Annotated in this window: 57 protein-coding genes and 1 pseudogene (2 of these 58 cut by a window edge); 27 read left to right on the forward strand and 31 right to left on the reverse strand. The window is 65.9% G+C overall.

The window, feature by feature from the left end; all coding sequences use genetic code 11:
- Positions 1-3: the beginning of an NUDIX hydrolase gene (locus ACZK4H_RS10805; RefSeq protein ID WP_099552260.1), read on the reverse strand. 459 nt of this gene lie to the left of the window's left edge; only the first 3 of its 462 coding nucleotides appear in the window; it begins with the start codon at positions 1-3; the stop codon falls past the left edge of the window.
- 1 nt (position 4) lies between these two features.
- Complete coding sequence (locus tag ACZK4H_RS10810; RefSeq protein ID WP_099552259.1) at positions 5-475, reverse strand: hypothetical protein; 471 nt, start codon at positions 473-475, stop codon at positions 5-7.
- Positions 476-587: 112 nt separating this feature from the next.
- On the opposite strand from ACZK4H_RS10810, the gene clpS reads away from it, so the two are divergent.
- Entirely contained in the window at positions 588-914 is a 327-nt protein-coding gene (gene clpS / locus ACZK4H_RS10815; RefSeq protein WP_005409592.1) for an ATP-dependent Clp protease adapter ClpS, read from the forward strand.
- A gap of 106 nt (positions 915-1,020) precedes the next feature.
- Here the strand turns inward: clpS and ACZK4H_RS10820 are convergent, their stop codons facing one another.
- The gene (locus ACZK4H_RS10820) at positions 1,021-1,833 is read right to left on the reverse strand and encodes an APH(6) family putative aminoglycoside O-phosphotransferase (protein WP_099552258.1); all 813 of its coding nucleotides are present in this window, start codon (positions 1,831-1,833) and stop codon (positions 1,021-1,023) included.
- A gap of 138 nt (positions 1,834-1,971) precedes the next feature.
- On the opposite strand from ACZK4H_RS10820, the gene clpA reads away from it, so the two are divergent.
- Positions 1,972-4,257: an ATP-dependent Clp protease ATP-binding subunit ClpA gene (gene clpA, locus ACZK4H_RS10825; RefSeq protein WP_099552257.1), complete on the forward strand. Its 2,286-nt coding sequence runs from the start codon at positions 1,972-1,974 to the stop codon at positions 4,255-4,257.
- Between the two features lie 75 nt (positions 4,258-4,332).
- Here the strand turns inward: clpA and ACZK4H_RS10830 are convergent, their stop codons facing one another.
- The 3 genes from ACZK4H_RS10830 to aat all read right to left on the reverse strand — a co-directional run bounded on the left by ACZK4H_RS10830 (position 4,333) and on the right by aat (position 5,962).
- The gene (locus ACZK4H_RS10830; protein WP_099552256.1) at positions 4,333-4,716 is read right to left on the reverse strand and encodes a hypothetical protein; all 384 of its coding nucleotides are present in this window, start codon (positions 4,714-4,716) and stop codon (positions 4,333-4,335) included.
- 200 nt (positions 4,717-4,916) lie between these two features.
- Entirely contained in the window at positions 4,917-5,135 is a 219-nt protein-coding gene (infA, locus tag ACZK4H_RS10835) for a translation initiation factor IF-1 (RefSeq protein ID WP_005409596.1), read from the reverse strand.
- A gap of 86 nt (positions 5,136-5,221) precedes the next feature.
- Positions 5,222-5,962 (reverse strand): leucyl/phenylalanyl-tRNA--protein transferase, encoded by a 741-nt coding sequence (gene aat, locus ACZK4H_RS10840; RefSeq protein ID WP_099552292.1) that lies wholly within the window; start codon positions 5,960-5,962, stop codon positions 5,222-5,224.
- Positions 5,963-6,033: 71 nt separating this feature from the next.
- On the opposite strand from aat, the gene ACZK4H_RS10845 reads away from it, so the two are divergent.
- Positions 6,034-7,302 carry a hypothetical protein gene (locus ACZK4H_RS10845; RefSeq protein WP_099552255.1) on the forward strand — a complete coding sequence of 423 codons (1,269 nt, stop codon included), beginning with the start codon at positions 6,034-6,036 and terminating at the stop codon, positions 7,300-7,302.
- A gap of 123 nt (positions 7,303-7,425) precedes the next feature.
- Here the strand turns inward: ACZK4H_RS10845 and ACZK4H_RS10850 are convergent, their stop codons facing one another.
- A complete protein-coding gene (locus tag ACZK4H_RS10850; protein ID WP_099552254.1) occupies positions 7,426-8,550 on the reverse strand; it encodes a GNAT family N-acetyltransferase in 1,125 nt (374 codons plus the stop codon).
- A 102-nt stretch (positions 8,551-8,652) separates the two neighbouring features.
- On the reverse strand, positions 8,653-9,624 hold the full coding sequence (trxB, locus tag ACZK4H_RS10855; RefSeq protein WP_057501125.1) for a thioredoxin-disulfide reductase: 972 nt from the start codon (positions 9,622-9,624) through the stop codon (positions 8,653-8,655).
- 233 nt (positions 9,625-9,857) lie between these two features.
- Here trxB and ACZK4H_RS10860 point away from each other — a divergent pair, with 233 nt between their 5' ends.
- From ACZK4H_RS10860 to ACZK4H_RS10880, 5 genes are all read left to right on the forward strand, one after another.
- Positions 9,858-12,218: a DNA translocase FtsK gene (locus ACZK4H_RS10860; protein WP_099552253.1), complete on the forward strand. Its 2,361-nt coding sequence runs from the start codon at positions 9,858-9,860 to the stop codon at positions 12,216-12,218.
- Positions 12,219-12,256: 38 nt separating this feature from the next.
- Complete coding sequence (locus ACZK4H_RS10865; protein WP_099552252.1) at positions 12,257-14,188, forward strand: DUF3857 domain-containing protein; 1,932 nt, start codon at positions 12,257-12,259, stop codon at positions 14,186-14,188.
- Between the two features lie 216 nt (positions 14,189-14,404).
- Positions 14,405-15,043, forward strand: a complete 639-nt coding sequence (gene lolA, locus ACZK4H_RS10870; RefSeq protein WP_099552251.1) for an outer membrane lipoprotein periplasmic chaperone LolA — start codon at positions 14,405-14,407, stop codon at positions 15,041-15,043.
- Positions 15,044-15,315: 272 nt separating this feature from the next.
- Complete coding sequence (locus ACZK4H_RS10875) at positions 15,316-16,593, forward strand: replication-associated recombination protein A (protein ID WP_239503725.1); 1,278 nt, start codon at positions 15,316-15,318, stop codon at positions 16,591-16,593.
- A 151-nt stretch (positions 16,594-16,744) separates the two neighbouring features.
- Positions 16,745-17,134, forward strand: coding sequence for a DUF805 domain-containing protein (locus ACZK4H_RS10880; protein ID WP_099552249.1), 390 nt, complete (start codon positions 16,745-16,747; stop codon positions 17,132-17,134).
- Between the two features lie 72 nt (positions 17,135-17,206).
- Here ACZK4H_RS10880 and ACZK4H_RS10885 read toward each other — a convergent pair whose 3' ends face one another.
- Complete coding sequence (locus ACZK4H_RS10885) at positions 17,207-17,581, reverse strand: hypothetical protein (protein ID WP_099552248.1); 375 nt, start codon at positions 17,579-17,581, stop codon at positions 17,207-17,209.
- A gap of 279 nt (positions 17,582-17,860) precedes the next feature.
- Between ACZK4H_RS10885 and ACZK4H_RS10890 the strand changes: the two genes are divergently transcribed.
- The 9 genes from ACZK4H_RS10890 (at position 17,861) to ACZK4H_RS10930 (ending at position 27,951) form a co-directional block, all read left to right on the forward strand.
- Entirely contained in the window at positions 17,861-18,889 is a 1,029-nt protein-coding gene (locus tag ACZK4H_RS10890; RefSeq protein ID WP_099552247.1) for an alpha/beta hydrolase, read from the forward strand.
- Between the two features lie 122 nt (positions 18,890-19,011).
- Positions 19,012-20,388, forward strand: coding sequence for a YncE family protein (locus ACZK4H_RS10895; protein ID WP_099552246.1), 1,377 nt, complete (start codon positions 19,012-19,014; stop codon positions 20,386-20,388).
- Between the two features lie 51 nt (positions 20,389-20,439).
- Positions 20,440-21,486, forward strand: coding sequence for a heme/hemin ABC transporter substrate-binding protein (locus tag ACZK4H_RS10900; RefSeq protein WP_099552245.1), 1,047 nt, complete (start codon positions 20,440-20,442; stop codon positions 21,484-21,486).
- Entirely contained in the window at positions 21,483-22,526 is a 1,044-nt protein-coding gene (locus tag ACZK4H_RS10905; protein ID WP_014037165.1) for a FecCD family ABC transporter permease, read from the forward strand. The genes ACZK4H_RS10900 and ACZK4H_RS10905 overlap by 4 nt, the downstream gene beginning before the upstream one ends.
- Positions 22,523-23,284, forward strand: coding sequence for a heme ABC transporter ATP-binding protein (locus tag ACZK4H_RS10910; protein ID WP_099552244.1), 762 nt, complete (start codon positions 22,523-22,525; stop codon positions 23,282-23,284). The genes ACZK4H_RS10905 and ACZK4H_RS10910 overlap by 4 nt, the downstream gene beginning before the upstream one ends.
- Before the next feature lie 64 nt (positions 23,285-23,348).
- Positions 23,349-24,098 (forward strand): hypothetical protein, encoded by a 750-nt coding sequence (locus tag ACZK4H_RS10915; RefSeq protein WP_099552243.1) that lies wholly within the window; start codon positions 23,349-23,351, stop codon positions 24,096-24,098.
- Between the two features lie 428 nt (positions 24,099-24,526).
- Complete coding sequence (fusA, locus tag ACZK4H_RS10920) at positions 24,527-26,563, forward strand: elongation factor G (protein ID WP_099552242.1); 2,037 nt, start codon at positions 24,527-24,529, stop codon at positions 26,561-26,563.
- A 249-nt stretch (positions 26,564-26,812) separates the two neighbouring features.
- Positions 26,813-27,085, forward strand: a complete 273-nt coding sequence (locus tag ACZK4H_RS10925; RefSeq protein ID WP_005409616.1) for a hypothetical protein — start codon at positions 26,813-26,815, stop codon at positions 27,083-27,085.
- A 110-nt stretch (positions 27,086-27,195) separates the two neighbouring features.
- Positions 27,196-27,951, forward strand: a complete 756-nt coding sequence (locus tag ACZK4H_RS10930) for a SapC family protein (protein WP_099552240.1) — start codon at positions 27,196-27,198, stop codon at positions 27,949-27,951.
- Here the strand turns inward: ACZK4H_RS10930 and ACZK4H_RS10935 are convergent, their stop codons facing one another.
- The 12 genes from ACZK4H_RS10935 to ACZK4H_RS10990 all read right to left on the reverse strand — a co-directional run bounded on the left by ACZK4H_RS10935 (position 27,952) and on the right by ACZK4H_RS10990 (position 39,781).
- Positions 27,952-30,255, reverse strand: coding sequence for an ATP-binding protein (locus tag ACZK4H_RS10935; RefSeq protein ID WP_099552239.1), 2,304 nt, complete (start codon positions 30,253-30,255; stop codon positions 27,952-27,954).
- A 2-nt stretch (positions 30,256-30,257) separates the two neighbouring features.
- Positions 30,258-31,022 carry a response regulator gene (locus tag ACZK4H_RS10940; RefSeq protein WP_239503724.1) on the reverse strand — a complete coding sequence of 255 codons (765 nt, stop codon included), beginning with the start codon at positions 31,020-31,022 and terminating at the stop codon, positions 30,258-30,260.
- A 119-nt stretch (positions 31,023-31,141) separates the two neighbouring features.
- Positions 31,142-31,648 (reverse strand): GNAT family N-acetyltransferase, encoded by a 507-nt coding sequence (locus tag ACZK4H_RS10945; RefSeq protein ID WP_099552237.1) that lies wholly within the window; start codon positions 31,646-31,648, stop codon positions 31,142-31,144.
- Between the two features lie 96 nt (positions 31,649-31,744).
- Complete coding sequence (locus tag ACZK4H_RS10950; RefSeq protein WP_099552236.1) at positions 31,745-32,278, reverse strand: lipocalin family protein; 534 nt, start codon at positions 32,276-32,278, stop codon at positions 31,745-31,747.
- Positions 32,279-32,286: 8 nt separating this feature from the next.
- Positions 32,287-33,360, reverse strand: a complete 1,074-nt coding sequence (locus ACZK4H_RS10955) for an SAM-dependent methyltransferase (RefSeq protein WP_099552235.1) — start codon at positions 33,358-33,360, stop codon at positions 32,287-32,289.
- The gene (locus tag ACZK4H_RS10960) at positions 33,357-34,142 is read right to left on the reverse strand and encodes a DUF1295 domain-containing protein (RefSeq protein ID WP_099552234.1); all 786 of its coding nucleotides are present in this window, start codon (positions 34,140-34,142) and stop codon (positions 33,357-33,359) included. The genes ACZK4H_RS10955 and ACZK4H_RS10960 overlap by 4 nt, the downstream gene beginning before the upstream one ends.
- Complete coding sequence (locus ACZK4H_RS10965; RefSeq protein WP_099552233.1) at positions 34,139-34,681, reverse strand: DUF2878 domain-containing protein; 543 nt, start codon at positions 34,679-34,681, stop codon at positions 34,139-34,141. Before ACZK4H_RS10965 ends, ACZK4H_RS10960 begins: the two co-directional genes overlap by 4 nt.
- Before the next feature lies 1 nt (position 34,682).
- The gene (locus ACZK4H_RS10970) at positions 34,683-35,942 is read right to left on the reverse strand and encodes an SAM-dependent methyltransferase (RefSeq protein WP_099552232.1); all 1,260 of its coding nucleotides are present in this window, start codon (positions 35,940-35,942) and stop codon (positions 34,683-34,685) included.
- On the reverse strand, positions 35,939-36,706 hold the full coding sequence (locus ACZK4H_RS10975; RefSeq protein ID WP_099552231.1) for a DUF1365 domain-containing protein: 768 nt from the start codon (positions 36,704-36,706) through the stop codon (positions 35,939-35,941). The genes ACZK4H_RS10970 and ACZK4H_RS10975 overlap by 4 nt, the downstream gene beginning before the upstream one ends.
- Positions 36,703-37,980, reverse strand: coding sequence for an NAD(P)/FAD-dependent oxidoreductase (locus ACZK4H_RS10980; RefSeq protein WP_099552230.1), 1,278 nt, complete (start codon positions 37,978-37,980; stop codon positions 36,703-36,705). The genes ACZK4H_RS10975 and ACZK4H_RS10980 overlap by 4 nt, the downstream gene beginning before the upstream one ends.
- A gap of 1 nt (position 37,981) precedes the next feature.
- Complete coding sequence (locus ACZK4H_RS10985) at positions 37,982-38,932, reverse strand: acyl-CoA desaturase (protein WP_099552229.1); 951 nt, start codon at positions 38,930-38,932, stop codon at positions 37,982-37,984.
- Between the two features lie 81 nt (positions 38,933-39,013).
- A complete protein-coding gene (locus ACZK4H_RS10990) occupies positions 39,014-39,781 on the reverse strand; it encodes a hypothetical protein (protein WP_099552291.1) in 768 nt (255 codons plus the stop codon).
- Between the two features lie 133 nt (positions 39,782-39,914).
- On the opposite strand from ACZK4H_RS10990, the gene ACZK4H_RS10995 reads away from it, so the two are divergent.
- From ACZK4H_RS10995 to ACZK4H_RS11010, 4 genes and pseudogenes are all read left to right on the forward strand, one after another.
- Complete coding sequence (locus ACZK4H_RS10995; protein WP_099552228.1) at positions 39,915-40,538, forward strand: sigma-70 family RNA polymerase sigma factor; 624 nt, start codon at positions 39,915-39,917, stop codon at positions 40,536-40,538.
- Positions 40,535-41,209, forward strand: a complete 675-nt coding sequence (locus ACZK4H_RS11000) for a ChrR family anti-sigma-E factor (protein WP_099552227.1) — start codon at positions 40,535-40,537, stop codon at positions 41,207-41,209. Before ACZK4H_RS10995 ends, ACZK4H_RS11000 begins: the two co-directional genes overlap by 4 nt.
- A 13-nt stretch (positions 41,210-41,222) precedes the next feature.
- Positions 41,223-41,522, forward strand: a pseudogene (locus ACZK4H_RS11005) (oxidoreductase); the annotation flags it as partial.
- Positions 41,523-41,759: 237 nt separating this feature from the next.
- Positions 41,760-42,053 (forward strand): hypothetical protein, encoded by a 294-nt coding sequence (locus tag ACZK4H_RS11010; RefSeq protein WP_099552226.1) that lies wholly within the window; start codon positions 41,760-41,762, stop codon positions 42,051-42,053.
- 16 nt (positions 42,054-42,069) lie between these two features.
- Here the strand turns inward: ACZK4H_RS11010 and ACZK4H_RS11015 are convergent, their stop codons facing one another.
- Positions 42,070-42,555, reverse strand: a complete 486-nt coding sequence (locus ACZK4H_RS11015) for a TspO/MBR family protein (RefSeq protein WP_099552225.1) — start codon at positions 42,553-42,555, stop codon at positions 42,070-42,072.
- A 72-nt stretch (positions 42,556-42,627) separates the two neighbouring features.
- Positions 42,628-44,823: an AsmA family protein gene (locus tag ACZK4H_RS11020; RefSeq protein ID WP_099552224.1), complete on the reverse strand. Its 2,196-nt coding sequence runs from the start codon at positions 44,821-44,823 to the stop codon at positions 42,628-42,630.
- 133 nt (positions 44,824-44,956) lie between these two features.
- Between ACZK4H_RS11020 and ACZK4H_RS11025 the strand changes: the two genes are divergently transcribed.
- A complete protein-coding gene (locus tag ACZK4H_RS11025) occupies positions 44,957-45,436 on the forward strand; it encodes a GNAT family N-acetyltransferase (protein ID WP_099552223.1) in 480 nt (159 codons plus the stop codon).
- A gap of 71 nt (positions 45,437-45,507) precedes the next feature.
- Positions 45,508-45,828, forward strand: coding sequence for a hypothetical protein (locus ACZK4H_RS11030; protein WP_099552222.1), 321 nt, complete (start codon positions 45,508-45,510; stop codon positions 45,826-45,828).
- Between the two features lie 529 nt (positions 45,829-46,357).
- Here the strand turns inward: ACZK4H_RS11030 and ACZK4H_RS11035 are convergent.
- A complete protein-coding gene (locus ACZK4H_RS11035) occupies positions 46,358-46,756 on the reverse strand; it encodes a hypothetical protein (RefSeq protein WP_087922537.1) in 399 nt (132 codons plus the stop codon).
- Between the two features lie 345 nt (positions 46,757-47,101).
- On the opposite strand from ACZK4H_RS11035, the gene ACZK4H_RS11040 reads away from it, so the two are divergent.
- On the forward strand, positions 47,102-47,566 hold the full coding sequence (locus tag ACZK4H_RS11040; protein ID WP_099552212.1) for a hypothetical protein: 465 nt from the start codon (positions 47,102-47,104) through the stop codon (positions 47,564-47,566).
- Between the two features lie 3 nt (positions 47,567-47,569).
- Here the strand turns inward: ACZK4H_RS11040 and ACZK4H_RS11045 are convergent, their stop codons facing one another.
- From ACZK4H_RS11045 to arsH, 3 genes are all read right to left on the reverse strand, one after another.
- The gene (locus tag ACZK4H_RS11045; RefSeq protein ID WP_158230206.1) at positions 47,570-47,710 is read right to left on the reverse strand and encodes a hypothetical protein; all 141 of its coding nucleotides are present in this window, start codon (positions 47,708-47,710) and stop codon (positions 47,570-47,572) included.
- A 114-nt stretch (positions 47,711-47,824) separates the two neighbouring features.
- Positions 47,825-48,265 carry an arsenate reductase (glutaredoxin) gene (gene arsC / locus ACZK4H_RS11050; RefSeq protein ID WP_099552211.1) on the reverse strand — a complete coding sequence of 147 codons (441 nt, stop codon included), beginning with the start codon at positions 48,263-48,265 and terminating at the stop codon, positions 47,825-47,827.
- A complete protein-coding gene (arsH, locus tag ACZK4H_RS11055) occupies positions 48,262-49,002 on the reverse strand; it encodes an arsenical resistance protein ArsH (protein WP_099552210.1) in 741 nt (246 codons plus the stop codon). Before arsH ends, arsC begins: the two co-directional genes overlap by 4 nt.
- A gap of 39 nt (positions 49,003-49,041) precedes the next feature.
- Here arsH and ACZK4H_RS11060 point away from each other — a divergent pair, with 39 nt between their 5' ends.
- The 3 genes from ACZK4H_RS11060 to arsB are packed head-to-tail and all read left to right on the forward strand — an operon-like array spanning position 49,042 to position 50,951.
- Positions 49,042-49,356 carry an ArsR/SmtB family transcription factor gene (locus tag ACZK4H_RS11060; RefSeq protein ID WP_099552209.1) on the forward strand — a complete coding sequence of 105 codons (315 nt, stop codon included), beginning with the start codon at positions 49,042-49,044 and terminating at the stop codon, positions 49,354-49,356.
- 25 nt (positions 49,357-49,381) lie between these two features.
- Positions 49,382-49,873 (forward strand): arsenate reductase ArsC, encoded by a 492-nt coding sequence (locus ACZK4H_RS11065; RefSeq protein WP_099552290.1) that lies wholly within the window; start codon positions 49,382-49,384, stop codon positions 49,871-49,873.
- Positions 49,874-49,892: 19 nt separating this feature from the next.
- The gene (gene arsB, locus ACZK4H_RS11070) at positions 49,893-50,951 is read left to right on the forward strand and encodes an ACR3 family arsenite efflux transporter (RefSeq protein ID WP_099552208.1); all 1,059 of its coding nucleotides are present in this window, start codon (positions 49,893-49,895) and stop codon (positions 50,949-50,951) included.
- A gap of 97 nt (positions 50,952-51,048) precedes the next feature.
- Here the strand turns inward: arsB and ACZK4H_RS11075 are convergent, their stop codons facing one another.
- The 4 genes from ACZK4H_RS11075 to ACZK4H_RS11090 form a co-directional block, all read right to left on the reverse strand.
- Positions 51,049-52,884, reverse strand: coding sequence for a DUF4209 domain-containing protein (locus ACZK4H_RS11075; protein ID WP_099552207.1), 1,836 nt, complete (start codon positions 52,882-52,884; stop codon positions 51,049-51,051).
- Between the two features lie 207 nt (positions 52,885-53,091).
- The gene (locus tag ACZK4H_RS11080; RefSeq protein ID WP_099552206.1) at positions 53,092-53,508 is read right to left on the reverse strand and encodes a hypothetical protein; all 417 of its coding nucleotides are present in this window, start codon (positions 53,506-53,508) and stop codon (positions 53,092-53,094) included.
- Positions 53,505-54,026 carry a hypothetical protein gene (locus ACZK4H_RS11085; RefSeq protein ID WP_099552205.1) on the reverse strand — a complete coding sequence of 174 codons (522 nt, stop codon included), beginning with the start codon at positions 54,024-54,026 and terminating at the stop codon, positions 53,505-53,507. Before ACZK4H_RS11085 ends, ACZK4H_RS11080 begins: the two co-directional genes overlap by 4 nt.
- A 112-nt stretch (positions 54,027-54,138) precedes the next feature.
- A protein-coding gene (locus tag ACZK4H_RS11090) for a DNA-binding protein (protein WP_099552204.1) crosses the window boundary here: on the reverse strand, positions 54,139-55,058 show its 3' portion. Its footprint extends 1 nt past the window's final position; the window shows 920 of its 921 coding nt (coding positions 2-921); its start codon straddles the right edge of the window (only 2 of its three bases are visible, at positions 55,057-55,058); the stop codon is at positions 54,139-54,141.

Raw genomic sequence — 55,058 nt, forward strand, 5'->3', positions numbered from 1 at the left:
CAACTCAGAACTCGTCCTTCTTGGTCAGTTCCAGCTCCATGGCGTCGGCGGTGCGGATGGCCGCATCGATGGCGTCGCTGAGCTGGTCGGCAGTGGCATCGGCGTCGATCTTGACCACGAACATGGCGGTGGTGTCCTGCTTTACCCAGCCGCCCATCTTGGCATCCTGCGAATCTTCCAGCAGGCGGTTGGCCACGGCCACCGGGAACTGCTTGGTCTTGGCGCTGTAAGCGGGCGACCAGATCTCGCGGATGTTGTGGGTGCCGAAATCCTCCACCGACGAACGTACATAGACCATCTGGGTGCGGTCACCCTCGACGTCGAAGACCATGCGATAGTCGCCGTCCTCATCGACTTCATAGGTGTAGCCCAGCTTGTCCAGGTGGCGGGCCACGGCCTTGTCGGCGTCTGCTGCAGCGGAGGAGCCGGATGCAGCCAGGGCGATCAGCAGGGTGGAGAGAAGGGTCCTTTTCATGAAGATCCTGTGAAACATTGCTGAGAGAGGGTGCAATTGTGACGGCGGGCGTGCGTGCCGTCCAATCTGCGGCGGGCCGACGCAGGCTCGCCCGAGCCTCTATAATGGCCCGATGCCCCATGAGTCTTCCCCCGATTCCCAGCACGAGCACGGCGTCGCCGTAGAGGCCGCGCGCCCGGAAGTGGCGCCGCCGCCGTTCTACCAGGTGATGCTGCTCAACGACGACTACACCCCGATGGATTTCGTGGTGGACGTCCTGCAGCAGTTCTTCAGCATGGACCTGGACAAGGCCACGCAGGTGATGCTGCACGTCCATACCCGCGGCCGTGGCGTGTGCGGGGTGTTCACCCGCGAAGTGGCCGAGACCAAGGTTGCCCAGGTCAACGAGTACTCGCGGATGAACCAGCACCCCCTGCTGTGCACCATGGAAAAGGCCTGACCGGCCCCGACCTGTGGCGCCGAGCCGATGCTCGGCTGCCTTTCGCCGAGGTGTGCTTACGCCTCACGCATCGTGCCCACCAGGGTGGGCGCCCAAGGGGTGGGTTTCATCCCTCCGCCAGTGCCTCCAGCGCCATTCGTGCCACGGTCTCATCAATGTCGGCCGGGTCGCCATCATCCCGGAACCATACCGCCGACAACCCCATGCTGGCCGCGATCCAGCGCAGCAGACGCGTGCGTTCCAGCTCCGCCAGCGCTGTGACCTGTTCAAGGCGAGCCGCAAACCGTTCCGGTCGCGTCGCGACATGGATGCCTGGACCGCACAGGTCCGGGTTGCTGAACAGCGTGGTGTAATCGAAGGCCCGATCGCCCAGCAGCCGCTTCGGGTCGATCGCCAGCCAGCCGCGCGCGCCGAAATCCAGCACGTTGTCGTGGTGCAGGTCGCCGTGCAGCGGCCGGATCTCCTGTTCGTCCTGCAGCAGCCCCTCCGCCAGTGATCTGCACTGTTCCAGCAGTGGCGGCAGCGCAGCCCTTGGCTGCAGCAGGTCGGCGAACCATGTACGCAGGCAGACCAGTTCCGCTGGCGGCGCGCTCCGTGGCCGGTGCAGTCGCTGCAGGACCTGGCACAGGATCGTGGTGCAGGCGTCATCGTCGCCGTCGATCGAACGTTGCCGCAGCGAGTCGCCGCCGGCACGCTCGATCAGGATCGCCGGCCCCTCGTGGGCCAGCAGGCGGGCGGCGCCATCGCCCTCCCACCAGCGCAGCAGGCGATGGCTGTTCTGCTCTTCGGTTTCGCTGCTGATCTTCAGCATGGCCGGCTCGCCGGCGGTGGTCAGCACCGGCCAGAGCCGGGCATGGGGCGTTTCGATGGCCGCGCCATCACGCCGCAATCGCCAGCGGCTCAGGTAGGGTTCGCTCATGCTGGGTGGGCTGTCCTGGAGTGAATGAAGATCAAGCGATCTGTACTGCTAACGCCATCTGAACGCAGCAATCCGCTAGGGTGATGGAAAACGCGTAGTCAGGCCGCATATTGTCCCCATCTGCCGCCGGAGTAATCCATGTTCAGCAAAGACCTCGAACACACCATCGGCCAGTGCTACAAGCGCGCCCGTGAGGCCCGGCATGAGTTCATGACGGTCGAACACCTGCTGTTGGCACTGCTCGACAACCCGTCCGCCCAGGCCGTACTGAAGGCCTGTGGCGCCGACGCCGAACGCCTGCGCCAGGAGCTGGAGCAGGCCATCGAGGCTTCCGTGTCCCGCCTGGCCGAAGATGACGGCCGCGATACCCAGCCGACCCTGGGCTTCCAGCGCGTGCTGCAGCGGGCCGTGTACCACGTGCAGTCCTCGGGCAAGAAGGAGGTCACCGGCGCCAATGTGCTGGTCGCCATTTTCGGCGAAAAGGACTCCCACGCCGTCTATTACCTCAACCAGCAGGACGTGACCCGGCTGGACGTGGTCAATTACCTGTCCCACGGCATCGCCAAGCTGGGCGAGGAAGGCGAGCAGCCGTCCTCCTCGTCCGAGGGCGAAGGCCGCATCGAAGGCGGGGAGGGCGAGCCGAAGGGGGATGCCCTGACCGAGTTCGCCAGCAACCTCAACGAGCAGGCCCGGGCCGGTCGCATCGACCCGCTGGTCGGTCGTGCCGACGAGATCGAGCGCACCATCCAAGTCCTGTGCCGCCGCCGCAAGAACAACCCGCTGTACGTGGGCGAGGCCGGCGTGGGCAAGACCGCCATCGCCGAAGGCCTGGCCCGCCGCATCATCGAAGGTTCGGTTCCCGACGTGCTGGCCGACGCGGTGATCTACTCGCTCGACCTGGGCGCACTGGTGGCTGGTACCAAGTACCGTGGCGACTTCGAGAAGCGCCTGAAGAGCGTGCTGACGGCGCTGAAGAAGGTGCCCAACGCGGTGCTGTTCATCGATGAGATCCACACCATCATCGGTGCCGGGTCGGCGTCGGGCGGCACCATGGATGCCTCCAACCTGATCAAGCCGGCGCTGGCTTCCGGCGAGCTGCGCTGCATCGGCTCGACCACCTTCCAGGAATACCGTGGCATCTTCGAGAAGGATCGGGCGCTGGCCCGCCGCTTCCAGAAGATCGACATCGTCGAACCGACCGTCGGCGAGACCTACGAGATCCTGCAGGGCCTGAAGTCCAAGTACGAGCTGCACCACGGCGTCACCTATTCCGACGAGGCGCTGCAGGCCGCAGTGGACCTGTCGGTCAAGCACATCGGCGACCGCCTGCTGCCGGACAAGGCCATCGACGTGATCGACGAGGCTGGCGCCCGCCAGCGCCTGCTGCCGGAAGGCCAGCGCAAGGAGCTGATCGACGTCGAGGAAGTCGAGGCGATCGTGGCCAAGATGGCGCGCATCCCAGCCAAGCAGGTCAGTGCCACCGACAAGGATGTGCTGCAGCACCTGGAGCGCAACCTGAAGATGGTGATCTTCGGCCAGGACCCGGCCATCGAGACGCTGTCCTCGGCGATCAAGCTGGCCCGTTCGGGCCTGGGCAACCCGGAAAAGCCGATCGGCAACTTCCTGTTCGCCGGCCCGACCGGTGTCGGCAAGACCGAAGTGACCAAGCAGCTGGCGTTGCAGCTGGGCATCGAGCTGGTCCGCTTCGACATGTCCGAGTACATGGAGCCGCATTCGATCAGCCGCCTGATTGGTGCTCCTCCGGGCTACGTCGGCTTCGACCAGGGCGGCCTGTTGACCGAGAAGATCGTCAAGACGCCGCACTGCGTGCTGCTGCTGGACGAGATCGAGAAGGCGCATCCGGACATCTTCAACATCCTGTTGCAGGTGATGGACCGCGGCGTGCTGACCGATACCAACGGTCGCGAAGCGAACTTCAAGAACGTGGTGCTGGTGATGACCACCAACGCTGGCGCGGCGCAGGCCTCGCGGCGTTCGATCGGCTTCACCAAGCAGGACCATGCCACCGACGCGATGGAGACCATCCGCCGCAGCTTCACCCCGGAATTCCGCAACCGCCTCGACGCGGTGGTGCAGTTCCAGGCGCTGGGCTTCGAGCACATCCTGCGCGTGGTCGACAAGTTCCTGATCGAGCTGGAGATGCTGTTGCAGGACAAGCACGTCAGCCTGTCGGCCACCCCGACGGCGCGCGACTGGCTGGCCCACCATGGTTTTGACCCGCTGATGGGTGCCCGCCCGATGGCCCGCGTCATCCAGGACAAGATCAAGCGCCCGCTGGCCGACGAGCTGCTGTTCGGCAAGCTGGTCAACGGCGGGAAGGTCAGCATCGACGTGCGCGACGACGAGCTGGTGGTCGAGACCCAGGCCGAGCCGGAGCGCCTGTTGCCGGTGACGGTGGAGTAACGTCGCGCCGGACCGATCCCGGTGCGGTTGGGAAACAAGGGCGGCTTCGGCCGCCCTTGTTGCATGTGCCGCAACTCAACGCCCCTGTTGCGCCAGGCGCCTGAAGGTCGCCGCATCGATCGGTTCGATCCGGGTCACGACGCAGTGGTTGCTGTCGGTCTTCAGGGTGCTGCGGGCGTCACCGCAGATCCGCTCAGGCGTACTTGGCGTGAAGAAGACGTAGCTGGCCGAGGCGGCAGCGCCCAGGCAGCGTTTCTGCAGATGCACCCGATAGTGGCTGTCACCGTCGCGCAGCAGCACCTCGCGTTCCGTGGTGGAGGGGCGGATATCGCGATGGCTGCCGAGGGCAAGGCACTCGGACGGATTGGAGGGCTTTGTGGGTTCAGCGGCGAATGCCGCCAGGGGGAGGCTGACCAGCAGAACTGCCGGCAGCAGGACGTGCGGGAGCAGGGCGTTCATGATCGGGCGGGGGCGGCGATCCGGACTGGATCGGTTCCCACGATGCCGCGGCTGCTGCAAGCGCGAATCTGCCGCAAGCAGGGCTGACCGACGCCACGGTGAGCTCGGTCATGGTGACCTCCGGCAGGGCCGGATTCCGGGCATGACAAAAGGCCAGCAACCAGGGCTGGCCTTGTCGAGTGGCGCCAGGCGCCGACCGCTTACTTCATGCGGTAGGTGATACGACCCTTGGTCAGGTCATACGGGGTCATTTCAACCTTGACCCGGTCACCGGTGAGGATGCGGATGTAGTTCTTGCGCATGCGGCCGGAGATGTGGGCGATGATTTCGTGCCCATTTTCCAGACGAACGCGGAAAGTGGTGTTCGGCAGCGTCTCGCTGACGGTGCCCTCGAACTCGATGGAATCGTCTTTCGACATGTAGTCCTGTGCGGTTCAGAAAACGGCCACGCTGGGCCTAAGGCGCGGTATTTTACGCGTGACAGCGCCAGCTTGCAAAGTTTGTGTTAACCCCCGGCCAAACGCCGTGCTGGCAAGCGTCCGACCGCCCGGGCCCACGGGCCCTCCCGGCCGTCAACGCGCACGGTCCGGCGCACGTGCTGCAGGAATTCCGCGCGCGGGAGGTGCTCGGCACCCATCCGCAGCAGGTGCGGATTCTCCACCTGGGCATCGATCAGTTCCCAGCCCCAGCCATGCAGGGTGGAGGCCAGAGCGGCCAGGGCGATCTTGGAGCCGCCGCTGGCGCCACTGAACATGCTCTCGCCAAAGAACATCGACCCGATTGCCACCCCGTAGATGCCACCGACCAGGGTCTGCCGGTCCCAGACTTCGAACGAATGGGCGAAGCCCAGGTCGTGCAGCTGGCTGTAGGCCTCGACCATCGCAGGGCTGATCCAGGTGCCGTCCTGGCCGGGCCGCGGTGCCGCAGCGCAGGCACGCATCACACGGCTGAAGGCGGTGTCGGCGGTGACCTCCCAGGTACTGCTGCGCAACTGGCGGCGGAAGCGGCTGGACAGATGCACGCCACCGGTGCGGAACACCACGCGTGGGTCCGGCGACCACCACAGGATCGGCTCGCCCTCACTGAACCAAGGAAAGATGCCGCCAGCGTAGGCATTGAGCAGGCGCACCGGATGCAGGTCGCCGCCGACGGCGAGCAGGCCATCAGGCTGGCGCAGCGCGCTCTCGGCCGGAGGAAAGGGGGCGTCAGGCGTATCGGCCAGGCGCCAGGGCAACTGACGGGTCATGCCGGCATTGTATTCGTCGTGGTGATCGGCGATGTCTGGCACCATCAGTCTCCATCGGCAAGGAGCCCCGCATGAGTGAGTCGATCACTGCCATCCTCGATGTGCACGACACCCCGCGCACCCGCAACGACAGCCAGAACATGCTGCTGGTGCTGGCGACTGAGCAGCCGGTCCAGCTCGGTGCGCTGATGCTGCTGGCCCTTGCCCGGCGTTCACCCGGCTCGGCCTTTCTCGACATGGCGTTGGACCTGCTGCCCGATGAAGCTGTCGAACCGGTCTGCGCCGAGGCCTGGCGCCGCTATCGCGACGGCGAGCGCGGTGAACTGCTGGCCAGCGTAGTGGAGTTCGCCAGCTACCAGGCGCCGCGTGTACTGCAGGAGGACTGGGAGGCGTTGCTGGCGGTGGCCATTGAAGATGAGCTGCAGCTGGCCTCACAGGTATGGCGGGGCTTGCCCCCTGCCATTGCCGCGCACTGGGCGCAGATTCTGGCCGAAGCCGATGATGATCGCGAAATGGCGCGGGCGAGGGCGCTGCTGCTTGCCGCCCTGCCTGAGACCTACGCCGTTGCCCGCGGCTACGTGGTCGACTGGGGACGGCTGGATGCCGAGGTCTGGGCGCACTGGGCCGGCGTCGCCGACGGGCCGCAGCCGCGACACCTGCATGACGAGCAGCCGCTGCACATCCGCTTCGGCCGTGAGCAGCACCGTGCGCAGCAGGCGGACGAGCCGAGCTGGCGCAAGCGCATCTGGCGCCTGCATCCGACCTGGAGTGGTGGGCAGGTGCGCCATGCTGGACACATGGGAGGGTGGCTGGAAGCGTTGTGTGGCAGCTGCCATGCACCGCTGCAGCGCCTGCTGAGAACCGACGCTGCCGCGCTGCAGCCGGGTGCGGCGGGCGAGATCACGCTGGGCCTCTGCCTGGACTGCTGCGGCTGGGAAGACCCGCCCGTGCGCTTCTATCGCCACGATGCCATCGGCCTGCCCAGCTGCCACCCCAGCCAGCGTCTGGAGGTGCCGGCCGCGCCGACCGACAGCGGCGACCTGTTGCGTGCCGAGGTGGGTCTGGCCGCCATGGACAGTGCGCGTTGGCAACAACAGGACTGGGGCCAGTCCAATCATCGGCAGAACCTGTCGCGCGTGGGCGGCGCGCCCAGCTGGGTGCAGAGTGCCTGGTATCCGGCGTGCATCGATTGCGGTGAGGAGATGCCCTTCGTGATGCAGCTGGATTCGACGCTGCCGACCACCGATGGAGGCACGCTGCTATGGGGCAGTGGCGGCATGCTCTACACGTTCTGGTGCGCGAAGTGCCGGGTGAGTGGGCATTTCTGGCAGTGCACCTGAGCACAGCGTCCTCGCCAGCGCTCTGGTAGATGCCAACCTTGGTTGGCAGGCCTCATTGCCCTGGTAGGGGCCAACCGCGGTTGGCGCGCTTTTCGGCACCGCGCCAGTCGAGCAAGCTCGACTCTACGGCTCTGCGCGGAACGGCCCATGTCCCTGCAGCTGCTGCTGGTAGCGCCGCACATCGCGTCGCTCCTGTCGGCACCAGTCCTGCAGTGCTTCTGCGAAATCCGCATCAGCCACCCAGTGCCGGCTGCGCACCAGCGTCGGCAGGAAACCGCGCGCCAGCTTGTGCTCGCCCTGTGCACCCGGTTCGAAACGGGTCAGCCCTTCGCGCAGGCAGTATTCGATACCCTGGTAGTAGCAGGCCTCGAAGTGCAGGCCGGGCAGGGTGGCGCCACCCCAGTAGCGGCCATACAGCGTGTCGCCACCGCGCAGGCACAGCGCGCCGGCAATCGGCTCGCCGTCCTGTTCGGCCAGGAACAGCACCAGCCCGCGGCCCAATGAAATGGCCAGATGGCGCAGAAAGGCCTCGGTCAGCGCCGGGGCGTTGCCGTACTCGAGGAACGTCTGCAGATAGAAGCGATACATCGCCTGCAGGTCTGCGCGGCTGGCTTCATCGCCGTGCACCACGCGGAAGGTAATGCCCTGGCGGGTGACCTTGGCCCGTTCCTGGCGGATGTTCTTGCGGTGCTTGTGGTTCATCGCGCCGAGGAACTGGTCGAATGTCGCCCAGTCACCGGGGTTCTGCCACTGGAACTGCACGTCTTCGCGCAGCAGCCAGTCATCGCCGAACAGCGCCTCGTCCACTGCGGTGTGGAAGTTGATATGGGCCGAGGACACGTCCAGTGCCGGCAGCGCCTCGCGCAATGCCGACAGCAATGCGGCGCGCTCTGAATCGTGACGGGCCAGCAGGCGCGGGCCGGTGACTGGCGAGTACGGCACCGCGCCCAGCCACTTCGGGTAGTAGTCGCGGCCATGACGGGCATACGCGTTGGCCCAGGCATGGTCGAACACGAACTCGCCGTGCGAATTGGTCTTCAGGTAGCCCGGAATGGCGCCGACCAGAGTGCCGCCCTCCCACAGCGTGAAATGCCGGGGCTGCCAGCCCCAGTCCTCGCGCAGGCAACCGTGCTGTTCAAGGCCTGAGAGAAAGGTGTGGTTGACGAAGGGGTTCTGCCCGTCGTGCAGGGCATCCCAGTCGGTGGCGGGAATGGACTGCAGGGAGTCGAGGAAGCGGGGGGAGGGCATGGGGAAAGGATAGGGCAGATGAAACAGAAAGGCCGACGCACTGGCGTCGGCCTTCTATCCGGAGTCGAGCGTGGCTCGACCCTACAGAAGCGGGCCAGCCTCTCAGCTGGCCTTGCCCTGTGCGTCCAGGTAGCGCTCGGCGTCCAGTGCGGCCATGCAGCCGAAGCCGGCTGAAGTGATCGCCTGGCGGTAGTGCTGGTCGGCCACGTCGCCTGCGGCGAACACGCCTTCCACCGAGGTCTGGGTGGCATTGCCGCCCAGGCCCGAGCGGATTTCCAGGTAGCCGTTGTTCATCGCCAGCTGGCCGTCGAACAGGGTGGTGTTCGGGTGGTGGCCGATGGCCACGAAGAAGCCGTGGGCGTCGATATCGCGGGTGCTGCCGTCCAGGGTGGACTTCACGCGCACGCCGGTCACGCCGGCGTCGTTGCCCAGCACTTCCTCCACCTGGTGGTGCCAGACGGTCTCGATCTTGCCTTCGGCCACCTTCTTGAACAGCTTGTCCTGCATGATCTTTTCCGCCTTCAGGGTGTCGCGGCGGTGGACCAGGTAGACCTTGCGGGCGATGTTGGACAGGTACAGGGCCTCTTCCACGGCGGTGTTGCCGCCACCGACCACGACCACGTCCTGGTCGCGGTAGAAGAAGCCGTCACAGGTGGCACAGGCGGACACGCCGCGGCCCTTGAACTCGTCCTCGGTCGGGATGCCCAGGTACTTGGCGGTGGCGCCGGTGGAAATGATCAGCGCATCGCAGGTGTACTCGTGGCTGTCGCCGATCAGCTTGAACGGGCGCTGCGACAGGTCGGCGGTGTGGATGTGGTCGAAGATGACCTCGGTCTCGAAGCGCTCGGCATGGGCCTGCATGCGCGCCATCAGGTCCGGGCCCATCAGGCCGTGGGCATCACCCGGCCAGTTGTCCACCTCGGTGGTGGTCATCAGCTGGCCACCCTGCTGCAGGCCGGTGATGACGACCGGCTTCAGGTTGGCGCGGGCGGCGTAGACGGCGGCGGTCCAACCGGCCGGGCCGGAACCGAGGATGACGAGGCGCTGGTGGCGGGAGGGCAGGCTGGTGCTCATGTAAACTCGCGAAAAGGTAGATGGGACAAGGCGCTGGCGATGTTTGCGCAGCATCCGTGGCAGGTCATAGAGTGGCGGCTGGGGCAGGGCGATTCAAGCCGATGAACAGAACGCCGTCATCCAGCGGTGGTTCCGGCGCTCTGAATGCCCTGTCGGATGTCGCATAACTGAAAACTGACGCCGTCTCATTTATTATCAATCACTAACAGCGCATTCCAAAGGTATGGTCTAAGGTGGCGAAGCAGGTCCCCGAACGCTCCAAGTCCGACGACAGCAAGGCGTCACGTCGCACGGCTGCGGCGGCGACGACCGACAATCCACGCCGCCAGCGCCTCTGGCGCGATCTGGGCCTGATCGCCATCGCGCCGGCCCTGCTGTACCTGGCGGCCAGTCTTTTCACCTATTCAGCCACTGATCCGGGCTGGTCGCATACCGGCAGCGTGGTCGCGCCGGTGCACAACCTTGGCGGCCGCGCCGGGGCCTGGATCGCCGACGTGCTGCTGCAGTTGTTCGGCTACATCGCCTTCCTGCTGCCCGTGGTACTGGGCGCGCTGGCGTGGATCGCGATGTTCGGGCTCAAGCGCGAGAGCAAGGGCGAGAACGACCTGGACCCGGCGCTGCGCCTGGTCGGCCTGGTCGGCTTCCTGATCGCCGGCACCGGCTTCCTGCACGTGCGCCTGTTCAGTGGCGATGTCTCCAGTGCCGGCGGCATCCTCGGCAAGCTGGTCGGCAACTCGCTCACGGTGGGCTTCGGCGCGCTGGGCGCGAACCTGTTCGTGCTGGTGCTGCTGCTGGCTTCGATCACCCTGGCCACCGGGCTGTCCTGGTTCACGGTGATGGAGAAGATCGGCCGCGGGGTGATGTCGCTGGCGCCGCTGCTGGCGCGCAAGAAGGAAGAAGTCACCGAGTGGCAGCAGACGCGGGTGATGCGCGAGGAGCGCCAGGAAGTGCGCAAGGCCGACGCCGAAGTGCGCGCCAAGCGCGAGCCGGTGAAGATCGAGCCGCGCCCGGAGCCGGTGATCGAGAAGAGTGACCGGGCCAAGCGTGACACGCAGATCCCGATGTTCCGTGGCGTCAACGGCGATGGCTCGGACCTGCCGCCGCTGGCCCTGCTGGATGACCCCAAGCCGCAGCCGGTGGGCTATGACAAGGACACGCTGGACGCGCTGTCGCGACAGATCGAGTTCAAGCTGAAAGATTTCCGCATTGACGCCCAGGTGGTCGGTGCCAACCCCGGCCCGGTCATCACCCGCTTCGAGATCGAGCCTGCGCCGGGCATCAAGGTCAGCCAGATCAGTTCGCTGGACAAGGACATCGCGCGCGGCCTGTCGGTGAAGTCGGTGCGCGTGGTGGACGTCATTCCGGGCAAGTCGGTGATCGGCCTGGAAATCCCCAACGTCACCCGCGAGATGATCTATCTCTCCGAGTTGCTGCGTTCGAAGGAGTACGACAAGTCGGCCAGCGTGCTGACCCTGGCGCTGGGCAAGGACATCGCGGGCCGCTCGACCGTGGCCGACCTGGCGCGCATGCCGCACCTGCTGGTGGCCGGTACCACCGGTTCGGGCAAGTCGGTGGCGGTCAACGCCATGGTGCTGAGCCTGCTGTTCAAGGCCTCGCCGAAAGACCTGCGGATGCTGATGATCGACCCGAAGATGCTCGAACTGAGCGTCTACCAGGGCATTCCGCACCTGCTGGCGCCGGTGGTCACCGACATGAAGGAGGCTGCCAACGGCCTGCGCTGGTGCGTGGCCGAGATGGAGCGCCGCTACAAACTGATGAGCGCGGTGGGCGTGCGCAACCTGGCCGGCTTCAACAAGAAGGTGAAGGAAGCCCAGGACGCCGGCCAGCCGCTGATGGACCCGCTGTTCAAGCCGAACCCCGAGCTGGGCGAGGCGCCGCGCCCGCTTGAGACGCTGCCGTTCATCGTCATCTTCATCGACGAATTCGCCGACATGATGATGATCGTCGGCAAGAAGGTGGAAGAGCTGATCGCGCGCCTGGCACAGAAGGCACGTGCGGCCGGCATCCACCTGATCCTGGCCACGCAGCGCCCGTCGGTGGACGTGATCACCGGCCTGATCAAGGCCAACATCCCGACCCGCATCGCCTTCCAGGTCAGCTCCAAGATCGACTCGCGCACCATCCTCGACCAGTCCGGCGCGGAAACCCTGCTCGGCCATGGCGACATGCTGTACCTGCCGCCGGGTACGGCCATGCCTGAGCGCGTCCACGGCGCCTTCGTCTCCGACGAGGAAGTGCACCGCGTGGTCGAACACCTCAAGGCGATGGGCCCGGCCGACTATGTCGACGGCGTGCTGGACGAAGTGCAGACGATGGGTGACGGCGTGGTCGTCGGCGCCACCGGCCTGCCCGAGAACAGTTCTGCCGGCGACGAGTCCGACCCGTTGTATGACGAAGCGCTGCGGGTGGTCACCGAGACCCGCCGTGCTTCGATCTCCGGCGTGCAGCGCCGGCTGAAGATCGGCTACAACCGCGCGGCGCGACTGATCGAGGCCATGGAAGCGGCCGGCGTGGTCAGTGCGCCCGAACACAATGGCGACCGCACGGTGCTGGCACCGCCGCCGCCCAAGTAAGACCCGACGTACCCCCACGACGTCCAAGGAACCGACGCATGCTTCACCCCGTACCCAGCGCGCTGGCACTGGCGCTGGCAGCCTTGATGGCTGCCGGCCCGGCACTGGCAGACACCGCCACCTCCGCGCCCGCCACGGCGCCGCCTTCCACCAGCGGCGATACCGAAGCCAGCAACAATTTCAGCATTGTCCGTTACCGCGCCGACTACCAGGTGCGGCCGGACGCGGGCAATGTGCAGACCGAAACCTACGAAGTCCTGCTCAAGACCAAGGCCTCCGTCGAGCAGTTCAGCCAGGTGCGGCTGAGCTACAGCGAGAAGATGGAGACGCTGGAAGTGCTCGGCGCCTACACCATCACCGCCGACGGCCAGCGCCGCGACGTGCCGGCCGACCGCATCTACACCCAGGAGAGCTACTCCAGCGCCTCGGCGGCGATGTATGCCGATCGCAAGGTGCGGGTGATCGTGTTCCCGAACCTGGCCCCGGGCACGCGCCTGTACTACCAGGTGCGTCGCACCCAGGCCACGCCGTACTTCCCGGGCTACTTCGGCCTGTGGGAGACGTTCAATGTCTTCACCGAGTACGAGGACGCCGAAGTCACCCTCAGCGCGCCGGCCAGCCTGCCGATGTTCGTCGACAGCCGTGGCGTACAGGGCAGCGACCGGCCGACGGTGAAGAACGGACAGGCGCAGTGGCGCTGGCGCTACCAGCGGCGCGAAGCCATGCCGGCACAGAACTGGTCGGCGGCGGGCTGGGAGTTCGGCCCCAACATCATGGCCAGCACGTATCGTGACTGGTCGCAGATGGGTCGCGCCTACCAGCTCAAGGCCGGCCCGGCGGCCGAGGTGACCCCGGCGCTGCAGGCGCTGGCTGATGAGATCACTGCTGGCATCAGCGACCGGCGCGAGCAGGCCGATGCGCTCTACCGCTGGGTGGCGCAGAACATCCGCTACGTGGCCGTGTATCTGGGCAATGGCGGCCTGGAGCCGAACAGTGCGCAGAGCATCCTCGACAACCACTACGGTGACTGCAAGGACCATGTGACGATCCTGGAGGCGCTGCTGGCGGCCAAGGGCATTGCCAGTTCGCCGGTGCTGATTGGTGCCGGCGGCGGTCCGACCCTGCCGAAGATCCCGGTGCTGGGCCGCTTCAACCACGCCATCACCTACATTCCCGAGTTTGATCTGTACCTGGATTCGACCACCGCGTGGGCGCGTTTCGGACAGCTGCCGGAAGGGGATCTGGGTGCGCCGGTGATGCGGACGCGCGATGCCACGCTGGCGCGCACCCCGGCCAACACGCCGGAGCGCAATGCAACCTCGATGGAGGTGCGCTTCACCTTCGACGCCAACGGCAACCTGCGCGGCGAGACCATTCCGAAACTGGGCGAGAACGCCGAGATCGGCATGCGCGCCCAGTTCTCCCAGCTCAACGCGCAGAACCGCGCGCGCGCTGAAGAGCAGATCATGGCTGCCTCCGGTTTCGACGGGCGAGGGCAGCTGCAGATCCAGGGCGTGCCGGTCGACCTGACCCGGCCGTTCGGTTATCGCATGGGGTTCCAGGCGGAGGACTACGCCGATTTCAGCGTGGCCGGCGGCATGGCCGTGCCGGACCCGCCGGGTGGTGAGTCGGTGCGTGGGCTGTATGCCACCGCCTCGGCGCCGGCCAACGAGACCCCGTTCTACTGCAATGCCAGTCTGCGCGAGGAAACCTATCGCCTGCAGTTCCCGGCCAACGCGCCGATCATCGCGGTCCCGGCCAGCCAGCGCTTTGCCAACGCCGCCGGCGAGTACCGGGTGGAATGGAGTCGCGAAGGGCAGGAGGTGACCGTGCATCATCGCCTGCAGCAGAACGCGGTGCGGGGGCCGGAGGCGCTGTGCCAGCCGCAGGACTACGCCGCGTTCCGCGCGCTGTACCGCGAAGTGCGGCGCGGCTTCCGCGGCCAGGTGCTGTACGGCAAGCTGAAGTAGATCCACGCCGCGCATGGATGGCGCAACGCCTGGCGGGCATGGCCCGGCACTACTGGGTGGCAGTAGTGCCACGCCACGCGTGGATGAAATCGTCATCGTGCGTGCATCGCCGTTCGACGATCGGGGCGTCATAATGACGCCCTGATCGCCCATTCAGCTTGTTCCGGGCACACTCGTATCCAACTTTCCTGGCCTGCGTGCCGACAGGATCTCCGCATGAACGTCCGCCTTCGCCGTTTCCTTGCCACCACCACCCTGGCCGTGGCCTGCGCCGCCGCCGGCAGCGCCTGGGCCGGTGCCCGCGATGACCTGAAGACCTTCACCAGTGGCCTGAAGGGCCTGGATGGCCAGTTCAGCCAGCAGGTGTTCGACAGCCGCGGCAAGGTGAAGGAATCGACCAGTGGCCGCGTGGCGCTGTCGGCGCCGCGCCTGTTCCGCTGGGAGTACGTGCGCCCGCACGAGCAGCTGATCGTGGCTGACGGCAAGAAGGTCTGGATGTACGAACCGGACCTGGAGCAGGCCACCGTGCGCGAGCAGGGCAAGGAAGAGCAGAACAGCCCACTGACCGCACTGATCAATCCGGCGCTGCTGGAGCAGCAGTACGACGTCAGCGAAGAAGCCGCACAGCGTGACGGCCTGCAGTGGCTGTCGCTGTCGCCGAAGCGCGAAACCGAAGCCAGCTTCCAGTACGCCGCGCTGGGCTTCAATGCCCAGGGCCTGGCCAGGATGGAGATCACCGACGCCGTCGGCCAGCGCACCGTGATCAGCTTCAGCGGCTGGAAGCGCAACCCCGGCTTCGCCGCGGGCACCTTCAGCTTCACCCCGCCGAAGGGCACCGACGTCATCGGTAATTGATTCCGGTCGCCGGGCATGGCCCGGCGCTACCTGCCCTGGTGGGTGTCAACCGGCACCGCCTTGGTGGGTGTCAACCTTGGTTGACACTTTCTTGATCAGCCGGCCAGCGGCCGGCTCTACCGGTTCCTGAGGCCTGGCGCTGGTGGGCGCCAACCTTGGTTGGCACGCGCTCGCGGTACAATGAGCGGGTGGCAAGACATCGTTCAACTTCCTTCCCCGGCCCCGATCTGCTGAGCGTCGATCGGGAACATCTGCGCCCGCTGGCCGAGCGCATGCGCCCGCGCACCCTCGACGAAATGGTCGGGCAGAAGCGCCTGCTGGCGCCGGACAGCGCGCTGCGTCGCGCGGTCGAATCCGGCCGCGTGCACTCGATGATCCTGTGGGGGCCGCCGGGCTGCGGCAAGACCACGCTGGCGCTGTTGCTGGCCGAATATTCCGATGCCGAGTTCCGCGCCATCTCCGCCGTACTGTCCGGTCTGCCGGAAGTGCGCCAGGTGCTGGCCGAAGCCGCGCAGCGCTTCGCCGAAGGCCGGCGCACCGTGTTGTTCGTCGATGAGGTGCACCGCTTCAACAAGGCGCAGCAGGATGCGTTCCTGCCGCACATCGAACGCGGCACCATCCTGTTCGTCGGCGCCACCACCGAAAACCCGTCCTTCGAGCTGAACTCGGCGCTGCTGTCGCGGTGCCGCGTGCACGTGCTGGAAGGCGTTTCGCCCACTGACATCGTCGAGGCGCTGCAACGTGCGCTGGGTGATCGCGAGCGCGGCCTGGGCGAAGAGGGCATCGAGGTCGCGCCCGAACTGCTGCTGGAAATCGCCACCGCCGCCGATGGTGACGTGCGCCGTGCACTGACTCTGCTGGAGATCGCCGCCGAGCTGGCAGGCGGCGAGGGCGGCCGCATCACCCCGCAGACCTTGACCCAGGTGCTGGCCGATCGCACCCGCCGCTTCGACAAAGGGGGCGAGCAGTTCTACGACCAGATCTCGGCGCTGCACAAGTCGGTACGCAGCTCCAACCCGGATGCCGCGCTGTACTGGCTGACCCGCATGCTCGATGGTGGCTGCGATCCCTCCTATCTGGCGCGTCGGCTGACCCGCATGGCGATCGAGGACATCGGCCTGGCCGATCCGCGCGCGCAGAGCATGGCGCTGGAAGCCTGGGACATCTATGAGCGGCTGGGCAGCCCGGAAGGCGAGCTCGCCTTCGCCCAGCTGGTGCTGTACCTGGCCAGCACCGCCAAGTCGAATGCCGGCTATGCGGCCTTCAACCAGGCCAAGGCCGACGTGCGCGAGAGCGGTACCGAAGAGGTGCCGCTGCACCTGCGCAATGCGCCGACCAAGCTGATGAAGGAGCTCGGCTACGGCGCCGAGTACCAGTACGACCATGATGCCGAAGGCGGCATCGCACTGGACCAGACCGGTTTCCCGGATGCGATGGGCGAGCGGGTGTACTACAACCCGGTGCCGCGCGGGCTGGAGATCAAGCTGAAGGAAAAGCTGGACCGGCTGCGTGCCGAGCGCGAGGCGGCGAGGGCCGCGAAGGGCCGCTGACCCGGCTTCTGTAGCGTCGAGCCATGCTCGACTTCGCACTTGCGCGGGTTACGGGTGTCTTCTGGAACAGCAGCCGGGCATGGCTCGGCTACATTGTCCTGCGTGCGTTCATTTGGCACACTGCGCGGCCACTTTTTCAAGGATCGATGCCGTGCAGGAAATGATTCTGCCGTTGAAGCGCTATGCCCAGTTCGAGGGCCGTGCCAACCGCCGCGAGTACTGGATGTACCAGCTGTTCCTGTTCCTGGTCGCAACCGCGGTGATGCTGCTGGCCGGCGTGCTGGCGATCCTCCTGCGCAACAGTGCCGATGCGCTGGCAGGCATCCTGATCGGCATGGTGGTGCTGCTGTGTGTGATGTGGCTGGTCACGATCGTGCCGCTGATCGCGGTGACCGTACGCCGCCTGCATGATTGCAACCAGTCGGGCTGGCTGTTCCTGCTGGCGCTGGTGCCGGGCGGCGGGATCGTGATCATGATCTTCGCGCTGCTGCCGGGCACGCCGCAGGAGAACATTTATGGTCCGGTGCCTGCGGGGCCGTGATGCTGCATGAGTCGAGCATGGCTCGACTCAGCAGGGCGGGTAAATGAAGCCGGCATTTTGCCGGCTTCGTCTTTACTTGACGGCGCAATCGCCGAAGGACAGGTAGTCCGTGCCCGAGCTGAACTGCAGCGTGCAGCTGGCGGTGAAGAGGGCGCCTTCTTCCAGGGCGCCCAGCTTGGCGGCCTGCTGGTCATCAGAGGTGGTCAATCGGGCCAGAACATTGCCCTGGTCATCACCGGCCTCAATGAGCGGTTCGCCAGCCAGGTTGCTGGAAACGCCCAGCGCCACAGCGGTGAAGGTCACCGTCTGGTTGAGCTCTTCCATGCTCAGGGTCGAATTGCCGGCCTCTTCATAGGCCTGGTAGAGCGTAGGCAGATCCTGCGCGGCGTGCGCGGCCAACGGTGCAAGCAGGCCGAGGGTAAGGGCGATCAGTGCGGTGTGCTTCAAGGGGGTCTCACATTCATGGGATCCAATCCCATGGCGGTTGTGCGCAGATGAACGCGACCCGGATGGCGGCAAGTGCCCGCCGTCCATGGCTGCGCTGGAAGCGGGGCGATCCAATGCCCCGGTGCGCGGAAAATAGGGGAAGTGCCGCCTCCTGTGCAACCGGGCATGCGCGCGCGTGATACACAGCGTGACGTTCGATCGATGTGATAATCATTCGCGTTTAAGGTAGACTGCGGTCCCTTGTGAACCGGCGGCCCTGGGCCGCTTCTGCCGCCGCTGATGAAGCATTTCGTCCTGCCCTCGCACCGTGGTCCGCTGGCCCGCGGCCTGGCCGCCTTGATGATGGGTCTGCTCCTGGCCACCCCGTACGCCCATGCGCAGCAGCGCAATCCGCTGCAGAAGATTGGCCACACCGTGCTCGACGAGCCGGCGGCCAGCTATCGCTTCGAGCATTTCGTGGTGGACAGCCCGGACCAGCAGCGCCGTTGGCGGGTGAACCTGGCAATCCCGGCCAAGGCCGGCAAGACGCCCTCCCCAGTGCTGTACGCGCTGGACGGGAACGCCGTCGCCATGGTCCTGGACCAGCCGCTGCTGGCCGAACTGGCCGCGCGCAAGGCGCCACCGGTGCTGGTGCTGATCGGCTACGACAACGACCTGCGCATCGACTCCAAGGCGCGCACCCGCGACTACACCGCATGGATCGATCGCGCCGACGACGAAAGCGGTACGACCCAGGCGGTCGGCGGTGGTGCGGCGGCCTTCCTGGATGTGATCGAACGTCGCATCAAGCCGGAAGTCGAGCGCCGCGCACGCATCGATGCGCAGCAGCAAGCGCTGTGGGGCCACTCGCTGGGTGGGTTGTTCGTGCTCAATGCGCTGTACACCCGTCCCGCCGCCTTCCAGTCCTATCTGGCGGCCAGTCCCTCGCTGTGGTGGAGCCAGGGCGCGGCGCTGGGTGATCCGGAACAGCAGTTCGTGCAGAACGTGCATGGCCAGCCGGCAAAGCTCTGGTTGATGCTGGGCGGTGCCGAGCGTGTTGGCGATCGTGGCAAGCGTGACATGAACAATCCGCGCGTGGTCGCGCATCTGCGCCGCATCGGTGGCGCCACGCCGGATGCGGCGATGCAGTTGTCAGAACGGTTGGCCAAGGTGCCGGGCATGAGCGTGCAGTACCGTGAGTTCGACGGCCTCGGCCACGGCCCGATGCTGCCCGCGTCGTTCCATGCCGCGCTGCATGAACTGTACGGCGTGACCGACCGCAGTACCGGTGACGGTGCGCCCAACGGCGGTGACAACGCCGCCGAATGAATCCCTTCGCACGCGATGCCGTGCGACCCCACTACCCAGGCGAGGCTGCCGGCGTGCAGCGGCCCAGGCAACCGATGAATCCCGCGCCACGTGGCGCGGCCTACGTGTGCAAGGAGCCTTCCATGTCGTTCCGTCCGTCTCTCCGTCTTACCTCTCTCGCCGCCGGCCTGTTGCTGGCGGTGACCGCCACCGCGCAGCCGGTGTTCGATCAGCCGGCCAACGCCACCTTCAAGGGTGAGGTTGTCTCGCGCGGTGAGAATGTGGTTCCCGGCAGCACTGCCGACGTGGTCGGTCGTGGCTTCGTGCCGGGCCAGAAGGTCAGCCTGCTGCGTGGCGACAGCGTGCTCAACACGCAGCCGGTGGTGGTCGATGCCGATGGCAACTTCAAGACCCAGCTGAGCATTCCGGCCGACGCGGTGCCGGGTACCCACCCGGTGGTGGTGCGCGCCAGCCAGCCTGCAGCGGCGACGGTACTGAAGCTGCGTGTCTCGCCGCAGCTGCCGCTGTCCGGCCAGGCGCAGTTCGTTACCCAGTCCAACAAGCTGGTGCCGGGCCTGTACCAGTCCGCCTACAGCGCCGCCAGCAACGCGGTGTTCGTGACCTCGGCCGTGGGCCGCCCGCCGGTGACTCAGTCGCAGCTGCTGAAGCTGGACCCGAAGTCGCTGAAGGTGACCAAGGCGATCACCCCGGCGCAGGTGCCGGGCAGCACCAACGGTGCGGTGTACGCGGTCTATGGCGTGGGCGTGGATGACACCAACGGCAATGTCTGGGTGACCAATACCCGCCAGAACTCGATTGCGGTATATCGCCAGAAGGACCTGTCGCTGGTCCACCAGTTCCCGGTCGATGCCGTGCCGCATGCGCGCGACGTGGTGGTTGACGGCACCCACGGCAAGGTGTTCGCTTCGGCCACCGGCGAGGACCACCTGTCGGTGTTCGATGCCAGGACCCTCAAGGAGCTGCCGGCAGTGACGCTGGAATCCGGTGTGGACGACGGCAAGTTCACCCCGATGAGCCTGGTGCTGGACGAGAAGGGCGGCAAGCTGTTCACCGTCAGCATCGGCACCCCGGAAGCGGCGGTGATCGATGTGGCCAGTGGCAAGGTCGACAAGGTCATCGACCTGGGCAATTCGATCAGTGCCTCCGGCGTGGCCTTCGATGCGGCGCGCAACCGCCTGTACGTGGCCTCGCAGGGCACCGACAACCTGCTGATCGTCGATGTGGCCGCCGGCAAGGTGCTGCACGATGTGCCGGTCGGCGCCGGTGCGCTGAACGTCGCCTTCGATGATGCCTCCGGCCTGGCCTATGTCAGCAACCGCGGCGCCGGCACCGTCACCGTGGTGAATGGTGACGGCAAGGTGGTCGCCAACCTCGACGGCGGCACGCTGCCGAACCATGTCCGTGCCGATGGCAAGGGCAACGTGTTCGCGGTGAACAAGTCGCGCGGTGCAGAAGACCCGAAGGGTGACCGCATCACCCGCATCACCCCGAAGCAGTAAGTCACACGGCGGGGCGGCGTAAGCGTCGCCCCGTCAGCAAGGAGAATGTCCATGAACATCGCGTCCCGTCTGCGCCTGTGCGCGCTTCCGTTGGCTGTTTCGCTGGCGCTGTCTGCCTGCAGTGGTTCGTCGACGCCGCCGGATGGCCAGAAGGCCGCCGAGCCGCCCGCCGCAACGGCCGCTGCGGAAACCGCGTTGCCGGCAGGCTGGCAGCGCGTGGCCGGTGCCGGGATGCCGGCGGTGCATGACCAGAAGGCGGTGCTGCCGGCCAAGGTGCATTCCGACGATGGCGCCGACGTCGAAGTGGCCGACACCAGCCGCATCATTGCCGGCGGTGACGATGTCATCGCGGTGATCGAGGCGCTGGGGCTGGGCAAGCAGGTGTTCGCTGCGCCGACCAACACCACTACCCAGGCCGGCCTGGCCGCACCGCACCAGTTCCTGTTCAACCGCACCACGGGCGTGGAAGGCGTGCTGAGCCTGAAGGGCTCACTGTTCCTCGGCAACAGCCTGCGTCGGCATACCGAGCTGGCAAAGAAGCTGCGCGAAGTGGGTGAGCCGGCGGTAGTCATCGATGACCTGCAGCCGGCACCGGACAAAGTGCGCAAGGTCGCCGCCGCACTAGGGCTGGCCGAGGCAGGGCAGGCGATTGCCACGCAGGTGCAGCGTCAGCTCGACGAGGCTGCAGCGATTGGCAAGGGGCTGGGCCATGCGCCACGAGTGATCCACGTCTCGGCAACAGGTGCCGGTGGCTCACCGACCGTTGCGGGTGCCGACAGCGCGTCGGCGCAGCTGATTGCATTGGCTGGTGGCGTCAACATCGGCACCGAAGCGGGGGTGAAGAACTACTCGCAGCTGAGCAATGAAGGCGTGGTCGCCGCGGCGCCGGAGGTGATCCTGGTGACCGAGCACGACCTGCAGCTGTTCGGCGGTGCCGAAGGCCTGTGGAAGGCGTACCCGACGCTGAAGCAGACCCCGGCCGGGCAGGCCAACCGGGTCTGGGTGATGCCGGATGTGCAGCTGAAGTACACCAGTGTGGGCTCCGGTGCTGGCGCGCTGGCGCTGGCCAAGGCCCTGGCGGCGTTGCCGAAGGCATGAGTCCGGCGGATCGGCGCCGCCGTCGCGGGCGGACGATGTTGCTGGTGGCGTTGCTGGCACTGCTGGGGGCGGTGCTGGCGTCGTTCGCCGTGGGTCCGTTGCGGTTGCCGCCGCTGGAGGTGATGCAGGCGCTGGCGGTGAAGCTGGGCCTGCTCGATCCGCAGGCGGTCAGCAGCCGTGATCTGGCCGTGGTCTGGCAGCTGCGCATTCCGCGTGCGCTGTTGGGCGCGATGGTGGGTGCGTCGCTGGCGATGGCCGGTGCCAGCCTGCAGGGCCTGTTCGGCAACCCTCTGGCTGATCCGGGCATCGTGGGTGTGAGCCAAGGTGCCGCGCTGGGTGCGGTGGCCGCGATCGTGCTGGGCGCTGCCGGTGCCGCCGGCTGGCTGGTGCCGGTGGCCGCATTTGCCGGCGGTGCGCTGGCGATCGGCCTGACGTATGCATTGGCCCGGCCGGGCAAGGGCACCGGTAACGCCACGCTGCTGCTGGTGGGCATTGCGATGGCGGCGTTCTGCTCGGCGCTGATTGGTTTCCTCACTTACATTGCCAGCGAAAGCGAACTGCAGTCGCTGGTGTTCTGGCAGATGGGCTCGCTGGCGCGTGCCAACTGGGCCGATGTGGCGGCGGTGGTGCCGTTGTTTGCGATTGGCGTGTTTGCGCTGCAGCGACTGGCCACGCCGCTGGACATGCTGGCGCTGGGCGAGCGCCAGGCACAGCACCTTGGGCTGGACGTTACACGCACGCGTCGCCGACTGGTGGCGTTCAGTGCGCTGCTGGTGGGTGCGGCCGTCGCCTTTGCCGGCTCGATCAGCTTCGTTGGCCTGGTGGTGCCGCACGTGGCACGCCTGCTGGTCGGCCCCGGGCATCGCTGGCTGCTGCCGTTGTCCGGACTGCTCGGTGCGCTGCTGATCGTGGTGGCCGATACCGCCGCCCGCACGCTGGATCCACCGGCGGAGATTCCGCTGGGCCTGTTCTCGGCTGCGCTTGGCGCGCCGTTCTTCCTCTGGCTGGTGCTGCAGCAGCGCCGCAAGGCGGCACCATGAGCGTGTTGCTGAAGCTGCACGAGGTGGTGGTGCGCCGCCAGCAGCGCGAGATCCTGCACGGCATTTCGCTGGCGTTCGAGCCGGGCACGGTGACCGCCCTGGTTGGCCCGAATGGCGCGGGCAAATCCACGCTGTTGGCGGTGGCTGCCGGTGACCTGCGTGCCGACATGGGTGAGGTGAGCCTGCTGGGGAAGCCCTTGGCCAGCTACAAAGCGGGGCCGCTGGCGCGCGAGCGCGCGGTGATGCCGCAGGAGCACGGCGTGCGTTTCGCCTTCAGCGTGGAGGAAGTGGTGGCGATGGGGCGGTTGCCGCATCCGCCGGATCCGCGTGTGGACGACGCGCAGGTGGAAGCTGCAATCGATGCCGCCGAACTGCAGGCCCTGCGCCTGCGCGAGGTGCAGCAGCTCTCCGGTGGCGAGTCCGCCCGCACCACGTTCGCGCGGGTGCTGGCGCAGGATACGCCGTTGCTGCTGCTGGATGAGCCGACCGCTGCGCTGGATCTGCGCCATCAGGAGCGCACGCTGCGCAGTGTGCGTGCCTGTGCCGAAGCGGGCGCCTGTGTGATTGTGGTACTGCACGATCTGAACCTGGCGGCCGGCTATGCCGATCGCATCGTGTTGCTGGAGCAGGGCAGGGTAGCTGCCGATGGCACGCCGCTGCAGGTGCTGACCGAGGACAACCTGCAGCGGGTCTACCAGCAGGATGTGGTGGTACTGGAGCATCCACGCCGCGGAGTGCCGCTGGTGGTGGTGACCTGAGCGAAGGCTCGCCAGGTTGCTCCGGGTATCATGGTTGCTTCGTTTTCTTCAATGGACTGATGCCATGTTCCGTACCGTTACGCGCAGCGTGTTGCTTGCTGCGATGATTGCTTCGGTGTGCGCTGCCAATGCAGCTTCGACCTCCCAGGTTTCGCTGACCAGCGCGGCCGAGAACGCTTCGCTGATCGAGACGCGGCATTCCAGTGGCGATGGTGCCGCTGTGACGTCGATGAAGACGCAGTACTTCGCCAACGAGGAAATGTCGGTGAGTTGGGACGACCAGCAGGTGCTGGTGCTGTGCAGTGAAGCGGCGTACCTGCAGATTCCTGCCGCCAAGCTGAAGTCCGGAGCGTTGACCCCCGAGCAGCGGCAGATGATCGTCTATCAAGCGCTGATGTCAGGCCTGGGGGCTGTTGCGGGCGTGGTCGGGCCGGCAGGCGAGGTGGTGGCCGTGGCTGATGACGGTAGCGAGACCCGCAGCGTTGGCGAAAACAGGTGGGCATATGGCGTCGAGCGCTACGACGTGATCACCCAGCGGCTGCCGGACGGTGCACTCCGGGTCCGAACCCGCAAGACGGAAACCGTGAATACCACGCCGCCGGCGGGACCGGACGACATGTTCAGCACCGAGGACGACCAGGCGGCACGCCTGTCCGAGCTGGCGCCGGTGGGCAGCTGGACCGAAGTCGTGGTCCGTGGCGGCGCACGCCAGCCGCATGTCGATCCATCGATGTCGCTGAAGGGCTGGATCTCGATGGGCGATGACCAGGCTGCGACGGTGGCCGAGGCGCGGAAGCTGCACGGCTGCAAGTAAGGCAGACAGGGCGTCGGATCGCTTTGCCGTTGGCAAAGGGATCCGGCCCCAATGCTGGCCGGCCTCATCGTTCCATTTTTGCATTCAATATTCACTTGCGCGCCAGATTGGCAGGTCTAGAATGCGCCCCATGAACCGGATGCCGCTCCTGAAGTTTTTCACCCTGACCCGCGCAAGCGCGGAACGGGCGTGTCTGCCTGGAGCCCCACGAGGCCGTTGAGACGGCCATCGCTGGACCTTCGACAGAGCGCCCTCCGGGGCGCTCTTTTCGTTTCTGATTTCCCGCAAGTCGACTGACAGTCGACTCGACCCAGTACCGCCAAGGAGAACGTGCCATGCACCAGATCGCCGAGACCGAACGCTAGCCGCGTGCCCTGTCGCCAACCGGGGTGCGCGGCCCCTGGAGTTGGCTTTGCAGGAATCCCTTTATGAACACCCAAGTCCTTTCCCGCCGTCGCAACCTCGGCATCATTGCCCACATCGACGCCGGCAAGACCACGTTGACCGAACGCCTGCTGTGGAAAAGCGGCGAGATCCATCGTGTCGGCGAAGTACACGACGGCAACGCGACCACCGACTTCTCGGCGATCGAGCGCGAGCGTGGCATCACCATCGGTGCGGCCGCCGTGCAGGCGCAGTGGGCGCCGCGTGACCTGCCGCCGCATCGGCTGACCCTGATCGATACGCCCGGCCACATCGACTTCGCCATCGAAGTCGAACGTTCACTGCGCGTGCTCGACGGTGCCGTGGCCGTGTTCTCGGCCGTGGACGGCGTGCAGCCGCAGTCCGAGACGGTGTGGCGCCAGGCGCGCCGCCATCGCGTGCCGCTGATCGCCTTCGTCAACAAGATGGACCGCGTCGGCGCTTCGTTCGAGCGCGTGCTGGAGCAGCTGCAGGACAAGCTGCGGGCGCGGCCGTGGGCACTGGGCGTGCCGTTGGGCAGCGAAAGCGGCTTCAACGGCTGGGTCGATCTGGTCGACGAGCGCGTACTGCAGTGGCGCGATGGTGCGGCGACGGTCATCACCCAGTGGGACGACGCGGCGCGCGCGCAGTGGCAGGCTCAGCGCGATGCGCTGGTCGAAGCCGTGGCCGATCACGATGAACAACTGGCCGATGCCTGGCTGGAAGGGCGCGTGATCGATGCCGAGCAGCTGCGCGCGGCGATCCGTCGGGCGACGCTGGCGGGTGCGGGCGTACCTGTGCTGGCCGGTGCTGCGTTCAAGGACAAGGGCATCGAGACGCTGCTGGATGCAGTGGTCGATTACCTGCCGTCGCCGCTGGATCGCCCTGCCGTCAGCGCTGAAAGCGATGAAGGCGAGGTGGTGCTGCCGCCGGATCCGGATGGCCCGCTGGCAGGCCTGCTGTTCAAGATCACTCATCAGCAGCACGGTGCGCTGAGCTTCGTGCGGATGTACTCGGGTACCTTGAAGGTGGGCGACGCGGTGGCCAGTTCGCAGCATCCGCAGGGGCGGCGCGTCAGCCGCCTGGTGCGGGTGCAGGCCGACCAGACCCATGACATCGAACAGGCCGTGGCCGGTGACATCGTCGCGGTACTGGGCTGGAAGGATGCGGTCAGTGGTGAAACGCTGAGCGGCCGTGCACAGCCGCTGCGCCTGGAGAACATCCAGGCACAGGCGCCGGTACTGGCCTGGCGGCTGGAGCCTGCGCGTGCGGCCGACCTGATCCGGATGGCGCAGGGGCTGGCCAGCCTGGCCCAGGAAGATCCCTCGTTCCGCGTCGAAACCGACCGCGACACGGCGGAGACCCTGGTCTGGGGCATGGGCGAGCTGCACCTGGAGGTGATGGTCGAGCGCCTGCGTAGCGAGTGGAAGGTCGATGTCGGCGTGGGTGCGCCGCGCGTGGCCTACCAGGAGACACCGATGCGCGCGATGTCCGGCGTGGTCGGGCGGCTGGTCAAGCAGACCGGTGGCCAGGGCCAGTTCGCACACGTGGTGCTGGACGTGGCGCCGCGCGACGACGACCAGGTGGTGTTCAACGACCGCATCGTCGGTGGCGTGGTGCCGCGCAGCTTCATCGCAGCGGTGGAGAAGGGCGTGCGTGCCGCGCTGTCGGAGGGGCCGCAGGGGCATCTGGTGGTCGGCATCGAGGTCAGTCTTGTCGATGGCCAGACCCATGCCAAGGACTCTTCGGAGATGGCGTTCCATCGCGCAGGTGCCGAGGCGATCAAGGCGGCGCTGGCCGAGGGTGGCACGCAGCTGCTGGAGCCGGTGATGGCGGTGACGGTGCATTCGCCGTCGGCGTCGGTGGGTGACGTTGTTGGCGACCTCAACCGCCGCCACGGGCGCATCACCCGCATCGACGACCAGGAAGGTCGCGCCGAGGTCAGTGGCTTTGCGCCGCTGGCGCAGCTGGTGGGTTACACCACCTCGCTGCGTTCGCTCAGCCAGGGACGGGCGAGTAGTGAGGCGCACCTGCACGGCTACGAGCCGGTGCGCGTTGCATGAGGAAGGGTGGGGAGCCCGTTCGCGGGCTCCCCTTTTTTGTGTTCGGGGCGCGCATCCACGCATGGCGTGGATCTACCGGGCGATCGGGTCGCGAGCTCTGCAGTAGATCCACGCCACGCGTGGATGGGGCCCTCGGGATGCGATTTTTTGCATTGCATCGCAACAAAACTGCAGAAAAAGCTGGATTAAAGTGATGCCTCACGATAAATTGCGCACCCCCCGTTGCTCGCCGCCGCCCGCACCCCTCTCATGCGTGATGACAAAGACCCCGGAACCCTGGAGCTGACCCTGCCGCGAAAGCGCGGTCGTCCGCCCAAGTTCGGGTACGCCATGAGTGATGCGCAGCGGGCCGCACGCTATCGTGCGCGCCGGGCGGGGCAGGCCAACCACGCCGATGTGCGCTCCTGCTCGGACATGGTGCTGCTGGACAAGATCCGCGCGGCGGTCAGCGCCCGCGACACCGAACTGGCCGGTTTCCTGGTCCATGTGCTCTGGCAGCGGTACCCCCTGCAGCTGAAATAGGCCGTCGATGGGGTGGCCGTTGTCATCGAGCTTGTTGATAATGCGGGATTCAGGTTGTTCCCGCTGGCGCGCCCGGGATGGCAGGCGCGCATGATCGAACGGTTCCCAAGATGACCACCACCAGCGACACCACCACCGAAGCGGCGCCGAGCAACGCCCCCCTGTTCTACACCCGTCCGGTGCCGCTGCAGGCCGATGTGCACGCCGACCTGCGCATCCTGCCGGGCAGGCTCGAGTTTGCCGCGGGCAACAACGCCATTCCGCTCGTGCTCGGCGAGTTCTCGCTGGCGTTGCACCACTTCCCGATCCTCTTCGCTGGCCCGACCGCGGTGCCGATGGCTGCCGTTGGCGTGTCCGACCAGAACCTGTTCATCAAGGACGGCCTGTGGGAAGACGAGGCCTATATCCCGGCCTACCTGCGTCGCCACCCCTTCATCTTCATCGACACCGGCTCGGACAATGATTTCCTGCTGGGCATCGACGAAGAGAGCTCGCGCTTGGTCAAGGGCGGGGACGAAGGCCAGCCGCTGTTCGTCGACGGCAAGGCCACCGAGATGGTGCAGCAGGCGCTGGAGTTCTGTGGCCAGTTCACCCGTGAGCACGAACAGACCCAGGCCTTCTCCAAGGCCCTGATCGACAACGGCCTGCTGGTCGAGCGCAATGCCACCGTGCGTACCCCGGATGGCCGCGAGTTCAACCTCAATGGCTTCCAGGTCGTCGACGTCGAGAAGTTCGTGGCGCTGCCGGAAGCGACCGTGATCGAGTGGCATCGCAGTGGCTGGCTGGCGCTGATCCATCAGCACCTGATGTCGCTGGGTCGCTTCAACGACCTGACCCGTCGCCAGGTTGAGCGTCTGGCGGCCTGATCAGGCCCTGGGCATGGCTTCCGCAGTGCGGGAGCCATGCCATTGCTGAAGGACCCGCAACAGGCGTCGCGCATCGACCCAGTCGGGCGTGGCGTCGCGACCCAGTGCCCACAGGTCGGCCGCCGTGTCCGCCTCTGCGGCAGCCCCGTACATCTGCAGGGCCCCCTGTAGGCGATGCGCGTGATGGCATAGGTCAGTGGCGCTGGCCTCATCCATGGCCTGTTCGATCCGCACCAGTTCGTGGCCGATGTCCGTGATGTAGGCAGGGTCACAGGCAGCTGTGCCCGTTGTGATGGCCTGTCCGGTCACCGGCAGCTCCAGCGCCCGCAGCAGCGACTCAAGCTGTAGAGGCTTGGCCAGGGTGGCGTCGAACCCTGCTTTCCGGCAGCGCGCCACATGCCGACGATCACGGCGTGCCGACAGCGCGATCAGTCGCAGTGGGTTGCGCGCCTGCCTGCGCAGCTGCATGGCCAGTGCATAGCCATCCATATCCCCGAGCCCGATGTCGAGCAGGGCTACGCTGCGCGGCCTCACAGCCTGCTCGGCAAGCGCGCTGGTGGCGTCGCCAAAGGCGTGCACATCGGCACCCGCGCGGCGCAGCTGCTCGCTGATGACCCGGCGATTGAGTGCATTGTCTTCCACCAGCAGCAGCTCAAGCCCGCCCAGCGGCGTTCCGACCTCGGCGGCGGCTGTCACGGTCCCGGCCCTGGCGGCGCGTACCGGCAGGCGAAGGGTGAAGCGACTGCCGCGCCCGGGGACGCTGTGCACTGACAGGTTGCCGCCCATCGCGCGGCCAAGCTCATGCGCGATCATCAGTCCCAGTCCGCTGCCTCCGCGCGTCCTGCCGTCTTCGCCCTGCTGGAATGGCTGGAACAGCACGGCAAGTTGTTCGGCAGCGATGCCGATACCGCTGTCGATCACATCCAGCATGAGTTCACGAGGGTCGTTGCCGGGCGTCAGTTGAAGGCGCAGTTCGATGCCCCCGACATCGGTGAATTTGAGTGCGTTTCCCAGCAGGTTGTCGATGATCTGGCGCAGCCCCTCCGGGTCGATGGCGACAATGGGGCAGGGCTCGGGAAGACAATCGAAGCGAAGCGCCAGCCCGCGCTGCCGAACCTGGGGGCGAATCGCATCCAGCGATTGGCGGCAGAGTCGTGCGATGTCGCAGGGTCGTGCGCTCGGCTTGAAGGTGCCGCTGGCCAGGCGTGAGAATTCCAGCGAGCGATTGAGCAGGCTGCGCAGCGAGGAGCCCGCGGCATGTGCGGCCGCCAGCACTTCGCGCTGCCCCTTGGGTGACGACGGCTGGCTGAGCAGGTCGATCGAGGCCAGTACCGTCTGAGCCGAATTGCGCACTTCGTGGCTGAACATGCCAATCGCGCGGGCACGAGCGCGGCCTTCACCACGCAGGCGCCTGTGCCAGGCATGCCACAGGAACGGGGTAACTGCCAATGCGGCAGCCAGGGCCGGCAGCCACAGCGGGGGAAGCTGGCGCATCCAGTCCAGGGCGTGGTCGACCGAGGGGGGCGCCGCCTGTCGGGCCCACAGCTGCAGCAGGCTGGCATGTTCTTCCAGCGTAATGTCGTGCAATGCCCGCTCGATGCGCTCCAGCAGCTGGCGATCTTCGTGGTGCGCAAGCAGGTGCAGGTCGGTTGAGAAATCACTGTCGAACGACTGCAGGTGCAGGTGCCCGGCGAAATGCCGGCGGATCAGCGGGCGCAGCGTGGCTTCCAGGCCGATTGCCAGATCGGCGGTACCGTTCTCGACGGCTGCCAGTGTGGCGTGACGATCGGCCAGGTGCAGCAGGCGGAGGTGTGGATGGCGCGCCGCCAGCCATTCCGCATACGGTCCTCCTTCGACCACGGCCAGGACTCGATGATCGAGCTCCGTGATGTCGCGCGGCAGGCGTTCGCCGCTGCGCCCGGCGAGCATCGTCTTGCCACCGCGGAACGTTCTGGATGCCACCAGCCCGGGGCAGGAGGGTGGCAGGTGGGTGCCGATCACCAGTACCAGATCCGCTTCCCGCCTGCAGACGGCAGCCACTGATGCACCGGTGCTGGGATACGGGTGTTCCTGGAACTGCAGTTGCGAACGCCGTGCAACCAGATTGGCGTAGCCGTGGGCCAGGCTTGGCAACGTGGTGCCGTCAGCGAGTGCGGCGGGTAGCGGGTGCAGCGATGGCGCGGTCGCCACCCGCACTTCGCGTCCCGGCTCCCATCCTGGCGACGATGCATCCTCGGCCGACGCGGCAGGCAGCAGGATGAGCGCCAGCAGCAGGAGGGGGGATGTGCACAGTCGATCGCGCATCTTCAAGGTGATTCCAGCTGCTGCCGCATGGCGTAGATCTCGGCATCGTTGCGCAGCCTGAGCTTGCGCAAAGCCGCAACCTTCTGCGTGCTGACAGTCTTGATGCTGCGATGACGCCGGAGCGCGATCTCCGAAACAGTCAGGCCGGCCAGCAGAAGCTCCAGTACTTCGCGCTCGTTGCGGCTGAGTTCTTCGCAGTCTCCCGGCAGGGTGCAGTCGGGTGGCAGTCGCGGAAGCCCCTGCGATACCCGCACGATCGCGTCCGACAGCATCGACAGTGGTTCGGTCTTGCTCACCACGCCACTGATGCCGGTGGCGATGAGCTGGTTGATGTGGGTCAAGGGTGACAGGGTCGCAAAAGCGAGCAGGGGGACGCGCGGAAAGTGCTCGCGCAGCAGCGGGGTCAGCTCGGCCGCGCTGCGATCGTCGCGGGCCAGGGTCAGATCGATGATCGCGACATCCACCCGCATCTGCTGGAGGCTGTCGATGAGTTCTTCGCTGCGGGCATGGCTGGCGACAATATGGAAGCGGACGTCGCGGGAGAGATGCAGGGCAGTGCCGCGACGGACGACCTCATGGTCGTCCAGGAGTGCCAGTTGCAGCGGGCGCGGGGCAGGAAGTCCATTCATGCGCAGGGAGGTGATCGGCGCCCGTGGGGCGTGATGATCATTCTGGCGCTGCTGTCGCGGCGAACATCGAAATTGCCTGATTTTTGCGATTATTCCTAAGAGTCGATGCGCTGCATCCATCGATTCGGGGCTATCCATTGGCGGGATGGATTGCAAAGCCGGAAACAGCCCCTTTCCGCATGCGTGATGGGCGCCTGGCGTGAATGTCACCGGGAACCATCAGGCGCGGCACCGATCCGCAACGCCCGGGATCGGTTTCAGGGCGTTCGACCCCCAGCGCGCAGGCTGCGCGCCATCTCGCTGGTTCCGGCCCAGCCAAGGTCGGCATAAAGTGGCTTGCCCTGCGCGGTGGCATGCAGGACTGCGTAGGTGGCGCCACGTTCGGCGAAGGCGTCGTCTGCCAGGGCCATCAGCTTCCGGGCGATGCCCCGGCGGCGGTACTCCGGATCCACGTACACGTTCAGGACGTAGCCGCGGCAGTCCTGTTCCGGATGGGCAGGGTGGGGTGGCCAGTCGATCAGCATCAGTCCAATGCCGGCGATGGTTCTGCCGTGGTCTGCAAGGACATGGCCGAAGTACTCGCCAGAGGCCAGGCGCGGTGCCAGCCAGGCACGGAAAGGAGCCGCCATCGCCCGCAGGACCTCTTCGGCGCGCCCACTCTCGCGGAACATGGCTTCGCGGTGGGCGCAGATCGCATCCAGGTCGCTCGCACGGATCTGCCGCACTTCAAGCCCGTTCCATGCCGCTTCTGCGTGGCTGCCCATCGTGCTGATCCCCGGCTCAGGCCTGTCCGGCAATTCTGGCATCCTCTGCCGGGTGATGCATGACGCAGGACGCAACCGGATCGTTGTTGCGACGCACTACCGGATGGATTGCGGCACGCGCCGCAGTCGGCGGATGTCGTAGCCCATTTCGGCGATGCGCTGCACGGCTTTCTGGTAGTCGCCGTCGGACACCTGCGGCGTACGTGCCATGTACCAGACATAGTCGCGCTTGCTGCGCGCCACGATGGTCTGGCGGTAGTCATCATCCCGCCAGGCGATGATGTACTCGGCCTGGATCGGCCAGATGAACTGCATGCCCCATACCGCGCCATGGCCTTCCTCTTCGACATGGCCGATGGGGTGCATCGACCTCTGCGGGGCATCGAATCTGCCCTTGCGATAGGTGAAGGTGGTCTGGATGCGGCCGTCGGGCTTCAAGGCATAGCTTTCCACTGCATCGTAGGCATCGCGTTCGGGCCAGGACGGGATATGGGCGATCACGTACCAGTCGCCCATGAAGCGTGGCACATCCACCGAAGGCGCATGCGGAAGTGGCCGGGTGTCGCTGGAGGAGCAGCCTGAGCCGAACAGGCCGACCGCGATCAGCGGAAGCAGCGGGAACACGCGCATGTCACACCTCAGCGGGGACGGAACAGGTAGTGGGCCACCAGCCATTGCTGGCCGCCGTCGTAGCCGAACAGTTCGGCACATGCCATCCAGAACATCCGCCAGCGCTGCCACCAGATCCGCGCGGCCACCGGCCCATAGGTCGCCGACAGCACCGGCATCACCCGGTCGCGTGCTGCGTCCTGATTGGCCAGCCAATGCTCGGCAGTGCGCTGATAGTGGCGGCCATCCAGCAACCAGCGCTGATCGAGCCGCAGGTCGCGCTGGAAATGCAGCAGGGTATCGGCCGCCGGCATCAGGCCGCCGGTGAAGAAGTGGCGGCCCATCCAGTTGTCGCCGCCCTCGGTTTCGAACGGGTACATCAACGTGCGATGGGCGAAGATGTGCACGAACAACGCACCGTCCGGCTTCAGCCACTGCGCGATGCGCGCCAGCAGGCGCTCGTAGTTGCGCACGTGCTCGAACATCTCGACCGAAACGCAGCGATCAAACTGCGCCGAGGGCAACTCCAGCTGGTTCACGTCACGGGTGAGCACCTGCACGTTGTGCAGCCCGCGGGCCTGGCACTGCGCCATGATGTGCTGGCGCTGGCTGTGCGAGTTGGACACGGCAGTGATCGCTGCGTGCGGATAGCGCTCGGCCATCCACAGCGTCAGCGAGCCCCAGCCGCAGCCCAGTTCGAGAATGTGCTGTCCATCGGCCAGGCCTGCGCGCTGGCCGTACAGTTCCAGCATTGCTTCTTCAGCCTGGTCCAGCGTTTCGTGACCGGTGGGGTAATAGCAGCTGCTGTACTTCAACCGCTTGCCGAGGCAGGCCTGGAAGAACGCCGCGGGCACTTCGTAATGCTGGCGATTGGCTGCATCGGTATGCAGGGCGAGCGGGCTGTCGGCCAGCTCGGCGATGTGGCGGCCGAAACGCGCGGACTGCGCTTCAATACCACCTTCCGATTCTTCCTGCAGGCGCTGCGCGCACAGTCGCCGGATGCCGGCACGCAATGCGGCATCCGGCAGCAGGCCACGTTCGGCCCAGGCAGTCAGCCCGGTTTCTGCTTCCTCGGCCGGATTCAGTGACGGTATCGCGTTCATGCGGAATGCTCCTTGGAAGGGCGGGGGAACCAGGGGAAGAACATCGGCGTGCTGCGCTGGTAGGCACGGTAGTCGTCGCCGCGGCTGCGCAGAGCCTGCTTTTCGGTGAACGGGATGCCGCTGAGATAGCGCAGGAATACATACATCAGCACGGGGCCGAGCCAGGCCAGCCACCACAGCGGGGAGCCGATCGCCAACAGCACGTAGGTGAACCAGTGCAGCCATTCGAAGAAGTAGTTGGGGTGCCGGGAGTACCGCCAGAAGCCATCTCGGCAGGTGCGACCCTTGTTCGCCGGGTTGGCGCGGAACCGGGCCAGCTGGTGGTCGGCCAGCGCCTCTCCGCCCACGCTCAGCAGCCAGACGAGCACGGCGGCCAGCAGCCAGCGCGTCATGCCAGCGGTTGGGTTGGCGGCGACCGCGACGAAGGGCAGGGCGAACAGCACCACCAGCAGTGCCTGCGCCATGAAGAACCCGAAGATCTTTCCCTGGTGTCCCTGCCAGTGGTCACGAAGGTAGCGATAGCGCCCGTCCTCTTCCTGGTGCCGGATGCGATGCCATAGATGAAGGGCCAGGCGACCGCCCCACAGGCCACCGAGCACAGCCAGCGCCACCCGTGGCGCCACCGCGCCATCGCCCAGCAACGCCAGCAGCAGCGCGGCCGCAGCCACGCCTTTGGCCCAGAGCACATCCACAACACCGATGTTGTGCTGGCGGCGCTGCCAGGCCCAGCCCCAACTCATCACCAGCGCCGCATACAGCAGCACCCAGAGCAGGTTGATCATGATGACGCTCCGGCGAGAGGTGGCTGCGCTGTAGTGAGCGGGCGGGCGGCGCGGCACATCAGGGAAAGTGCAATGGCCCAGCCTGCACCCAGTACCAGGACGCCCTGCCACAGCGGGCTGTTGAACTGCACCGCACCGAATCCACGCGCGGCCGACAGGTAGGCCAATGGCGCCAGCAGCAGGCCGAACAGGGGCGGCAAGGCAGGATGGCGCTGCAGGAAGCGCATCGAGGTGGTCAGGGTCATTGCGAACGCAGCCCACAAGGCCATGATCCAGGGCGGCGGCACCCACCCCAGCGGGGCAGCGGCGTAGCGCACGGTGCCGCTGGCGGCAGCACTGGCATCGACCAGCCACGCACAGGCAAGCGCCAGCGCCAGCAGCCGCAAGTCCAGTCGTGGATGCGCCGAGGTCAGCAGCTGGCTGCCGATGTAGAGCGAAGCAGCCAGCAACGCGGGCCATTGCCAGCCGCGCCCGGCGCCGGCGACGGCGCACAGCCAGACCAGCTGGTTGCCAAGCAGGTTGGCCCAGAACCGCCGCATTTCAGTTGCCCTCACCATGCGGGGCCGCAGGCCGATGGCCCGGGCGTGCCAGCAGCAGGTGCGAGACCCCGATTGAGCGCTCCAGGAAGCCGCCTTCGCAGTAGGCCAGGTAGAAGTCCCACAGGCGGCAGAAGCGCGCATCGAACCCCTGCGCCTGCACCGCAGGCAGCTGCGCGAGGAAACGCTGGCGCCAGGCGCGCAGGGTCAGCGCGTAGGAATGGCCGAAATCCTGCTGGGCGATCAGCTGCAGGTCGCTGGACCGCGTCTTGGCCGCCATGATGGCGTTGACGGAGGGGATGAAGCTGCCGGGGAACACATAACGCTTGATGTAGTCGACGCTGCGACGTGCCTGCTCATAGCGATGGTCTTCGATGGTGATGGCCTGCAACAAGGCGACACCATCGGGCTTCAGCAGCCGCTGCAGCGTGGCCATGTAGGTGTCCAGGTACTCGGCGCCGATGGCTTCGATCATCTCGATCGACACCAGCTTGTCGAACTGGCCCTGCAGGTCGCGGTAGTCCTGCATCAGCAACGTCACCCGATCCTGCAGGCCGGCGGCCCGTACGCGCTCGGCGGCCAGCGCATGCTGTTCGGCGGAGATGGTGGTGGTGGTGACGTGGCAACCGTAGTGCTGCGCCGCGTGCACCGCGAAGCCACCCCAGCCAGTCCCGATTTCCACCACGCGATCACCGGGCTTGAGTTGCAGCTGCTGGCAGATGCGGTCCAGCTTGCGCCGCGAGGCGGACTCCAGCGAGTCGGAGTCGCTGGCGAACAACGCCGACGAGTACATCAGGTCCGGTGACAGGAACAGGGCGAAGAAATCGTTGCCCAGGTCGTAGTGGGCGGCGATGTTGCGCCGGCTGCCCTCGCGGCTGTTGCGGCGCAGCCGGTTCCAGCCGCGCAGCAGCCACCCACCCACCTGGGCCGGGCCGCGCTCCATGCCGTCCAGCAGGTCGCGGTTGCGGACCAGCAGCTGTATCAGCGCGACCAGATCATCACAGCGCCAGTCGCCCTGGATGTAGCTCTCGCCAGCGCCGACGCTGCCCTGCGCAGCGACCTTCCGGTAGAACGACGGGTCGTCGATGGTCACCGTCACCTGCAGCCCGGCGTGGGCGTTGCCCAGCCGGACCTCGCCAAGGGCATCGCGCACGCACAGGTGGCCGTCGCGCAGGGGGGCAAGCTGCGCCAGCAGGCGGCGGCGCAGGAAGGCATCCAGCGCGCCGGGGCGCGGCAGGGTAACCGAAGGTGTCATCGAGTTCATCGCGGTTTCCCGGCAAGGGTGGGGTGGTCGTGTACGGGGTTGCGCTTCAGCCACAAGCGCAGTGCGTGCCAGTGGATGGCGGCCACCACCTGGGTGGTCATCAGTGGGTAGCAGGCGAGTACCCGCGCCAGCCCGCTGCCATCCAGCGGTCGGCGTTGCAGCGACTGGGTGGCATCGAACTGGCGGATGCCGTCGCGCCAGACCTGCATGTGCACGCGCAGGTGCTCATCGGGGCTGCTGAAGCGCCAGTCGTAACGGCAGTCCATCGGCATGAACGGCGAGACGTGGAAGCGCTTGTCGAACTGCCAACGCAGTGACGCGCCTTCGTGGACGGCCGTAGCGACCGGCAGCACGTAGGCGTGCCGCTCCTTCCAGGGTGTATTGGTGATCTCGGCCACGATGCAGTCCAGCGTGCTGCCGTCGGCCTGGTAGCAGTAGTAGAAGCTGACCGGGTTGAACACATGCCCGGCAAAGCGAAGATGGGTGAGCAGCCGCACCGGACCCGAGGGTCGATGACCGAGCGTCTTCGCGGCATGGTCGCGCACGGCATCGGCCAACGGCTGTGCGGGATCGCCGAAATAGTCGCTGCGCCGGAACTCGGCAAGGTTGCGGCGATTGACCGACCACAGCCAGCGCCCGGCAAACACGGTCTCCAGTTCATCAAGGTCGAGCAGCAGCTGCGCAACCGGGTAACGGAACGCATGCGGGTGCGGATGATGCCGGCGATGCATCACCTGCCCGAAGTAAAGCGCGCTGGCGCTCATGCCGCCACCTCGGCCGCTGCCGATGCCTCGCGATGCGGTGCGCGGGCCTCCAGCGCATCCACCACGCGGCGGGCGCTGCGGATGCCATCCTCATGGAAGCCCCAGCCCCAGTAGGCACCTGCGAACCAGGTGTGGCGATGGCCCTGCAGCTCCGCCCAGCGCTGTTGTGCGCGCACAGCGGCGTGGTCGTGCACCGGGTGCGCATAGTGCAGCGTTCGCAGCACTCTGGCCGGGTCGATGGCATCGCTGCGGTTGAGGGTGACTACCAGCGGCGTGCTGCCGGGCAGGCCCTGCAGCAGGTTCATGCAGTAGCTGACCGTGCAGGGTGCTGCTGGATCCTGCGGAACATGCGCGTTCCAGGCCGCCCAGGCCTTGCGGTTGCGCGGCAGCAAGGATGCATCCGTGTGCAGTACCGCCTCGTTGGATTGGTAGCGGATTGCGCCGAGGATGTCGCGCTCGGGGGCATCGGCATCGGTCAGCAGGGCCAGCGCCTGGTCGCTGTGGCACGCCAGGATCACCTCGTCGAAGGCCTCCACGCCAGCGACGCTGTGCACGCGCACGCCCCAGGGCATGCGCTCGACGGCCGTGACCGGGCATTGCAGCCGCTCATGCACCCTCCAGTGGCGGCGCAGTGCATCCACATAGCGGGCCGATCCGCCCGTGACTACGCGCCAGTCCGGGCGACCGGTCATCTGCAGCATCTGGTGGTTGGCCATGAACTGCGCCAGGTAGCGGGCCGGAAACTCTCGCACCGTGGCCGCAGGAGACGACCACAACGCCGACGCCATCGGCAGCAGGTGCTCTTCCATGAACGCCTCGCCATAGCGCCGGCTGTGCAGGTACTCGCCCAGCGTCGGGCCTTCTTCCTCGGCCAACAACAGCGGGGCATCCCGATAGAAGCGACGCAGGTCGGCCAGCATGCCCCAGAAACGCGGTGACACCAGATTGCGTCGCTGGCAGAACAGGCCATCCAGCGAGGTGGCGTTGTATTCCACGCCACTGCGCTCGCTGTGCATCGAGAAGCTCATCGTGGTCTGCTGCGACGCCACGCCCAGCTCATCGAACAATGCCGTCAGCAGCGGGTAGTGCAGGGGATTGAAGACGATGAAGCCGGTGTCCACGGCCATGCGTGTGCCTTCCACCTGCACCTCGTGGGTGTGGGTGTGGCCGCCAAGATAGTCGTTGGCTTCGAACAGCGTGACGTCGTGCTGGCCATCCAGCCACCAGGCACTGGCCAGCCCCGCGATACCCGATCCGATGACCGCGATGCGCATGTCAGTACCTCGCCTTGGCCAGGACCCACTCGGGGATGGGCTTGAGCCCCTTGACCAGCCCCAGCGCCGCCATCGCGCGCAGCCCATACCAGGTCAGGTCGACTTCCCACCAGCGGAAGCCCTGGCGGACGGTGCCAGGAAAGAAGTGATGGTTGTTGTGCCAACCCTCGCCGAAGGTCAGCAGGGCCAGCCAGAGGTTGTTGCGGCTGTCGTCGCGGGTCTCGAAGCGGCGACGGCCGAAGCGATGCGCCAGCGAATTGATGGTGACGGTGGCATGGAACAGCACGATGGTGGAAATGAAGAAGCCCCACACCAGCAACTGCGGGCCAGTGGTGTGCAGGCCCGGCGCCCAGCGCTCCAGCCCGGCACCCAGCGCGTACAGTGCCGCGGCCAGCAGGACCGGCACGGCCGTATCAAAGCGGTCCAGCCAGCGCAGCTCCGGGAAGCGCGCCAGGTCCGGCACCCGCGACAGGTCGGTGGCGAAGGCTTCGCGGGTCAGGAACCACCCCATGTGGCTGCGCCAGAAGCCGCCTTCGCGCGGCGAGTGCGGGTCCAGTGGCTGGTCGGCGTGGCGGTGATGGTGGCGATGATGGGCGGCCCACCACAGTGGCCCGCGCTGCACGCTGGATGCGCCGATCACCGCGAATACGAACTGCACGGGACGAGATGCCTGGAAGGTGCGGTGCGAGAAGTAGCGGTGGTAGAACGCGGTGATGGCGAACATGCGCACCGCATAAAGCGCCGCGGCTACGATGACTGCCGTCCACGAGACACCGACCCAGATCACCGCGATGCAGGCCAGGTGCATCAGTGCGAACGGCACGGCGCGCAGCCAGTCGATTCGCCCAGGCCGCTCGCCAGTGGCTTCCGTGGCATTGCCGGTATCGAACCAGCGCTGCAGCGTGCGCAGCAGGCGCCAGCGTCGACGGGGAAGGGGCGCTACAGAGGCCATGGCGGATCTCGGCGGGTGTCGTGTCTTCCTGTACGCAGCAGGATGCGCAATGGATGCGCCACGGCGCAGTAAATTCCAACTTCACCTGGGCGTCACGACGCAACGCTCAGCCAAGGGTTGCGTCCATGCCTGTTGCCAGTCGCCTGCCGGTCGCTCGGCAGCAGGCGAGCTGAAGCGCACGGTCACCTGCGGGTAGCTGCCACGCTCATCGCGAAGGTTGCTGGTGCCGCGGAACTCCAGCAGGCGACGGTCGGCGCTGGCGTAGACCAGTGACAGGCGCGGTGCGATGCCGCCGTACCAGGTGTCCAGGCTGACCTCGATGGCCTGGGCATCGAGGCCCTGCCAGCGAACAGGGCCGGTGCGCCGCACCTGCACCGGGAAGTAGCGCTGTCGGCCGGGCACCAGGAACGGCAGGCTGATGTGCTCGCCGCGCATCAGCGCGGGCCAGTGCAGGCGCACCGCTGAGTCGAATCCGGCATCGATCACTGCATCCGGCGGTGATTCAAGGCGGCGCTGACGCAGCTCACTGGCGGCATTTTCCTTCCAGTCAATCGACACGGAATCGCCGGCGGCCTGCACCTCTGCGGCCTGGCCGCTGCGGCGGTCTTCCAGCGAATAGCCCCGGGCCTGCGGGCGGGAGCTGGCAGGCAGATGCTTGCGGGCAAAGGGCTGGCCGCCCGGGCACTGGTACAGCACCCAGCGCTCGGCGCCCTCCGTCGCCTCGCGCCGCCAGTGCACTTCACGGTAGAGAATCTCGCCCTGCGCGGAAGTGGCCACGCCCTCGCTTCGCAGCCAGGGTGCCGCCAGCGCGGCATGGGGCAGGCACAGCAGCAACCAGGCAATGCGCATGGCGTTCATCCGGGAGGGGAGTGCTCAGGTCATACGGCGGGGATGGGCGGTTGGATGCGTTGCGCTGCCTGCATCCAATTGCTGCCCCCGCGCGTACAGAGGACAGACCTTCACCCGCCCGCCGCGAACGCAGATGTACCCTGACGCCGCCAGCACCCTCACCAACTTCAACAGCGCACGCACCGTGTCCAGCTCCCAGCAGCCCAGCAGCGAGCCGAAAAACTGGGCCGGTGACATGGACGGTGTCGCGCGGCTGCGCGACCGCGACTGCTTCATGCGGATCTACGACCATTTCATGCCGCGGCTGTGCGTGTACCTGCGCGGCCTGGGCGCACCCGACGCCGTGGCCGAGGAGCTGGCGCAGGAATGCCTGTTGCGCCTGTGGTTGCGGGCCGTCGACTACGATGCGGCCCAGGGCGCGCTGAGTACCTGGCTGTACCGCATCGCCCGCAATCTGCATATTGATCGAGTGCGCCGTGAGCGTGGCTGGATGCAGGTGCAGGCCGCGGTGGAGGACGCGGCAACACTGGATGTGATCGAGCGCAGCAGCGCCGAACAGTTCGCTGACCACGCGCGTCTTCGCCAGCGCATCAACGAGCTGCCTGCGGTGCAGGCGCGGCTGGTGCGGATGTCCTATTTCGAGGCCAAGAGCCACAGCGAGATCGCCGAGGCGCTGGGCATGCCGCTGGGCACGGTGAAATCACACCTGCGGCGCGCGTTCCTGCAGCTGCAGTCGAAAGTGGGAGGTGCGCTGTGAATCCGCACCACCATCTGCACGAATCCACGCTGATGAGCTACGCCGCAGGCGCGCTTCCGGCGCCGTTGAGCATCGTGGCGGGCGCCCACCTGGAGCAGTGTGCGCATTGCCGCCAGCGTCTGCGCGACGCAGAGGCGATCGGCTCGGTGCTGCTGGAACAGACCCAGCCGTCCGCTGGCGACGTGCGCCGCGAACGGTTGCGCGAGGCAATGCTGATGCAGCTGTCCACGGAAACGCCGATGGCCGTGGCTGGAGCCGCGCGCCAGATGCCAAAGGAGCGCCCCGAGGCCGATCCCGATCATCTGCCGGTGTCGCTGCATCCGTACTTTGGCACCTCGCTGGGTGGCCTGCGCTGGCGCTGGATGGCGCCCGGGGTGCACTGCATCCGCGCCGAGCAGATGCCCTCGCTGATCATGCTGAAGATCGCCCCGGGCAAGTGCCTGCCCATGCACAGCCATGGCCGCAGCGAGCTGACCCAGATCCTGCGGGGCTCGTACAACGATGCGCTGGGGCTGTTCGCGCCCGGTGACGTGGCGGACCTGGACGAGGATGTGGAGCACCAGCCGGTGACCGCGCCAGGGGTGCCATGCATCTGCGTGTCGGCGCTGGATGCGCCGTTGGTGTTCAGCGGCTGGCTGGCGCGGAAGATCCAGCGCTTTGTGAAGCTCTAGGATGGTTGCAGCGATGGCCACAGGCGCGCTGCGGGTTCTGCTGACCGGTGCCGCGGGGCTGGTCGGGCAGGGTGTGGCCCTGGCTTGCCAGCGCTCGCCACGGGTCGCCGATCTGACCGCACTGGTCCGGCACCCGGGCAGCCTGAACGGTCGTGGCAGCGAGCTGATCGTGCCGGACTTCCTCGGGATCGAGGAACGGCAGGATGATCTGTCGGGGTTCGATGCCTGCTTCTACTGCGCGGGCGCTCCACCGTTGGGCACAGCCGAGACCGAGTACCGACGGGTGACGCTGGACACCACCCTGGCCGTCGCCGGGCACGGTGGAGTGTGCAGACATCAACCGGATCGCCGCTGGCGTGCGCGATCCGGCGGCCTGACCCCAGTGTGCTCGCCCGGCGTTGCATCCGGAAACAGTGCGGCGTAGTCGTGATCGAGAAGCTGTTGCCAGCCTCGATAACCCGTCGATTTCGCAGACAGGACATCCGCGCTGCACGCCGGCTCGACAGCGATTGCCCTACGGTAATCGTGAATTCCAACAGATGCCACGCCCGTGAACCTGCAGACCGCACCCGCGCCCCAGTACCGCATGCTCCCTGACAGCTGCCAGTTTGAACTGCTGGATGTGGATGTACTGCAGGATCCTGCCAGTGGCCGGCTGCTGCACCTGTACTCGCTGGTTGCCCGTTGCCTGTCCTGCGAGACGATCTTCAAAGCGGAAGAGGGGCAGGGCCTGGTCAGCCATACTGTGGCACGGGTGGTGCGATGCCCCACAGGCTGCGGCCAGCAGGCGTTCAAGCCGGCCCTGCTGCGGTCATGGCGCCCGCAGGCCATTGCCCAGGCGTGAGCGGCTGGCGACCTGGTCACAGCAGCCCGGGATTGGCCCGCCACACGGCGAAGTTGAGCGCCGAGGCGAACGAGATCCAGGCCAGGTAGGGAAGCAGCAGCACCGCCGCGATCGGGCGGATTCGCGCAAACGCGACGATCGTCGCGCACACCAGCACAATCAACACAAGAATGTCAGCGAAGGCCAGGGCGCCCAGCTTCCAGCCGAAGAACAGCCAGCTCCACAGTGCGTTAACGGCCAACTGCACCAGATAGAGCACCAGCGCGGATCGTCCGTCACGCCAACCGCGTTCGCGCCAGACCAGCCATGCGGCCATTGCCATCATGGCGTAGAGCAGCGTCCACACCGGGCCAAAGACGCTGGCCGGTGGCGCCCACGCTGGACGGGTGAGGGTGGCGTAGAAGCTGGCCGCAGACGTGGATGCCCATGCACCCAGGGCCGCCGCAACGAAGGTGATCGCCACCCATCCCAGAAGCCCGGAAACCTGTGAACTCCGCTTCATACCTTGCAGCTCCCTGATACAAGCGCTTTTGTATACGCACAGAGGCTGCGAATGGATGCAGGCTGCGGGCCTTCAGTCTGAAGAGCCGGCGGCAGCCGTTCCCTGGCTTGCTGGCAGCAGGGAAGGCTGTTGATCGAACCACTCGCGTGCCTTGGCCAGATGCCATTGGCGCCGGTCACCGTCCAGCTCGATCCCCGCACCCAGCAGCCCCCAGCGCAGGTAGAGGTCGCCGCGTTTGCGCTGTTCCAGCAGATCCAGCCGCGCGCGCACTGACAGGCGATCATTCTCGGCCTGCAGGCCATCGATCACCAGGTGGCCCGGGCGCCAGCGCAGCCTCGCCTGTGCATCCACCTGGCCGGAATCCAGCAGCGACAAGGTCCAGCGCGGGTAGTCGGTGCGTTCGGCGAACAACGCCAGCAAGGGGCGCGCATCACTGAGCGTAAGATCGGTGGTGGCGTCTACCTGGAAAGGCGACTGCGCATCGATGCGGCCGCGCTTGAAGGCCGCACGCCCTTTCCACGCAGCCGAGCGTTCACCACCGGCCAACTGCACGTTGCGCAGCTCGACCGTGGTGCCGGAGAGATCGAAATGACGCTGGTTGAAGTCGCCCCGGCGCAGCGTTGCGTTCACGTCCACATCGCCACCCATGTCCAGGCCGGCGACCTTGGCGCTGGTGTTTAGCCCCTGCAGGCGGGCCGTGCCATGGCCAACGCGGCCATCGGTATCGAGGGTGGCATCACCACTGAGTGAGCCGGTGCCGCGCAGCAGGCGCACCTGCTTTGAACCGAGATAGCGGTTGTAGGCGGACAGATCCGGAATCGTGGCCTCGCTGAAGCTCAAATGGGCGCGGACGCCCTTGCGCAGTTCCTGCAAACGGCCGTCGCCGGTCAGGTCCAACGCCAGATCGCGGCCGTCGAACAGCCGAACGTCCTTGGCATCGGTGGGACGCGCGGTGAAGTGGGGCAGGCGGACGGCAAGCAGGGCCTGATTTGGAGCGCCTGACTTCAGTTCCCCGTGCGCGCTGGCGGTACCGGCAAGCCGGACGCCCGCCACCTCGGCAACTGCTTCGGCAGAGGGAATGTCCACCGTGCTGCCTTCGCTCAGCTCGCCGTTGCGCAGCCGCAGGTCGGCCTTCAGCGTGCCGCCGCCGTCCAGTTGCAGCCACGGCTTGCGGACGAACAGGGCGGGGATCCAGTTGAGCGAGGTGAACGTCCATTCGCCGCGCACCGTGCCGGAGCTGCGCTCCAGCAACCGGGCGGGATCGTGGAAGGGAATGTCACGACCGGTGATGTGCAGGTCCGCGTCCACTTCGCCGCCCGAGCCGGGCCGGGGTGGCAGGCGTGCCTGCAGGCGCAGGTCATTGGCCACATTGAGCTGAAGGGCCAGCACGCCGCGGTCGGGAGCACCGTCGCCAAGATAGAGCGGCACCTGCCAGAGAGCGTGATCGCCGGGCTGCAGCTGGCCGTCGATCAGGTGCGCCGAAATCTGCAGGCGGCCGGGCACCGGTGCGCTGGAGATCTTCGGGGCGGTGGCGTCCGTATCCATGCGCAGGCCCTGGCTGCGTGCATCAACATCCAGCTGGGCATGCAGGATCTTCAGTTTGGCGAGCCCAGGCGCCTGGTCCCGGTAATGGCGCGGGTAGCTGAAGCGCGCAGCCAGGTTCATGTTGCCCAGTAGCTGCACGCCGTCGAAACTGGTGTCCGCACCCTTGAATGTGACGGTTGAATCCAGGAGTTCCGAAGGACCGCCGCGCAGCTGCTTGACGAAGCCGACCGTGCCCTGGCCCTTGCCGATGATCAGCAGCTTGCCGAAACGGGCGCTGCGGATGCTGTCGCTGTGGATGGCATCGAAACGCAGCGTCCAACCCTGTTCGCTGCGTGGGGGCGGCGGAATGGCCTCTTCAACACGGCTGATCTCGGCCGATACGCCCGTGGCCTGCAGGCGCGGAACCCGTACTTCGCGCTGGAACAGCGGCAGGACTGCCAGTCTGGCGCTTGCCCGGTCGGCATGCAGCACGTAGACGGTGTGGTTGACGTGGCCGCGCATGTGCACGTTCCAGGCGATCACGTGGCCGGGCAGCAGCGTGATGGCCGGGCCCGTGGTCATCACGAACTTGTGCGGTTTGCGGTTGGTGACCTGGTCGAACAAGGGCGTGTTGAGGAAGATGTTGCCGGCCAGTAGATACAACAGGTAGATGCCCAGCAGGACGTAGGCAGGCACGCGCCATCGTCGAAGCCAGTGCGGGATGTGCGCGGATACAGGGGGCATCTACTGCTCTAAAGGCCGGAATTTCCTCAACTATTGCGGAGAGCATGGCGGTGGCGCGTGAAGCAGCTACGGCGCCAGAGCTCGATTCTGGTAGTGTCCGGCCTGGCCACCACCTCAGATCTGCAGGAGTCGCATGGAAATTCGACCGGCCAGCGAAAGTGACTTCGACGCCATGTGGTGCATGTTCAAGTCAGCCATTGCGACGCAGGATGCGCTGCCTTTCGGCGGTGCTTTTGAGGTCGAAACGTTTCGCACGCATTGGTTCCAGGCCCAGACCCCTTATGTGGCCGTGCTGGAGGGCCGGGTTGTGGGCATGTACAAGATGGGGCCGAATTACCCTGATCTTGGGGCGCATGTGGCCAGCGCCACCTATGTGGTGGATGCGCCGGCACAAGGGCAAGGCGTGGGCCGGGCTTTGGCGGAACACAGCCTGGAGCGGGCGAGGGCGGAAGGATTCCTGGCCATGCAGTTCAATTACGTGGTCGGTACCAATGGCCCGGCCGTGGCGCTGTACCGGAAGTTGGGGTTTGCAGTGGTGGGAACGTTACCGAAGGCGTTCCGGCATGGGACGCTGGGCCTGGTGGATGTCTTTGTGATGCACAGGTTCCTGTGATGCGATGCGTCCGTCGCGCGTGTTCGGCGATATCCAGCCCAGGCTGGCTGCTCAATCCTTGAGGATGTCCCTTGGATCCATTGGTACAGTTTTTGCTGAGTCTGCTGGCGGGCGCGTTCCTATTTCTGTTGGCTGTGGGGCATGACTACTGGAAGCGCCTGCGCTGGCTCTTCGGATGGGATCCCAATCTGGGCCATGAATCTGCCGACAAGCTCATTTCGATTGCCAACAGGATGGCGATGGTGACGACCGCCTTGCTGTTGGTTTGGGCGATGACGGGCCCATCACCGTACCGGAGGAACTGGGAGATGGAGGTTTGGGGGTTGGCGACCGGCACGTTGATTACGTATGTGGCGGTCATCCTCAGCGCATCGAGGCGGGCCCGAGCCTAGCCAGATACGGCAGCCACTGGGTTACGGCCTGAAGCTCCCCGGGATGGGATCTGCCGATTAACGTGACGCATCACGGACGATGGCCTCGAGCCTCGGCGCCGAATCGGCGAAGGCTGTCCTGCCAGGCGGGCACGTAGTCACGGCGAGAACAACTGCGGGGGGCGCTCGCAAAGCCGGCCTGGCCCGTCACTTGGAAATCCTCATGATTCGCCGCCATTCCTGCAGAGGTTGGCCGCCGGCGGCGGGCAGGCGAAAGGACGGCCAAAAGGACGGTTGACCGCCATCGGTCAGTGACAATCAGACTTGGCGTCAAGATCGGACCTGGGCCATGGCAAGCGAAGCATGGATCGGGCAATAGTGAATTGAACATAATATACATTATGCGAAATGCCGTATCCGGCGAATCTGGGCCTTTGTTGGTTCCGCATGGCAATGGCTGGGCCTCTGGTGACGGGACAACTAAATGTGTACTTCTGCGCCAAGTAAATTTGTACTCTTCGGCACGACTGCGTTTTCGCTGGCGGCGCAACTAAGTTTGTACTTTTTTGCCCTGACTCCGCAGCTCGATCTCGCGCCTGGACAGGATATCCTCTCGGCGCAGCAGGTCTGATTCCCAAGCACTGAGCAGATCTATGAGTCTTCGCCACGGACTATCCACCGGGATTGTGACTGCCGCCAATACCGGCGTACCCAGATCATCCGGCCGGAGCGATCGATGCTCATCCGCGCCCTCAGGTTCAGCGTTCGGCGGCGTCACCATCAGATGGCCAAACTGAGCGTAGAACGCATCGATGTACTGCTTTAGCGTGGGGCCCGAGCCGCGCCCGCCGAGTTCTTGTCGAAGATTGCGCTGATTAGTCACCCGCCCCCTCTCAAGTAGGGAGGTAAGCGCCAAGAAAGCTTCCTCTTGCGTGATTGAGGTCGGCATTGTGGTCCTCCGGAAGCTGGCGTCCGAGCCTCATTGTGCGCCGATTGCGACTCCCTTCAAGTGCCCTTGCCTATTCATTCGCAAGCTCCAACATCCTGCGGCATCGGTGTACATGACCGCATCTAGCTCGGCGAATTGAGACATTTCCCCCGCACGTTTGCAGCGTGTAGACAGCGGCACTCTTACACCAGTAGCTCATGCAGCAGGCAATCAGTGCGCAATGATTCTCCGGCTGAAACCCCGGCGTCTGCTCAAGCGACGGCGGAGACTGTGGCAGATTCGCCGGCGAAACTTTGGCTTGCTAGACTCACATCCTGTGTAGTCATCATTGATCGAGGGGCCTGAATGCACTTCGACACCCTTACGCCCGCTCAACGGATCCGCCGCGATGCGGCTACAGCGCGCCAAACACTTGCTGCGCAATGGCCGAGTGCCGCGCAGGTCGGTCACATGCTTGACTCTCATGCTCCCAACGGTAGTGAGCTTGTCGGCCAGTTGCGCCGCGCGGGCAAGCTATTAGGGGTGTACGTCACCCAGTCGTCGCCCGGCTACCGCTATCCGACTTGGCAGTTCCACGCCAATGGCCAGCCTGTTGCTCACTTGGCTGAGATTCTGGAGGTTCTGCGCGAATTCGGCCCGTTCGAGCACGAGTCGGGCGGGCTGGGCCGCACCACAGGCTGGGGTGAGGTCGAGTGGTTCCTCACTCCGCACGCGATGCTCGATGGTGCAACTCCGGCCGAAATGTTGGCCACTGATCCGTGCCGCATTTTGCGGGCTGCGTGCGTCGAGTTTCACAGCGAAACTGAGTAGGGTTTAGCGTTGGCATCGGGCAATTGCCCGGTCGGTCTGGGTGGACATGATCCGCCACATCCCAACGATCGGCGAGAAAAATCCAGCGGGCGTTTCTCTTGCGCCCTGGACGAACGCGCGGAGCATTTCCTGCATCAGGTTCATGGTCGTCGCCTCTCCTAGATGTGCTTGTAGTTCAACTATAGCGGCGGAGGTCGTCACGCCCAAAACTGCTCAGCAGTCTTAAGCAATGAACTAACGCACCCTCCAGCGCAACGATCAGTCGGGGCAGCTTCTGCGGCTGACTAGGCGCGTTCCGTTCTGGCCGATCACCACTTCGCCATCTTCCTTCGTAAACGGCTCGTGCACTGCTGGCAGGATGTCGAGGACCATCTCGGAGGGCCTGCACAGGTGCGTGCCCATGGCGGTCTGGACGAAGGGTCGATTGATGAGAATAGGATTGGCCAGCATGGCATCCAGCAGTGCGTCTTCGCTCAACGCGGGGTCGTCCAGCCCCAGTTCCAGATATGGCGTGCCCTTCTGGCGGATCGCACCGCGAACATCCAATCCAGCAGCGGCAATCAGCTCAACAAGCCGCGCTCGGCTGGGCGGGTCGACCAGATACTCAATCACTTCCGGCTCGATGCCGGCGTGGCGTATCAACGCCAATGTATTTCGCGAGGTTCCGCACTTGGGGTTGTGATAGATGACAGCGCTCATGCGTTCTCCTTTTCATCCAATGCAGCCTCGATGACGCCGGCCGCGGCGGTCAGGGCGGCGGCTTCGGCAGCGCCCTTTCGCTCGCTGTAGCGATCAACCAGGTAGTCGCTGCGCCCACGGATCAAAAGGGTGAACTTGACCAGTTCTTCCATCACATCCACGACGCGATCGTAGTAGGCCGACGGCTTCATGCGTCCCTCGTCATCGAACTCCTGCCAGGCCTTGGCCACCGAGGACTGGTTCGGAATCGTGACCATGCGCATCCAGCGGCCGAGAACGCGCAGGGCGTTGACCACGTTGAACGACTGAGAGCCGCCACAAACCTGCATCACTGCCAGGGTGCGGCCTTGGGTCGGGCGTACGCTCCCCTCCTCCAGCGGCAGCCAGTCAATCTGGTTCTTAAACACGGCGGTCAAGGTGCCATGCCGTTCCGGGCTGACCCACACATGCCCCTCGGACCACAACGAGGCCTGACGCAGCTCCAGCACCTTGGGGTGCGAGGCAGGCACCGAATCGAGCATCGGCAGCTCATGCGGATCGAACAACCGGGTCTCTGCGCCCAGATGTTCCAGCAGCCGCTGTGCTTCCAACGCGAGCTTGCGGCTGAATGACTGAGGACGCAGGGAGCCGTATAGGATCAGGATGCGGGGCCGATGTGGCGCGGCATTCGGCTCGCCCAGGTTTTCGACCGCCGGAGGGTTCAGAGCGCCGGGGACGACATTCGGGAGTCCTTGCATGGGGTTGTCCTGCCAATTCGATTCGACTATTCTAGAAGCATGGAACATAAGACCGCAACCCACGCCTTGGCCGCCCTGGGGCACGCCACCCGGCTTTCCATCTTCCGCCTGCTGGTCCAGGCCGGAAGTGGCGGCAAGCTGGCCGGCGACATCGCTCAGTCCCTTTCCCTGCCCGGTGCCACCCTCTCCTTCCATCTGAAGGAATTGCTGGCCGCCAGCCTGATCACCGCCGAGCAGCGCGGTCGCACCATCTGCTATCGGGCCGAGTTCGAGGCCATGAGTGCGCTGGTGGCATACCTGACCGAGAACTGCTGCGCCGACGATCAGGCGTGCGAACGTCCCGCTGGCTGCTGACTTGTCCCTCTTGGAGATCGCTCAGGTGACCCGTCGTGTTCTGTTCCTGTGTACTGGCAACTCCGCCCGCAGCGTGCTGGCCGAATCGACCCTTAAGAGATGGGGCGAAGGCCGCTATCTCTCCTTTAGCGCGGGCAGTCAGCCGACTGGTCGCGTCAATCCCTTTGCCATCGCCCAATTGGAGCGCGAAGGCTTCCCGGTTGAAGGCATGCGCAGCAAGTCATGGGACGAATTCGCCGAAACTGATGCTGCCGCCATGGATCTGATCGTCACCGTGTGTGACAGCGCGGCCGCCGAGGCGTGCCCGGTGGTGTTTGGTGACTTCGTTCGCGTGCATTGGGGCCTGTTCGACCCGGCCGCCGTGGACGGTTCGGATGCGCAGAAGGCAGAAGCCTTTGACCTCGCCCATCAGATCATCAAGCGACGTCTGCAGGCCTTTCTGGACATTCCTGACAGCGCTTGGGACGACCGCGAGGCGCTGAAGGCCCGCCTCGACCCGATCGCGCAGATCGACTAACCGCCCTCCGGGACCCGCCATGACCACTGATTCCCCCCGCCTGTCCTTCCTGGACCGGTACCTTACGCTCTGGATTTTCTTGGCGATGGCCTTGGGCGTCGGTTTGGGCGCGATGTTCGAAGGTGTGCCCAGCGCACTCCACAGCCTGTCGATTGGTTCGACCAACATCCCGATCGCCATTGGCTTGATCCTGATGATGTATCCGCCACTGGCCAAGGTGAAGTACGAGGAGCTGCCCAAGGTATTCGCCGATAAGCGTGTCCTGATGCTCTCCCTGCTGCAGAACTGGATCATCGGCCCGTTCCTGATGTTCGGGCTGGCGGTTCTGTTCTTGCGCGACTACCCCGAGTACATGACCGGCTTGATCTTGATCGGTCTGGCGCGCTGCATCGCCATGGTGCTGGTGTGGAACCAGCTTGCCCGTGGTGATGGGCAGTATGTGGCGGGCTTGGTGGCCTTCAACTCAATCTTCCAGATCGCGCTGTTCAGCGTGTATGCGTGGTTCTTCCTGTCATGGTTGCCGCCGATGTTCGGCCTGCAGGGCAGCGTGATCGACGTCAGCTTCTGGACCATTGCTGAGGCAGTGCTGATTTATCTGGGCATCCCCTTCCTCGCCGGGTTCCTCACCAGCCGCTGGCTCAAGAAGCGCCAGGGCGTGCGTTGGTATGAAGAGAGGTTCCTGCCGGCGATCAGTCCGATCACCTTGGGGGCGCTGCTGTTTACGATCGTTGCGATGTTCAGCCTGAAGGGGGGCGACGTGCTGCGCATCCCGATGGATGCACTGCGCATCGCGATCCCGCTGACGCTCTATTTCATCATTCAGTTCGTGCTGAGCTTCTTCATGGGCAGGTTCATTGCCAAGGACTATCCGCGCACGACCGCGATCGCCTTCACTGCGGCAGGCAACAACTTCGAGTTGGCGATTGCCGTGGCCATCGCCGCCTTTGGGCTGGCCTCGCCGGTCGCCTTCGCCGCGGTCATCGGTCCGCTGGTGGAGGTGCCGGTGCTGATCCTGTTGGTCCATGTAGCCCTGCGGCTGGGCAAGCGCTACTTTCCTGCCGACGCACGGAGCCATTGAGCCATGAATACGTGCCGACACATTCCGCTATTGATCCTCGCTTCTGGCTTGGCCGGCTGGACCACCGTCGACAGCGGCCCGGTCCTGGTTGACCGCTTCAGCGGTACGGTTCCAGCACCATCCTCAGCACGACCCACCAAGCGACCACAATGGGGTACGTGGCGAGCTGTTGATCGCAGATCAGCCCGTGTGCGTAGCGGTTGCGGAGATTACACCCTGCCCGATGGGTCATCAGCGCTTTGAGCTCGAAGTTCAAACCGGAAGTGAGTATGTTGACCTCCTCATCCAGCTCCAACAGCTCGGACAACGAGCGCTCCTGTTCGCCCTTGACCTTGTTTGCCACCAAGGTGTTGATGCCCTGCGCTTTCAGCTGAGTACGGACCATCGGCTCGACCATGGGGAGCAGGTTGATCCCAGCTATGTCCCATTCATGCTGCAGACCTGCCGCTAAGCCACGTGCGATCTGCTTGTGGTGTCCCTCGGGAGCACCCGGGCTTCTTTCAACGAAGGAAAGCACGTCGTTGAAGGAGCTACTGAACCGCTCGGAGAGCTTTCGAACGCTGGTCAGAATGAAGGGTGCCAGGAAGAAGGTGTAACGGGTTTGGCAGACACTTTCGATCGCTGCCGTTTCGAGGTGCTCCGGATCGGCGGGATCAAACCGGGGTTGCGAGCGGAGCGGCACACCATTGGCATCCAGCTCAGTGCTGCCGAACCATGCGCTGAAGTAATCGGCCTTGAGCGCTTTGGCGCGCTCCACTTCAGTAGGGAAGTCTGCATAGTCGCTGAAACTGAACGCAATTCGCATCAACGAAGCCGGATAGTCCGTCGTTGCGAGGTGTTCCTCAACCCACGCGTGAATGGGGCGATTGTCGACGGGGATGGCCACCCTCCCCATCTCGTCGTTGATGCGCAGGCGCACATCCTCCAGCTCACGCTGGAGCTCGCGAATACGTTCGCGTGGGGCGTGGCTCTCGCGCAGCTCGGCAATGCCCCGGGCCATCCAATGCGACGCGACCATGGCGGTAGTGACGCGCCCGGCGCGCACGACCAAAGACTCGCCTGCCTGCCTGCCGGCCTCGCGACTGCGCTGGACGAGATTGAGTGATGCCCACAGGCGACTGGCCAGCCGGAACAACTGATGGGTCAGCTCGCTGTCGATGTCCGCCGCTGGCTCTATCGCGGCGGCGGCAGCCTCCAGTAACTCGGCCGCTGCGTGCCGGCGTTCTGTAGTTGCGCGGCGGAGCAGTTCGTCGACGAAACGGTTGGCCAAACCTTTCATCGGGCCCTCCAGTACCGCTTGGAACATGGCCATGAAGGTCGCCCAGAGCTCGGCCTGGAAGGCGTCATCTGCGCGCTTGCCGCGCCAGGCCAGATCCAGGGCTCTACGCAGGTGGTCCACCGCCTGCGGGGTGACGTCGTTGGCGGCGGCATGCTGAGCCAGGCGCAGGTAGCTGAGCGCTCCAATGGCAGCCAGCTGCTGGATGTCCCGGCCCGTGATCCGGTTCGTGGCCAGCGCAATGTCGGCGCAGCGCGCCGTGAGCCAGTCAGTGGGTGCCTGGCGCGCAAGGGCCATTAGCGCCTGCAGGTCATTGGCGCTGATGTGGTCCAGTCCCGCCGAAGTTCCATCGGGACTGATGATGCGCGGCATGAACAGGGTAGTGCCGCCAACCTGCAGGCTCATCGAGCTGATCCTGGCGACAAACTGCAGAAGCACGAACGCACTGACATGTCCGCTCTGCTGGGCCTCGGTGGCGCGCTGGGCAATCCGCTGGGCGAGGTCCCAGTCGTTGTCGCTCCAGTCCAGATTTACCAAGCCGTCCTCCCAGCCGGACGCGCTCAGCAGCCCCGGCTCAAAAGGGACGCTAAGCAATGACAACGGCCGTCGCGGGCGCGGTTGCCCGTCAACGGCGTCAGGATCGGTGAGAGTTGACATGGAGCACGCCCGTCAGGGTTTGGGGAGGGCGCCGGTCAGGCGTCGGTGGCAGCCGCTCTTGCTGCGGTAGTGTGCCGGCCAGGCAGCAACGCCGCTTGGGCCTGGCAACGTCACGCCCGCTGCGGTGGAGTCTCGCTGGTTGCAATGGCCACCGGTGGAGGATGGCCGCTGCATGGCACGGTGAACGCGCATCGCCGGCGCCCGTGGTCACAGACCCAGCGCTCGTTTGTGCGCCAGTGCCGCCTTCGCGCGCCAGCCCATCACCGCTCCGCCCGCCGCGAAACCGATCGCGTAGTGCAGGCCGACGTTGGGTGAGGTGCCAAACAGTGCAATCACGCCACTGACCAGCCCGAGCACGGGATACACCATCCCCAGCAGCAGTACCCGCAGTGAACGGGACCGTTCAATGCCCGCCACACCGGCGTGGCGCCAGCGCACGAAGCCATCGTGGAGCAAGGCGTGGCTGAGCGCGGCGATCCCGCCGAGCAGCACGCCAGCCAGAACGTGATACAGCTCGATGGAAACCCGGGCATGCAGGGCTGACATGACCGGAAACAATGCGATGAAGAGCACGAGCATGGTCATGTCGGCTGCGTGTGCGCGTCGGGAAATGGTGGGTGTCATCGGGGTTTCTCCTTCTTTCGTGCGATGAAGTGGGCGATGGCGTCGGGGTTTTCCCATAGGGGGCGTACGTGTGCTCGGTCAGCCTGCTGCTGTGCGGCCAGGGCTTGGTCAGGCGACCAACCGTGGCGTGCTCGCCAGGCCTTGGACGGACGATAGAAGTTGGCGTGCTGCAGTTCGATAAACCCTTTGCGTCTGAGGAAGGTGGGCAGCCTGGGATTCTGTACGCGCTCCACAAACAGCGCCGGCCACGGAATCAAGGTATCGCACAGCTCAATGAATTCGGTCAGCCAACCGCGGCCTTTGAGGCGCGGGTTGAGCTGGATGCTGCTCAGGGTCAGTACGGGGACGTCATCACCCAGTCCAGCCAGCACCTGTCGCGCGTGCTTGATCCAGATCCGGCTACCTGCTCGCTTGAGCTCAACACAGTCGGGGATCTCGTCGGCCTCGACCAGCGAGATCCATTTGAAGAGCTGCAATTCGATGCTGGGGATTTGGTTCAACTGGGCGTTGCTCATCATGGAACGGTTACCTTTGCGGGTCTGGTGCAGCGAGCAGGATCTGCGGCGGTACCGCTGCCCTGCCCCGCCGGCGGGTGATTGCGCTGGAGCAGCAGGTCGCGCCGGTCATCGGCTACCCCGAGCGCGCCTTGCGGGCCGGTTTGGGCTTGGTTCGCGCCGGCGCTGCCGGCGGGGTGAGTGCAGCGCGTACCTGCTCGGGCAGATCGCCCAGTCGCTCAAGCTGGCTGGCATAGGCGCTGGCCAGTGCACGTTGGATGTCGCGCTCGCGCAGCGCCTGGGCGCTGGCGTGTTCGGCGTGCTGGCGGGCCGTACTCAGCTCGCTGAGCTCACGCTGGTGCTGACGGGCTTGCGTGGTGACGCTGCGCTGCAGCTGCTGCAGGGCTTGTCGCGCCCGGTCCACCTCGGCCAAGGCGCGGTCCTCGGTCGCGCGCAGGTGCGCCAGCAGCTCATCGCGCTCAGCGGTGTGCTGGTCGATTTTCTGCGCCAGCTCGGTGCGCAGCGCGGCCATTTGACCTTCCAGGTGTTCGTTGCGGGTATACGCGCCGTCGCGTTGGCGGCGCAGGTCGTCGCGCTGGTCATGCAGCTGTTGCAGCTGCTCGCGCAGGGCGGCGGCACTGGCCTCGGCCGTGCGGGCCTGGTGCTGGGCTTGGGTCAGCTGCTCCAACGTCTGGCTGCGCTCATGTGCTAGCACGTCTTGCTGGCTGGCCAGGGCGGCCTGCGCGGCTTGCAGCTCGGCGCGTTCGCCGGCCACCGCGGCCCGCGCGTGTTCGGTGGCGGCCTCCAGGGCGGCGGCCCAGCAGCCTTGCGCCAGCGTGTCCACCGCCGCCGGCACGTCCGGGCGGTTCTGTTCGCGGGCGCGCTGGCGCAGGCGCGCGCCGACGCTGGCCCACCAGCTGTCCAGGTGACGGGTCACGGTATTGGGGGAGCCGGTGCCCAGATACGCGCGGATCCGTTCCACGGTCGGGCGCTCGCCCGTGCTGACGATGTCGTCGGCGGCGTCATGGACGTTCAGTTCGGTCAGGCCACGGGCCA

Source organism: Stenotrophomonas sp. 78350_Sma, assembly GCF_056482105.1.

Coding starts and splice junctions, on each gene's coding strand:
- ACZK4H_RS10810 (WP_099552259.1), bottom strand. CDS start 475: ATGAAAAGGACCCTTCTCTCCACCCTGCTGATCGCCCTGGCTGCATCC.
- clpS (WP_005409592.1), top strand. CDS start 588: ATGCCCCATGAGTCTTCCCCCGATTCCCAGCACGAGCACGGCGTCGCC.
- ACZK4H_RS10820 (WP_099552258.1), bottom strand. CDS start 1,833: ATGAGCGAACCCTACCTGAGCCGCTGGCGATTGCGGCGTGATGGCGCG.
- clpA (WP_099552257.1), top strand. CDS start 1,972: ATGTTCAGCAAAGACCTCGAACACACCATCGGCCAGTGCTACAAGCGC.
- ACZK4H_RS10830 (WP_099552256.1), bottom strand. CDS start 4,716: ATGAACGCCCTGCTCCCGCACGTCCTGCTGCCGGCAGTTCTGCTGGTC.
- infA (WP_005409596.1), bottom strand. CDS start 5,135: ATGTCGAAAGACGATTCCATCGAGTTCGAGGGCACCGTCAGCGAGACG.
- aat (WP_099552292.1), bottom strand. CDS start 5,962: ATGACCCGTCAGTTGCCCTGGCGCCTGGCCGATACGCCTGACGCCCCC.
- ACZK4H_RS10845 (WP_099552255.1), top strand. CDS start 6,034: ATGAGTGAGTCGATCACTGCCATCCTCGATGTGCACGACACCCCGCGC.
- ACZK4H_RS10850 (WP_099552254.1), bottom strand. CDS start 8,550: ATGCCCTCCCCCCGCTTCCTCGACTCCCTGCAGTCCATTCCCGCCACC.
- trxB (WP_057501125.1), bottom strand. CDS start 9,624: ATGAGCACCAGCCTGCCCTCCCGCCACCAGCGCCTCGTCATCCTCGGT.
- ACZK4H_RS10865 (WP_099552252.1), top strand. CDS start 12,257: ATGCTTCACCCCGTACCCAGCGCGCTGGCACTGGCGCTGGCAGCCTTG.
- lolA (WP_099552251.1), top strand. CDS start 14,405: ATGAACGTCCGCCTTCGCCGTTTCCTTGCCACCACCACCCTGGCCGTG.
- ACZK4H_RS10875 (WP_239503725.1), top strand. CDS start 15,316: ATGCGCCCGCGCACCCTCGACGAAATGGTCGGGCAGAAGCGCCTGCTG.
- ACZK4H_RS10890 (WP_099552247.1), top strand. CDS start 17,861: ATGAAGCATTTCGTCCTGCCCTCGCACCGTGGTCCGCTGGCCCGCGGC.
- ACZK4H_RS10895 (WP_099552246.1), top strand. CDS start 19,012: ATGTCGTTCCGTCCGTCTCTCCGTCTTACCTCTCTCGCCGCCGGCCTG.
- ACZK4H_RS10900 (WP_099552245.1), top strand. CDS start 20,440: ATGAACATCGCGTCCCGTCTGCGCCTGTGCGCGCTTCCGTTGGCTGTT.
- ACZK4H_RS10905 (WP_014037165.1), top strand. CDS start 21,483: ATGAGTCCGGCGGATCGGCGCCGCCGTCGCGGGCGGACGATGTTGCTG.
- ACZK4H_RS10910 (WP_099552244.1), top strand. CDS start 22,523: ATGAGCGTGTTGCTGAAGCTGCACGAGGTGGTGGTGCGCCGCCAGCAG.
- ACZK4H_RS10915 (WP_099552243.1), top strand. CDS start 23,349: ATGTTCCGTACCGTTACGCGCAGCGTGTTGCTTGCTGCGATGATTGCT.
- fusA (WP_099552242.1), top strand. CDS start 24,527: ATGAACACCCAAGTCCTTTCCCGCCGTCGCAACCTCGGCATCATTGCC.
- ACZK4H_RS10925 (WP_005409616.1), top strand. CDS start 26,813: ATGCGTGATGACAAAGACCCCGGAACCCTGGAGCTGACCCTGCCGCGA.
- ACZK4H_RS10930 (WP_099552240.1), top strand. CDS start 27,196: ATGACCACCACCAGCGACACCACCACCGAAGCGGCGCCGAGCAACGCC.
- ACZK4H_RS10935 (WP_099552239.1), bottom strand. CDS start 30,255: ATGCGCGATCGACTGTGCACATCCCCCCTCCTGCTGCTGGCGCTCATC.
- ACZK4H_RS10940 (WP_239503724.1), bottom strand. CDS start 31,022: ATGGATAGCCCCGAATCGATGGATGCAGCGCATCGACTCTTAGGAATA.
- ACZK4H_RS10945 (WP_099552237.1), bottom strand. CDS start 31,648: ATGGGCAGCCACGCAGAAGCGGCATGGAACGGGCTTGAAGTGCGGCAG.
- ACZK4H_RS10950 (WP_099552236.1), bottom strand. CDS start 32,278: ATGCGCGTGTTCCCGCTGCTTCCGCTGATCGCGGTCGGCCTGTTCGGC.
- ACZK4H_RS10955 (WP_099552235.1), bottom strand. CDS start 33,360: ATGAACGCGATACCGTCACTGAATCCGGCCGAGGAAGCAGAAACCGGG.
- ACZK4H_RS10960 (WP_099552234.1), bottom strand. CDS start 34,142: ATGATCAACCTGCTCTGGGTGCTGCTGTATGCGGCGCTGGTGATGAGT.
- ACZK4H_RS10965 (WP_099552233.1), bottom strand. CDS start 34,681: ATGCGGCGGTTCTGGGCCAACCTGCTTGGCAACCAGCTGGTCTGGCTG.
- ACZK4H_RS10970 (WP_099552232.1), bottom strand. CDS start 35,942: ATGAACTCGATGACACCTTCGGTTACCCTGCCGCGCCCCGGCGCGCTG.
- ACZK4H_RS10975 (WP_099552231.1), bottom strand. CDS start 36,706: ATGAGCGCCAGCGCGCTTTACTTCGGGCAGGTGATGCATCGCCGGCAT.
- ACZK4H_RS10980 (WP_099552230.1), bottom strand. CDS start 37,980: ATGCGCATCGCGGTCATCGGATCGGGTATCGCGGGGCTGGCCAGTGCC.
- ACZK4H_RS10985 (WP_099552229.1), bottom strand. CDS start 38,932: ATGGCCTCTGTAGCGCCCCTTCCCCGTCGACGCTGGCGCCTGCTGCGC.
- ACZK4H_RS10990 (WP_099552291.1), bottom strand. CDS start 39,781: ATGCGCATTGCCTGGTTGCTGCTGTGCCTGCCCCATGCCGCGCTGGCG.
- ACZK4H_RS10995 (WP_099552228.1), top strand. CDS start 39,915: ATGTACCCTGACGCCGCCAGCACCCTCACCAACTTCAACAGCGCACGC.
- ACZK4H_RS11015 (WP_099552225.1), bottom strand. CDS start 42,555: ATGAAGCGGAGTTCACAGGTTTCCGGGCTTCTGGGATGGGTGGCGATC.
- ACZK4H_RS11020 (WP_099552224.1), bottom strand. CDS start 44,823: ATGCCCCCTGTATCCGCGCACATCCCGCACTGGCTTCGACGATGGCGC.
- ACZK4H_RS11025 (WP_099552223.1), top strand. CDS start 44,957: ATGGAAATTCGACCGGCCAGCGAAAGTGACTTCGACGCCATGTGGTGC.
- ACZK4H_RS11035 (WP_087922537.1), bottom strand. CDS start 46,756: ATGCCGACCTCAATCACGCAAGAGGAAGCTTTCTTGGCGCTTACCTCC.
- ACZK4H_RS11040 (WP_099552212.1), top strand. CDS start 47,102: ATGCACTTCGACACCCTTACGCCCGCTCAACGGATCCGCCGCGATGCG.
- ACZK4H_RS11045 (WP_158230206.1), bottom strand. CDS start 47,710: ATGAACCTGATGCAGGAAATGCTCCGCGCGTTCGTCCAGGGCGCAAGA.
- arsC (WP_099552211.1), bottom strand. CDS start 48,265: ATGAGCGCTGTCATCTATCACAACCCCAAGTGCGGAACCTCGCGAAAT.
- arsH (WP_099552210.1), bottom strand. CDS start 49,002: ATGCAAGGACTCCCGAATGTCGTCCCCGGCGCTCTGAACCCTCCGGCG.
- ACZK4H_RS11060 (WP_099552209.1), top strand. CDS start 49,042: ATGGAACATAAGACCGCAACCCACGCCTTGGCCGCCCTGGGGCACGCC.
- arsB (WP_099552208.1), top strand. CDS start 49,893: ATGACCACTGATTCCCCCCGCCTGTCCTTCCTGGACCGGTACCTTACG.
- ACZK4H_RS11075 (WP_099552207.1), bottom strand. CDS start 52,884: ATGTCAACTCTCACCGATCCTGACGCCGTTGACGGGCAACCGCGCCCG.
- ACZK4H_RS11080 (WP_099552206.1), bottom strand. CDS start 53,508: ATGACACCCACCATTTCCCGACGCGCACACGCAGCCGACATGACCATG.
- ACZK4H_RS11085 (WP_099552205.1), bottom strand. CDS start 54,026: ATGATGAGCAACGCCCAGTTGAACCAAATCCCCAGCATCGAATTGCAG.